The organism is Corynebacterium sp. KPL2830, assembly GCF_040225635.1.
Lineage (GTDB): Bacteria > Actinomycetota > Actinomycetes > Mycobacteriales > Mycobacteriaceae > Corynebacterium.
The window spans coordinates 1-57,671 of record NZ_JBEHFR010000003.1; the positions used below are offsets into that span (position 1 = coordinate 1).

Consider the following 57,671-nt stretch of genomic DNA (forward strand, 5'->3'; position numbering starts at 1 on the left):
TCGGCGAGGATTTCTACCAGGGTACCGGCAACGGGGGAGGGGATTTCGGTGTCGACCTTGTCGGTGGAGACCTCGAGCAGTGGTTCGTCTACCTCGACGGTGTCGCCGACGGACTTGAGCCACTGGGTAATGGTGCCTTCGGTGACGGATTCGCCGAGTTCTGGCATTTCCACATCGGTGGCCTCGCCGGAGGACTTAGCGGAGGAGTCAGGCTTGGACTCTTCCTTGTCTTCCTTCTTGTCCTCGGACTTCGTTTCTTCCTTTTCTTCGGACTTGTCGTCGTCGGAGTCGGAGTCATCGGAGGATGGTGCGGCGTTTTCGTCGCCGACGCGGGCGATTGCTTCGCCGACCTCGATGGTCTCGTCTTCTTCGGCGAGGATTTCTACCAGGGTACCGGCAACGGGGGAGGGGATTTCGGTGTCGACCTTGTCGGTGGAGACCTCGAGTAGTGGTTCGTCTACCTCGACGGTGTCGCCGACGGACTTGAGCCATTGGGTAATGGTGCCTTCGGTGACGGATTCGCCGAGTTCTGGCATCTCCACATCGGTGGCCTCACCAGAAGCTTTGGAGCTGGAGCCGGACTTCTTCTCGTCCTTGTCTTCCTTCTCCTCGGACTTGGATTCTTCCTTGTCCTCAGACTTATCGTCATCGGAGTCATCAGAATCATCGGAAGAGGAGCCAGCCTCGTCTTCATCACCGATGAGCGCGATCACCTCGCCGACCTCGATGGTGTCGTCTTCTTCGGCCTTGATTTCTAGGATGGTGCCGGCCACGGGAGAAGGGATTTCGGTGTCGACCTTGTCGGTGGAGACCTCGAGCAAAGGCTCGTCCACCTCGACGGTGTCGCCGACGGACTTAAGCCACTGGGTAATGGTGCCTTCGGTTACGGACTCGCCCAGCTCGGGCATCTCAACGGAGTTCGCCATGAGTTTTAAGACTCCTCGAAAAGTTGGAAGTATTCTATCGCTACCGCACAATCTTACAGCGTGATGCCCGTCATCGTGCAGTAGTGGGGTTAGTAATACCCTCCATGCGGGTAAACTAGTGGGTTATGTTCAACCTCTTCCGCCGCAATAAGTCCCGATCGCCACTGCGACCGCCCCGCGGTCCGGGAGAAACTATTCGCCCGGAAGATGAACAAGAGCTCAAAATGTGGGCGGCCGATAAGGCATTTGTCGAGGCATTTATCGAGCCTGAGACCGTGGTCAATGAAATGTCTGTGGTCGTGGTGGATGAAAATGGTGAGTTTATTCGCCGGCGCATCGGCGGGCCGAAGGGGATTGACGCGGTAAGAAAACTATTGCAATGCGACGTTTTTGATGTCGAAGAAACCGGGTACCCCCAACGCATGCGCGAGCGCATGGAACGCCAACGCATCTTGCGCAAAAGGGAAGAACAGCGCCTTCGCCGCGCCCGTTTTGAGCGCGGCGAAAACCCTGATTCGGGGCAGGACTTAAGTTAATCGGCCTAGGCGATGGTGGCGCCGGCCTTTTCTAGCTTCGCCAGGGCGGCATTCCCGCGGTCCGGATCAACAGGAGAGCAATACTCGCTTAAGACGCGGACGGAAAAACCTTCCTTGAGAGCATCCGCCGCGGTTGCTTGCACGCAGTGATCCGTGGCAATGCCAACGATGTCTACTGCGTCGATATCGTGCTCGCGCAGCCACTCCGCCAGCAAAACGCCGTTTGCCGCGCCCTCGAATCCGGAATACGCGGCGGTGTATTCGCCCTTTCGGAAATATGCTTGCGCAGGACCGATCGCCTCGTGCATCTGAGCCCCATAGGAATCGGCGACGCAGTGCACCGGCCATGAATCCACAAAATCCGGGTCCTTAGCAAAGTGGGAACCCGGATCGATGTGCCAGTCCTGCGTGGCAACGACGGTGTCATACTCGGTCTGCAAAGAAGAGATCTTCTCTGCAACCTCGTTGCCGCGATCGGTGCCAAGCGCGCCGCCTGGGCAAAAATCGTGTTGGACATCAACGATGATTAAAGCAGTGTTCATAACTCCGCCATTTTATGCTCAGGCGGCTGCGCGGGGTATTACTTTGATTCAGCAATCTCGCGCAGGGCACCAATGACGGTGCGGGTGGGAACGCCCGTACCCATCTTTGGCGTATAGCCATAAGCGCCGGTGGTATTGAAGGAAGGCCCAGCGACATCGATATGTGCCCATTCGATGCCCTCGCCCACGAACTGCTTCAAGTAAGTGCCGGCGTATTCCATGCCGCCCTCGCGCTTGGCGTTGATATTGCGGATATCGGCGCTGGCGGATTTCACGGATTCTTCGTGTTCTTCCAAAAGCGGCATGGCCCACGCATTTTCGCCGACCTCGCGGCCGATGCCCGCCATGCGGTCGCGGAAGTCTTCCGAACCCATGACGCCGGCTGTGCGCTCGCCTAGGGCGACCATCTGGGCGCCGGTTAGCGTGGCGGTTTCGATGAGGAAGTCGGGCTTATCCTCGCTGGCGCGCGCGATGGCATCGGCAAGCACGAGGCGGCCCTCCGCATCGGTATTGAGAACCTCAGAGGTAATGCCGCCGTAGTGGGTGATGACATCGCCCGGACGGGTGGCATTATCGCCCGGCATGTTTTCTGCAAGCGGCAGGGTCGCGGTGATCTTCACTGGTAGGTTGAGCTTGGCCGCAGCGATGATGGAGGCGGCCATGGCGGCGGAACCGCCCATATCGGAAATCATGTCCCACATGCCAGAACCCGGCTTCAAGGAAATGCCGCCGGTATCGAAGGTGATGCCCTTGCCCACGAGCGCTACGTGCTTCTTCGCCTTCTTCGGGCTCCAGCTCAGGCGCACCAAGCGCGGCGGGCGAGCGGAACCGCGGCCAACGGCGGTAATTCCACCAAAGCCCTGCTTCTTCAGTGCCTTTTCATCCAGGACTTCTACCTCGAGGCCAACCTCATTAGCCTGGGCGGAGAGGAAGTCTGCATAAGACTCCGGGTACAGCAGGTTGGACGGGGTATTGACCAGGTCGCGGGCAATCACCACGGATTCTGCGGCGATTTTGGCCACCTCGAATTCCTCGCGGGCGGACTTTTCTGCTACCACGGTAAAAGCGGCGGGCTGCTCGGAATCCTTACCGGACTCAGAGCGCAGCCCCTTGAACTTGTAGCCGCCCAAGATGAGGCCTTCAACCGTGGGCGCGATTCCAAAATCGCCCAAGGAGGTGGCCACCTCTTCCAGCTTGGAAATGGAGCGTGCGGCGCTGCCGGCGGCACGGCGCAAGGTTTCTGCATCGAGGTCTTCGGCATCGCCTAGGCCGACGGCGATGATGGAATCGACCTCTGCCTTCTTAGGCGCCGGGATGCGGGTGACCTCATTGGCCTTGCCGGTTGCCCCTACAGCAATGAGGGACTCGTATGCTTCGCGCAGCGCGGCCGGCTTGAGCAGCGAGGTGCCTGGAAGTTCAATGCTGTCTTCACCTTCGAATGCCGCGATGAGTAGCGCCTGGGCATTCTTTGGGGCCTTCTTTTCTAGCTTAAGTTCCGGAAACGCTCCACGTGCGGGTCCAGCGTGCTGAGACATAAAGTCCTCCTTTTTAATTGGTACTAATGAAACTTCTGCCCATAATACCGCGCTAAAGTGAACATATTCCTACCCAGCTATAGATAAAAGGAGTAGATTGTGGGCATGCTTGATTACACGATTACCCGTACGAATCAGCCAACGGCGGCAGCAGATTTAGATAAAATCCTGGCCAATCCAGGCTTCGGCCAGTACTTTACGGACCACATGGTTACCATTGATTGGTCCACGGACAAGGGCTGGCATGATGCACAGGTCCGTCCCTACGGTCCGCTTACGATGGACCCGGCGAGCAACGTCTTCCACTACGGCCAGGCCGTATTCGAGGGCATTAAGGCCTACCGCCAGCCCGATGACTCCATCGTGACCTTCCGCCCCGATCAAAACGCGCAACGCTTTATTAATTCGGCGCAGCGCTTGGCGATGCCCGAGCTACCGCAAGAAGAGTTCATCGAGGCGCTGCGCCAACTGGTGGACATCGATAAGAGCTGGGTTCCAGAGGCCGGCGGGGAAGCATCGCTCTACCTGCGCCCCTTTATGATTTCTACCGAGGTATCGCTGGGCGTTCACCCGGCTAATGCGTATCGTTTCATTCTCTTGGCCTCGCCCGCCGGTGCGTATTTTAGCGGCGGCATTAAGCCTGTTTCGGTGTGGTTATCTACCGATTATGTCCGCTCCGCGCCGGGCGGAACCGGTGCCGCGAAATTCGCCGGCAATTACGCTGGCTCCTTGTTGGCGCAGGCCCAGGCCGAAGAAAAGGGTTGTGACCAGGTGGTGTGGCTGGATGCCATCGAACGCCGGTATATCGAAGAGATGGGCGGGATGAACCTCATGTTCGTCTACGGCACCGGCGACGACGCCGAGATCGTCACCCCGGCGCTATCCGGTTCCCTGCTTCCCGGTATTACCCGCCAATCCCTGCTGCAGGTCGCTGAAGACATGGGGTACAAGGTTACCGAGCGGCGCATTACCGCCGAAGAATGGCAGCGAGATGTGGAATCAGGGAAGATGACCGAGGCCTTTGCCTGCGGTACCGCCGCAGTCATTACGCCGGTGGGGCGCGTGCTTGGTGAGGACACCGATTTCAGCGTTAACAATAACGAGGCCGGCGAGGTCTCCATGGCTTTGCGCGAGCGCCTGACCGGTATCCAGCGCGGTGCTGTGGAGGATGCCCACGGCTGGTTGCACACTTTGGTCTAGCACGCCACGGTGAAACGCTGCGCGAGGAGGACCTGCGCCGCGCAGTTAGGCCTCTGCCTGCGCGGCGTCCGCGGTAATTTCTACGCCCAACAATAAAAGGGGTAGGGCAGACAAGGCGCCGAGCGCCGGTACCGGCTCCATTTGCAGATCCAATAGGGGCTTCAGCCGCAGCTTCTTTAAGGCCAACCCGTGAGCTGGCTGCGGCGTGATATTGGTGGCAAGGATCCAGTCGTGGATCCGCGTGTCTGCGGCGGCGCATACGGTGGCGGTGGCGGTTAAGGGGGCATCGACAAGCAGGGGCGTGCGCCGCCTAGCCGCCTGGGACATAAAGCCCACCAGCGCGGCCAATACGGGGGAGCCGCAGGCCTTAATGAGCTCCCGCCCAGTCAGATCGCGCATCCGAAACATGGAATCGCGAATGGCCGCAACCTCGGCCTTCCAAGCCTCGACGCTCGGCTGCTTGCCGACGACCACCACCGGTTCCTCCTGCGCCAAGACACCCATGACGGCCGCGGCAACCTGCGTGCTGTCGATGCCGCCCGGAATAAGCAGATCCGCACCACCATCGATTTCCGCATCCGCCGCCTGCACGCCTAGGTCATAGGCCGAGGAGCAATCCGTCACCGTGACGGATTTAATGCTGGCCTCAACCCGCCGTGCGGCGGTCTCCGTGGCCTGTGGGATCTCCTCACCATCCTCGGTGAAGATGATGGCCCGCACCCGCTGTGGCTCGGAGGCGGGGGAGCGATCCTGGCAGGCGGCTAGCCACTGTGCGGCATCGCTTAGCCGGCCGTAGGGATAAAGCTGCGAGGAATCAGCCATCAGCGTGTTTCCTTAAACATCGGCCCCGCGCTCTACGCGCGGGCGAGGAATACGCCACTTGCGGGGCTGGCTGGCGCGGGAAAACGCGTAGAATCCCAGGCCAAAGCCGGTGGCGGTGGTTCCGGGGAACTTCTTGCGGACAGCATTATTAGCGCGGCGACCCAGCCAGATGCCGTCGATGGCGAAGATGAGGATAACCACCATGGCAATAGCATTGATGAGGCCGGCGATGCTTGGAGCTGCATAGGTCACAAAGACCACGACGATAAGGGCAAGCGCCATCGGCATTACCCATTCCGAAAGCGTACGGCGGGCATCGATCCAATCGCGCACGTAGGCGCGCTCTTCACCCTGGTCGCGGGCTGGGAGGAAGCGCGGATCGCCTTCAGCCATGCGCTCTTGGCTTTCGCGGTTGCGCTGGTTGCGCTCCTTGCGCTCTTGCTTTTTATATTCTTTCCACTCGTCCTTGCTCATGGACTTTTTGAGTTCCTTGCGGCGCTTATAGCGCTGCGCATCGGATACCCCATGTGGATCGCGCTTTACGCCGCGCGCGATTTCTTGTTCCTGGCGCTTTGGCGTGGGACGACCTTTCGGAGGGGTATACCCCTTGCGGTGGGTTTCTTCCTGAACTTCTTCCTGCGCGGGAGCGGGTTCAGGGGAGGTCTTGTCATCTTTTTGCCACGGAAGTTTCACGCTGATCAGACTACAAGGTTTCGGCCCCAAGAGGGGAATAGGCCCGCCCACGGCGTTGTTATTACTATGGGCTACCTTTTCCCTCCTCGTAGATGCGGGTAGGGTAGTGGCTACGCAACCAAGACACATTTGAGGAGAAGTGATGACCGCTCCAGTTTCCGAAACCGGCGTCATTCTGACCGAGGCCGCAGCCGCAAAGGCAAAGGGCCTGCTTGATCAGGAAGGCCGCGACGATCTCTCCCTGCGCATCGCAGTGCAGCCCGGCGGCTGCGCTGGCCTGCGCTACCAGCTCTACTTCGATGACCGCAGCCTTGATGGCGACAAGGTCGACGAGGTGGGTGGAATCAAGCTCGTCGTGGACAAGATGTCCGTGCCGTACCTTACCGGTGCCAAGATCGACTTCGCTGACACCATCGAGTCCCAGGGATTTACCATCGATAACCCGAATGCCACCGGCTCCTGCGCGTGTGGCGATTCCTTCAACTAAACAGAAGGATAAAGAAAGAGGGTGAGTGCTTCTCGGCGCTCACCCTCTTTTTATGTCTTTAAAGCTCGGTGTGGAACTTTACCCAGCCCAGGTTAAAGCTTGACCGGGTAGTCGCGCTGTTCAATCTGCGGGTCGATGCGCTTTTCCACAAAGATGCCGTGCCAGATCATAAAGGAAAGCACCGTCCACAGGCGGCGGGAGTGATCGGAGACGCCATCGCGGTGCTCCTTGAGCATCTCCAGAACTTCCTTCTTGTTGAAGATGTCCTCGGTCTGGGAATCGTTGATGGTGTCTTGCGCCCAGCCGTAGAGCTCGTCGCCGGCGAGCCAGTGGCGCATGGGAACCGGAAAGCCCAGCTTCTTGCGGTTGAGCACGTGCGCGGGGACGATCTGTTCCATGGCCTTGCGCAGCGCATACTTGGTGGTGCCGTGGGAGATTTTCAGGTTATGCGGGATGGATTCTGCGACCTTGAATACTTCCTTATCTAGGAATGGCACGCGCAGCTCCAAGGAGTTGGCCATGTTGATCTTATCAGCCTTGACTAGGATGTCACCGCGCATCCAGGTAAATAGGTCAAGGTGCTGCATGCGGGCTACTGGGTCAAAGTCTTCCGACTGCGCATAGATGGGCGCGGTGACCTCGCGGTGATCCCACTCGCGCTTGGCCCATGGGATAACGCGCTGCATCTGCTCAAAGTTAAAGGACCGAGCATTGCCGTAGTAGCGCTCCTCCATGGTCATCGAGCCGCGGTTGAGCAGGGACTTGCCCTTCATGCCTTCCGGTAGCACGCGCGAGAGCTTGCCCAGGCCTTGGCGCAGGGGAGAAGGCATCTTCTCAAATGGCGCAAGCGATAGCGGCTCCTTATAGATGGTGTAGCCGCCGAAGAGCTCATCGGCGCCCTCACCGGACAAAACCACTTTGACGTGCTTGCGGGCCTCTTGGGCCACGAAGTACAGCGGCACGAGGGAAGGATCGGCCACCGGGTTATCCAGGTACCACATGATCTTAGGAATCGACTCGGCGTATTCTTCCGGCGAGACAATTTTGACGATGTGCTCTACGCCGATGGCGGCCGCCGATTCCGCGGCCACGTCCACCTCGGAATAGCCTTCGCGTTCGAAACCAGTGGTGAAGGTCAGGAGATCTGGGTTGTGGCGCTTGGCCAGGGTAGCGATGGCGGTGGAGTCGATGCCACCAGAGAGGAAGGAACCCACGGTGACATCGGCACGCATGTGCTTGGCGACGGAATCCTCCAGCGCTTCTGCAATCCGGTCAAAGAGCTGCTGTTCTTCGCCTTCTGGAACCTGCTGGACTGGGAAACGCGGCTTGAAGTAGCGCTCAGACACAACCTCCTCGCCCGGCTTCAGGGTGACCGTGCAGCCGGATTCCACGCGGCGGATATTGGCGTGCAGGGATTCCGGCTCCGGTACATATTGCAGGTCGACATAGTGCTCAATGGCGCGGCGGTCAAGGTCGAGTTCTAGACCAATGTCCTCGGCCATGTCCAAGATGCACTTCATCTCGGAGGCAAAGACTGTGCCGGCGTCCGTAGTGGCATAGTAAAGCGGCTTGATGCCGAACTGGTCGCGCGCGGCAAACATGGTCTTGGCCTTGGTATCCCAAATGACGATGCCAAACATGCCGCGGAGGTGCTCAACGACGTCCTTGCCCCAGTGGTGGTAGCCCACCGCAATGGGCTCGCCATCGCCTTCCGTATAGAAAGTATAGCCCAAAGCCTTGAGTTCATCGCGGAGCTCAACGTAGTTGTAGATCTCGCCGTTAAACGTAAGGGCATACCGCTCTGGCTCGTCCTCAGGGCCCCAGCGCAGGGGCTGGTGGGAATGTTCCAAGTCAATAATGGACAGGCGGTTAAAGCCGAAGGCGGCGTCGCCATCATGCCAAGTACCGGCTGCGTCCGGTCCGCGGTGGTGCATGCAAGGAAGCGACCGCTCCAGCGCGTCGACATATTTGTCCACGTCACCGGTGGCCGCGAGCATGCCAAGAAGTCCGCACATGTAAAGATAGCTCCTTTTAATTAAGCGACTGGTGCTCGTTGTTCTACTTTACGGTGCGTGGGGTGGAAACCAGAAAGCGCCACGGCTTGGAGGAAGCTGCAGAAAAGCTTAAATTAAGCTTCCCCGTAAGGGTGCGAACTTTCGGATGATGGTCGGAATGGTTCCCTGTGAGTTAAGGCACATGGTGAAGGTGCAGACTGGGGGTACGGTTGGAACATTGTGCAGGTGGGGCGGTAACCTACTGAAACGTGGATATAAATTGAGCGCGCTGGGTTTCTTTTAAAGCTTCAAAAAGGCTGGGAACCAAGCATTTATCCATTATTCTGATTGGGTAAGGGTGCTCTGTGAGTATTCGAGAAGTTTGTGTGGACAGAAAGGCAGAACACACGTGGGACAGCGTAATAAGCGCACCTTCGCCCGTAAGGCGGGCGTAGCTGGCGCACTTGCCCTAGGCGGTCTCGCCCTGGCTGGTTGTGACGTTCAGGCGCCAACTGCTGTAGAGAACCTCCTGGGATTCGGTTGGCCAAAGGGTGTTACCCCTGAGGCTGAAGCAATGTACAACTTCTGGATCTGGGTCTGGGTTGCAGCTTGGATCGTCGGCTTCATCATGTGGGGTCTATTCCTTACTGCAATTTTCCGCTGGAGCGCGAAGAAGGCAAAGCGTGATGGAAAGGGTGAATTCCCGCGCCAGACGCAGTACAACGTGCCATTGGAAATGGTATTGACCATCGTTCCAATCCTGATCATCATGACCTTGTTCTTCTTCACGGTGCAGACCCAGCAGAAGGTCACCGCATTGGATAAGGATCCAAAGGTCACCGTTGACGTCACGGCATTCCAGTGGAACTGGAAGTTCGGCTACGCCGAGAACCACGTCAACGGTGAGAACTACAACGGTGCGGACGAAGCACGTCAGGCTGAAGCGGAAAAGACCGCCCATGACCCTGAGGGTGTGGACAACCCCAACCCAATTCACGGTAAGTCCAAGGGTGACCTTTCCTACCTCAACTACAACAAGATTGAGACCGTAGGCTCCACCGAAGAGGTTCCGGTTCTGGTACTTCCTTCCGATACCGCAATCGAGTTCCGTTTGGCTTCCGCTGACGTTTCTCACGCGTTCTGGGTGCCGGAGTTCTTGTTCAAGCGCGACGTCTATGCACACCCTGAGGCCAACGCCCAGGAGCGCAGCTTCCAGATCGAATCGATTGATAAGCAAGGCGCCTTTGTCGGCCGCTGTGCTGAGATGTGCGGTACCTACCACTCCATGATGAACTTCGAGATTCGCGTTGTGTCCCCAGAGGACTTCAATGCCTACATGGACTTCCGTGAGAAGAACCCGAACGCCACCAACGCCGAGGCGCTGAAGGAAATCGACCAGGATCCGTACGCAGTTACCACCCACCCGTTCTCCGGTGAGCGTGACACCGCCGATGGTGACAACTACGTTAAGACCGCGGCATAAGAGATAAGGACATTACACAATGCGTGCAACATCGAAAGTCTTTTACTCAATCGCGACCTACCTTTTCGTCTCGCTGATTGTTTATATCTTTGGCGTCACCCTCGTGAAGGATGATGGTTACCTCTACGGCGCCGAGTGGGTGGGCATCGTGGGTATGTTCCTCTCCGTCGTGCTCTGCCTCATGCTGGGCGGCTACCTGCACTTCACCGATAACCGCAGCGACGTTCTGCCGGAAGACTGGGAAGAAGCAGAGACCGAGGACTCCGCCGGTATCTTGGGCTTCTTCTCCCCAAGCTCCATCTGGCCACTGGCCATGGCAGGCTCCATCGGCTTCTTGGGCCTCGGCGTCATCTTCCTGTACTACTGGCTCATCGCCTTGGGTGCCGTGTGCTTGATTGCTGCCTGCGCCGGCCTGTCCTTGCAATACGGTCTGCCTAAGGAAAAGCACTAGAAATCATCTAGTCGCAGACACTGCCTAAACTTCTCAGCCCTCCTCACCATTCCTCGGTGGGGAGGGCTTTGGCGATCTGCGTCGGAAATCGACGGGCAAAGTTCCCGCGGTTCCCAAATTTTTTTAAAGGAGGGGGAGAGGGGTTACGCCCAGGTTTTAAGTGGGCAGCAAAAGCGCATCCCAGCACGTAAACGGCTATTTCTGCGGGGGTCAACCGAAAGTTGCAAATGGGCCATTTTCCCCGGAAACCACCGTGTGATTTATCTCTCTAAGAAATTTGCCCAAACCGGTTGCGGACGAGAGCTGAACCGTCGCGGCCGAGACGGCTACAGCGGAGTGGATTGTGACAGTACTTCAAATTTGCAGGCGTCACCTGCATTGATGTCTCGTCGGATGAGAATAGAAAAAGTTCCCAGGTAATTATTAATAGCGAGTTCCACACGCTTCCTTATTGGTGGCTGGCAATTCGGTAAAAAACGATTAGCGAAAGCGGGGGGAATTGAAGTGACTTTAGGGTCCGGAACGGCCATAATTACCACTGTGACGAGCGTAGTTTCTAACCAAGGTATGACAGCACCACGTGTTGCCTCGCTGAACCGACCCAATATGGTCAGCGTGGGCACCATCGTGTTCCTGTCTCAGGAATTGATGTTCTTTGCCGGACTGTTCGCGATGTGGTTCACCTCGCGAGCGAACGGCCAGGAAGGCGATTGGGCGGAGCACACTGCCCATATCAACCTGCCAATGGGTTTTCTCATTACTGCAGTGTTGATTTCTTCCTCCGTGACCTCGCAGTTCGGCGTGTTTGCCGCAGAAAGGGGTGACGTTTACAAGCTTCGACTCTGGTACACCATCACGCTGGTATTGGGTGTTGTCTTCTTGGGCATCATGGCGTTTGAGTGGGCTGAGTTGATTCACGCAGGCGTGACGGTACAGTCCAGCGTCTTTGGTTCGGTGTTCTACATCATCACCGGCTTCCACGCTGCGCACGTAACCGCCGGTTTGATTTCCTTTGCAATCATTCTGGCCCGTATCGCTAAATCTAAATTCACGCCGGCACAGGCAACTGCCGCCATGGCAGTGTCCTACTACTGGCACTTCGTTGACGTTGTGTGGATCGGTGTGTTCACCGTTATCTACTTGATTCAATAGTGTCGGCGAACCTCTCCCCAAAACAGTCCTCCCGTGTTCGAGTTATCTAAAGGAAAATGATGGATAACAATTCGCAGTCCGAGTCAGTGGAGCAGACCACTGTCGCGGCTAAGAAGACCCGCCGTCGCCGCAAGGCGAAGCGCACCCTTGCAGGTGGCTTTGCTTTGGCCATCGGTTTGACCGGCGCTGGCGTCTTGGCCTCTGCCTTGACGCCCGACGCTCAGGTCGCTACGGCGGAAAAAGATGATCAAGCCCTCGTGCAAGAGGGTAAGGACATCTACGACACCGCTTGTATCACCTGCCACGGTGCCAATCTGCAGGGCATCGAAGGCCGTGGCCCCTCTCTCGTAGGTATCGGCGCCGGCTCTGTGTACTTCCAAGTTCACTCTGGGCGTATGCCGATGATGTCCAACGACGCTCAGGCAGAGCGCAAGGCTCCTCGTTACACCGAGCAGCAGACCTTGGCGCTGGCCGCTTATGTTGCAGCTAACGGCGGCGGCTCGGACATCGTCTACAACGATGATGGAAGCATTGCTCAGGAATCCCTTCGTGGCGCTAACTACAATGGTCAGATTCAGGCCGAAGACGTTGCTAAGGGCTCCGAGCTGTTCCGCATGAACTGTGCATCCTGCCACAACTTCACCGGCCAGGGCGGCGCGCTGTCCTCCGGTAAATACGCTCCTGAGCTCGCGCCCGCTAACGAGCAGGAGATCTACCAGGCAATGTTGACCGGTCCGCAGAACATGCCAAAGTTCTCTGACCGCCAGCTGACTGCAGACGAAAAGAAGGACATCATCGCCTACTTGAAGTCTGCGGAAGAGACTCCGTCTCCTGCCGGTTGGGATCTTGGCGGTCTCGGCCCAGTGGCTGAAGGCCTGGCAATGTGGATTATCGGTATCAGCGCCCTGTGCGCCGCTGCTATGTGGATTGGATCGCGCTCATGAGCAATGTGAAAAAGAATTACACTGACGCAGAGCTCGATAAGATGAGCAATGATGAACTTGCTGCACTTGGTACCGAGCTCGATGATGTCACCGTAGCGTTCCGCAAGGAGCGCTACCCGGTTGAAGGTGACCCCGCAGATAAGCGCGCGGGGCGCAATGTCGCCATCTGGTTGGCAATCTCCGCTATCGGCGGATTGGGCTTCTTGGCTGTTTACCTCTTCTGGCCTTGGCAGTACAAGCAGCTAGGGGAGGACGGCCTTGTTTGGCATACTCTCTACACCCCGCTGCTTGGCATTACCGCCGCACTGTCCATTTTTGGACTCGGCTTTGCCATCGTGCAGTACGTCAAAAAGATTCTGCCGGAAGAGATTTCCGTGCAGCGTCGCCACGATGGTCCTTCGGAAGAAGTTGACCGTCGTACTCTTACCGCTCTCTTGAACGACTCGTGGAAGACCTCCACTCTTGGCCGCCGTAAGACCATCCAAGGTCTGCTCGGTGGTGCGGGCGTACTCTTCGGCTTGACTGTTAGTGCTCCGCTGGGCGGCGCAATCCGTAATCCATGGAAGGTTCGCCACGAGGTGAACTACGCCGGTGACGGCACGCTGTGGACCTCCGGTTGGACCATGTACGAGAAGGGCGTAAAGCTTTACCTCGCTCGTGACACCGGCACCATCGCTGAGAAGCACTCTGGTGAGTCCGGAGAGCACTACACCACCGAAGGCGTTACCCGCCTTGTGCGCGTTCGCCCTGAGGACTTGGCCGCCGGTGGCATGGAGACCGTCTTCCCGCTTGCGGAAGAGGACGTTAACGACGGTGATCAATACGACGCTAAGCGCGACGTGTACGAACACCACATGCACTCCATCCACGGCAACCGCAACGCGGTGATGTTGATTCGTCTGCGCCACTCCGATGCGCAGAAGGCAATCGAGCGTGAGGGACAGGAAGACTTCCACCACGGCGATTACTACGCCTACTCCAAGATTTGTACTCACATTGGTTGCCCAACTTCCTTGTACGAGGCACAAACCAACCGAATCCTGTGCCCTTGCCACCAGTCGCAGTTCGACGCTTTGCACTACGGTAAGCCGGTCTTCGGCCCGGCCGCCCGTGCTCTGCCACAGCTGCCTATCACGGTGGACGATGAGGGCTACCTTGTTGCAGAGGGCAACTTCATTGAGCCTGTCGGTCCGGCATTCTGGGAGCGTAAGTCATAATGAGCAATAAACTCGCCCAAATGGGCAACAACATGGACGAGCGCTACAGCGCCGCCGGCGTGCTAAGGACGCAGCTAAACAAGGTCTTTCCGACCCACTGGTCCTTCATGCTCGGTGAGATGGCGCTGTACAGCTTCATCATTCTTCTACTAACCGGTACATACCTAGCGCTTTTCTTCGACCCTTCCATTACGAAGGTCATCTACGACGGCACCTACGCACCGCTGAACGGTGTTGAGATGTCGCGCGCCTATGCAACCGCACTCGATATTTCCTTCGAGGTGCGTGGCGGTCTCTTTGTTCGCCAGATGCACCACTGGGCAGCCCTGCTGTTCATGATGTCGATGGTTGCGCACATGCTGCGCATCTTCTTCACCGGTGCTTTCCGTCGCCCGCGCGAAGCCAACTGGATTATTGGTTGCACCCTTATCCTGCTGGGCATGATCGAGGGCTTCCTCGGTTACTCCCTGCCGGATGACCTGCTTTCCGGTGTCGGTCTGCGCATTATGTCCGCCATCATCCTGGGTCTGCCGATTATCGGTACTTGGCTGCACTGGGCCATCTTCAACGGCGACTTCCCGTCCGACCTGATGCTGGACCGCTTCTACATCCTCCACGTTCTGGTTATCCCAGGCATCATCCTGGGCCTCATTGCAGCCCACTTGATCATGGTTTGGTTCCAGAAGCACACCCAGTTCCCTGGACCGGGTCGCGCAGAGAATAACGTTGTCGGCGTCCGCATTATGCCGGTCTTCGCCACCAAGGCAATTGGTATGGGCATGATGGTCGCTGGTGTCCTGGCTCTGATGTCCGGTGTGCTGACCATCAACGCCATCTGGTTGCTTGGTCCGTACAACCCATCTCAGGTTTCTGCAGGTTCCCAGCCCGATATCTACATGCTCTGGACAGACGGTGTGGCTCGTGTCATGCCTGCTTGGGAGCTGTATCTGGGCAACTACACGATTCCTTCCGCTTTCTGGGTGGCGCTGTTGTGTGGCCTGATGGTCGTGCTGCTCATCACCTACCCGTTCTTGGAGAAGAAGTTCACTGGCGACGACGCGCATCACAACCTTCTGCAGCGTCCGCGTGACGTTCCTACCCGTTCCGCAATTGGTGCAGCAGCAATCGTGTTCTTCTTGCTGGTCACCTTGTCCGGTGGTAACGACCACGTTGCGCACTTCTTCCAGATTTCGTTGAACGCGATGACTTGGGTGGGACGTATCGGCCTGATTATCTTGCCGCCGATTGCTTACTTCATGACCTACCGCATTTGCGTAGGTCTCCAACGTTCCGACCGCGAGGTGCTCGAGCACGGTATCGCTACCGGTGTTATCAAGCAGCTGCCTAACGGTGCCTTCATTGAGGTTCACCAGCCGCTTGGCCCCGTTGACGAGCACGGCCACGCAGTACCGCTCGAGTACGCAGGCGCTCAGGTGCCGAAGCAACTTAACCACCTCGGTTACGCTGACTCCGAAATCCAGGGCACCTTCAGCCCGGATGATCCGGAACTCATGCGCCGCGTTCACGAGACTCACGAGGAGAACCACGAAGAGGAAGCGGAGATGTTCCGCCGCCTCAACGAGGCCAACCGTCGTGATGACGAGGAAAACGGCCGCATCTAGCCTCTCCTTGGGTTAGCTCGATACACGCTCACTAGATAAACCCGTTGTCCGCCTGAAATTAGGCGCACAGCGGGTTTGTTAGTTTTTGAATGCATTGGTTGCCGCAGTTGGTTCGGCTGTTTAAGTTCTCTACCGCAAGCACTCCTTTAGGGGGCTAGTGCGCGTGTCTTGGTAGGGGTGACCTCGTGCCATGTTGTCTTAGGAAGCGACGAGTAGTTCGTCGGCTACAGAATCTTTACCGCGAAAATAGATGTAGCCTCAGCTCTTGTAAAAGTGCCACCGAGCTCCTCCGAGTAAGCATGCGTAAAGGCTGGGTGCTTCGCGTCTAATGCGCGTAGTTGATGTTCTCGACACCAAAAGAAAGAACTGCCTGGCGAAACTGGAGTCGTCAGGCAGTCTTCAAAAGCGTCAGCGAGAGCGGAGTCTTAGGCTGATGCAATTGTCGGGGTGCAGTGCTGGCCTATATCCCATACGACGGGAGCCTTTTTACCTCGTACGCGGATCGAAGAAAATAACTCTCAACGATCAACGGACTATTTCAACGTCTTAGCCCAAATTTTGCTCTATGAGAAGGCAACGAGCAACAATCTATTTTTCGACGTTCTGTTTAAAAGAGCTGGAAGGAACTGTCGCAAACTTTCCAGTCTCCATCTTCCTTCTTTAACTCAATTTCGCTGGTATTGAAATAGTTTGCAAAATCTTCGTTATCTGAAGTCACATAAGCTTCATCATCTGACGAGGAATCAGACTCTTCTAGATCTTTGAGCGCATCGTCCTTTTTGTCCTTTAGCTCCTCGAGCTCCTCTTCACTGGGAACATCAGAGGGATTCATGCTTTGGACTGTCGCAACAACTTCATCTGGGGATACTGGGTTTCGCTGCTCTTTGCAGAGATAATCTGTCTGGAATTCATTAGCTTGATCTACCCACTCATGTGCTGATTCTTCGGCCTTTTTGCTGTCGCCAGATTGGTGTTGCTGAGCAGCCTCCAACAGGTTTGTGTGAACTTCCATTTGCTCGTCGGCGGCATTCTTAAGAGCCTTTTCTGGCCCTCCAGAGGAGCCGCAGCCAGTGATGGCTAGTGAAGTGGCCAGTAAGGCGCTTCCCAAGGTAAGCATCCTACGCATTTTCTTCTCCATTCTTTAAAGTAAACGGTGTATCGAGCCATGGCTCTCCGGTCATGGCAACACGGAGTAATTGAAATTTCAGCTGAAATTCAGTATTAGGACAGCCAATTATCAGCCTAACAAATTGAACCCGTAGGCACCTCCGCACTGTGGGATATTTGATGCATCGTTTACGGTGACGAATGCGGTGATGTAACCGAACAATTGGGGCAGCGTGAAGTCATAGCACTCGTCGTGTAGGAGTCGCCAGCGCGACTGGAGTGACCGTCGAGTTTGTTGCAAGCACATACGGGGATGACAGGGGCTGGTGCTGGGATTGACACTAGATGGTTCATTCTGAGGAATGATAAAGCTGCAGAATTTCTGGGCATACCAGGCGGACCCACGCGGCATAGGGGCAACTTTCTAAACAAGCCAAAGAAACCAGCTTTGTCGCCGGACCTTACGGCAAAAAGGGGTTGTTCCGATGTTGCACGTTGAAGGGGTGGGTATAGACGAGCAGTAACTGGTCTTGTATAGCGAGAAGGGGCCTGAAGCTCAGTTTGTGATCCGCATTTTCCAAGCAATGTTAGCCAGTTGCAGACTGTGGTTAAGTATCTTTTGAATAGTTAGGGTCTGTTAAAGAATGAGTCTGATGACACGGAAGGGACCAAACCAAAGCGTATGTGAGGAACCTCACATATAATATTTTTGGCGCTCTTTACTTGGAGTTTGAAGAGTAAATCGCCGGTTGCGGAGTGTGTGAGTTTCGGCCATTTCTGCAGTGTATCCCCTTTAAAATTCAGTAATAACTTTATTGGATGCTCGTTATGGTGCGTTTGTCTCGGCTTGGTCAAAATAAGATAACGAACGTGTAACGAAGCCGGATCCGAGATTGCGAATGGACATTGATTGTGATGATTTCGTAACCTATTCGAGACATTGAGTTACCGCCCGAAAGGTGCTCAATAGGAAATGAAAATTTAAAGCGTCGCATCTGGCTCCTCCTAGTGAGGGGCCGAGTGGAGGAAGGCCTAAAGGAACGGTCTTCCAATGAACACTAGGCCCTAGGGTCAGAGCTTTTCTACAAGGAAAGTAGACGCGTAGGAAGATTTGGAGTTTTTCTCGTGGCAAAGCACCGTCGTCAGGGCACTGTAAATACCCGTCGTATCGCATCTACTGCAGCCATCGCTGCAACCGCAGCCGTCGCCGCCCCAGGCGTCGCTCAGGCTGCCGAGGTCGTTGTTCCTAATACCGACTACCGTTTCGAGGTTGCCGGTCTGGAAAACGTCCCGAACATTGACCAGGTCCCAAACATTGACAAGTACGTCCCGTCCTTGGGCCAGGTTTCCAACCAGGGTGGCGACGATTTCGTCGCTGCTGCAGAGCAGCAGGCTGCTCCGGCCCCGTCCACCGTTGGTCAGAAGGCTCTGGAAGCTGCACGCTCCGTCCTTGGCTCGCCGTACGTTTACGGCGCTGCTGGCCCGAACGCTTTCGACTGCTCCGGTTTGACCAGCTGGGCTTACTCCCAGGCTGGCGTTCAGATTCCGCGTACCTCCCAGGCTCAGGCTGCTGGCGGTACCCCTGTTTCCTTGGACCAGCTCCAGCCTGGTGACATCATTTCCTACTACGGTGGCGCTTCCCACGTCGGTATCTACACCGGCAACGGCACTATCATTGACGCGCTTAACTCCGGCACCCCTGTGCAGGAGCGCGACTTGAACTACATGCCGATTAACAATGCCGTGCGCTTCTAATTGGCAGTGATATGACATGCCCTTCCCTTTGTGAAAAAGGGAAGGGTTTTGCTGTGCAACGGCGGCTAAAACCCGCTATAGTAAATTCGATTTTTGAAAATTTTGAGTTGAAGGTCTTTTCGTGTCTAAACGTGTGCTCCCAGCTGCCGCATTAACCGCAGTCCTCGCTGTCACTTCACTTTCTGGCCTCCCGCAAGTTATTGCGCAGGAGGCGAAACCGAACCAAGAGTCTGCTTCTGAAAACGTCGATGATCTGGTCGATCGCGTCGGAGAGGTTGCTCGAAAGGTCTCGGCGAAGAATGAGGAAGTCAAAGAGCTAGAAGATAAGCTCGCGGCCAAGGAAGAAGAGGTCGCTCAAGCGGAGCAAGACTCCGCAGAGGCCCAAAAACGCGTACATGACGCGCAGGGCGATGTCTCCACGCAGCAAGGTCGCGTGGACGACTTGGCACAGTCTCGCTACCGGGGAGACTCCCGTTCCGCCGTTTCGGGCGCGCTGGCTGCAGAAGACCCAGCAGACGCCGTAGAGCGCATGGGATACTTGGGCGCGCTTTCGCGCAAGGCGCAACGCACCCTCGATGCCAAGGCAGATGCAGCCTCAATGGCTGAAGCGGTTCAGCAAGAAGCCGCTGACGCTGCGAAAAAGGTGCGCGAGGAAAAGAAGGACCTCGAAAAGCAGCGCGATGAACTGGTAAAGCAAAAGGATGCGCTGGAAGAGCAGCAGGCAGATATCGAAGCTCAAGTGGATGCGCTGAGCGATGAGCAGCGCGAAGCTTGGGAAGGACAATTCGGCGGCACGGATAAGCTGGATTTCGACTTGGGAGAGATCGCCGATGGCGCTAGCTCTGCGGCTCTGTCCAAGTTGGGTTCGCCCTACGGCTGGGGTTCTGCCGGTCCGAACCAGTTCGACTGCTCTGGCCTGATGTACTGGGCATACCAGCAGATTGGAAAGACCATTCCGCGTACCTCGCAAGCACAAATTGCAGGTGGCACGTCCGTGCCGGTGGATCAGCTGCAGCCTGGCGATATCGTGGGCTACTACCCAGGAGTTACCCACGTCGGAATGTACATTGGCAACGGCCAGGTAGTACACGCCTCGACCTATGGCGTGCCAGTTCAGGTCGTGCCACTCAACTCGATGCCTATTTCGGGGACTGCGCGATTCTAAGTGGCCCGCATACTGCTGGTAACGAATGACTTTCCTCCCAAAGTCGGAGGAATCCAGTCCTACCTGCGGGACTACCTAGAAGCGCTCGACCCAGACGATGTCGTAGTATTCGCTTCAACCCAACAGCCACCTGAGGACTATGACGCCTCTGTTGCCTATAAAGTCATTCGGTGGCCACATCGCGTGATGCTGCCCACCCCGGCAACCACGCGCCGCATGCAGGAGATCATCCGGCAGGAAGCCATTGACGTCGTGTGGTTTGGTGCGGCGGCACCACTGGCGCTGATGGCAAAGGCTGCGCGTCAGGCGGGGGCGCGCCGCGTGGTGGCAACGACGCATGGCCACGAGGTGGGGTGGTCTATGGTTCCACTGGCCCGGCAATGCCTGCGGCTGATTGGCAATAACGCCGATGTCATTACGTATATCTCGGATTACACTCTACGGCGCCTGCGCGGGCCGTTTGGTCCGCACCCGGAGTGGGCTCACCTGCCTTCTGGGGTCAGTCTAGATTCGCTTTCTCCCGCAACCCCTGCGCAGCGCATAGCAGCGAAGGCGGAGTTTGGAGTGAGCGGACCTACCATCGTCTGCATTTCCCGGTTAGTCCCGCGCAAGGGGCAAGACCAATTATTGCGGGCGATGCCGCAGGTCAGAGAAGAATTCCCCGATGCGCAGTTGCTGTTGATTGGGCGCGGGCGTTATCACGATGCATTGCAAGAATTGGCGAAGCTTTATTGCCCCGATGCAGTGATTCAGCCGGCCCCCAACATCGAAACCGCGCTTCATGCCGCGGATATTTTTGCCATGCCAGCCCGCACACGCGGCGGAGGCTTGGACGTGGAAGGCTTGGGGATTGTTTACCTAGAGGCACAGGCCTGCGGGGTCCCAGTCGTCGCTGGTGACTCTGGGGGAGCGCCGGAGACTATTACGAAGGAGACGGGGATCGTCGTCAAGGGCATATCTGTTGATGAGCTCGTGGATGCTTTGAAAGAGCTCTTGCGTTCGCCAGAAATACGTACTCGTATGGGGCAGGCGGGACGCAGGCACGTCGAAAAGCACTGGAGCTGGGAGATTATGGGGCAGCGGCTGAGAAAGCTTATGGCTTGATGTGACCCTGGCCCGGTTGTCGGTATATTCTGATATCCATGCTTGAAAATAACTCCGCCGATCTTACTATCGGCTTCGATGTCGGTGGCACCAATGTGCGCGGTGGAGTAATTACTCGAGACGGAGAAATCCTCGCGAGTCGCACCATGCCAACCTCGGGGGATCCGCGCCAACTTGATGATGACCTGGTAGCAATCGTCGAGGAGCTGCGCGCAGACTATCCCGTGGGCGCGGTGGGCCTTGCCGTGGCGGGATTCCTAGACCCAGAGTGTGAGACAGTCCGCTTCGCCCCGCATCTACCGTGGCGGAATGCGCCCGTCCGGAAAAACCTTGCGGAGCGCTTGGGGTTGCATGTCCGGCTGGAGCACGATGCCAACTCCGCCGCTTGGGGAGAATGGCGCTTTGGCGCAGGGCGCGGCGCGAAGGATTGGGTATTTTTTGCGGTCGGCACCGGCATCGGCGCGACCTTAATGACCCATGACACCATCTACCGAGGCGCCTTTGGTACTGCTCCGGAATTTGGTCATATCGTCGTGGTGCCGAATGGCAGGCAGTGCTCGTGCGGCAAACGGGGCTGTTTGGAGCGCTATGCCTCAGGCACGGCCCTGCCGGATACCGCGCGCGAACTGCGGCCAGACTATGAGACCTCCTTGCCGCCATATCCCACCGGTGAGCAGGTTGCACGCGCAGCACGTGGGGGAGACCCACTCGGTATTGCGGTAATGGAGAACTTTGGGCAGTGGTTGGGCCAAGGCTTATCCATCGTGTCTGATGTGCTCGATCCAGAGCTCATTGTCATTGGCGGCGGGGTGTCCCAAGATGCGGATATGTACTTAGAGGAAGCCACCGCTGCCATGGGCCGGGATATAGTCGGCGCTGGGCATCGCCCCCTTGCTCGCGTTGCAACCGCGGAATTGGGCTCGGCAGCAGGTATGATTGGCGTAGCTGACCTGGCCCGCCGCGGCCACTAGAATGAGCGAAGGACGAGCTGGAGATGAAAAACAAATGGTACTGGGCGTTTAAGCACATCTTTTTCGGGCCCGCCCTGCGTGTATGGAACCGCCCTTGGTCAGAAGGAATGGAAAAAATCCCTGCTGAGGGTCCCGCGATTTTGGTATCCAACCATCAAGCGGTGATGGACTCTTTCTTCTTCCCCCTGCTGTGCCCGCGCCAAATTACTTTTTTGGCCAAGTCAGAGTACTTCACCACCCCCGGCCTCGTGGGCGGCATGCAGAAATGGTTTTTCAGCTCCGTCGGGCAAGTTCCCATTGAACGGGATCATGAATCAGCTAGCCAGGCCATGCTCGAGACCGCGCGAAAGATTTTGGGGCGCGGTGATCTCTTTGGTATCTACCCAGAGGGCACCCGGTCCCCAGATGGACGTGTGTACAAGGGGCGTACCGGGATGGGGCGCATTGCCATGGAGACCAATCAGCCGGTCTATCCCATCGCTATGATCAATTCCCGCAAGGCTAACCCGATCGGTTCGTGGATTGTCCGACCCGCCAAGGTGGGAGTGCGAGTGGGAGACCCTATTTACCCGCATGACTGGGCGCGCGAACACGGCCTAGATCCGCAACAGCACGAGACCATTCGCGCGTTCACGGACATGGTCATGGGGACATTAGCCGAGCTCTCCGACAATCCTTACGTGGATGTCTATGCGGCTGATGTAAAGGAATCATTAAAGGCCGGCCACGGGTACCCCGCCGGTGCGGAGATTAAAGGGAGGTAATTACAATTCCTCAGGCCCGCTTAGCGTGGCCGGATACCGCAAAAGGAATTTCTATCATCGGCGTGGTGCTCCTACACATCACGCTGAAGGTGCCAGGAGCCGAACAAACGTGGCTAGCAACTCTCAATACCTATCTCGACCCCCTGCGCCTTCCCCTGTTCTTTCTGGTCTCCGGCTACTTCTCTTATAAAGTCTTTCGTTACAGTTTCGCGGAGTTATTTACCCGCCGGCTCTGGTTTTTCCTCATTCCTTATTTGGTGTGGATGTCCGTGGAGCATTTGACCAAACAGCTGGAATACCAGTGGGTTTTCGGTGACTCCTCCATGGGTATGACCGAGATGCTGCAAAATCTTTTACTTGGCCATACGATGGCGTGGTTTATCCACGCGCTCATTTTGTTCAACCTATTTCTGTGGTGTGTGCGCAAATTGCCTGCGTGGGCGGGCATCGGGCTGAGCTTTACCCCTGTTATTTTTATTGCCTGGCAGGAACAGTTTCAGTTTATTGGCAAGGCCATAATGTTCCTTCCCATCTTTGTAGGCGCCGCCTACCTTCGCGAACCGATTACCCGTTTTGCGGCTGCGGCAGAAGAGGTATTCCGCGGCTCGTGGACCGTGCGCAGTGTTGGAGCGTATGCCGCGGCCATCGGCGCTTATAGTGCAGGCCTGGCCCTGCGCCACGCGTGGGACGGCAACGATGCTGATATTGCTTTTAACTGGCCCCTGCTGGGCGCGGACTTTTTGGGTTGGGGAGATATAAACCTATTAGTGCGCTTCGTGGAACAGGTGCTAGAGGTTCCCGCGGGAATCGTTGGGGCCGTGCTCATTAGCCACATTCCGTGGATTGCAGAAGGCGTGAAGTTCGTCGGCCGGCACACGCTGCCGATTTATCTCTCGCACCCCATCGGCCTGACCGTGGGCTATGGGTACTACATGGCGCATCATGACTATGCTGTGTCTTTGGCTGGGTCGTGGCCGCTGGAAAACACGTGGTTCTGGATCGCCATGTGCTTTATCTTTACGGCCATTTCCTCCCTTGCGCTGTGGGCGCTGGGAAAGGTCCCTATCCTTGGCTGGACGCTGGTTCCGCCGCGGATCGGTAGGCGCCGCCCCGCCGTAGAGCCAATGGTAGCGAACAAACAACTAACAGCACGGTAATGATGACGTAATCATTACCAACGATGTGCTGCCACCCTGTCCAATCCAGCTCCTGGTCCTCGGTATGCGGAACCTGCCAGTGGCCGCGGGCAAATAGCGCCAGCCAGGTGAGAGCCGCTAGGGTCCAGCGTCGGCTGGCAACTAAGTAGACGCCCGCTAATACCAGCCAGGTAAAGTGGTGCGACCACGATACGGGGGAGCACAGCAGTGACACAGACGCTGCCAGCAGCATGAGCACGACCTGATTGCCGTGGGAAAGGCGCTCCATGGCAAACCACACAATTGCGATGACGACGATGACGCCAACGAGCCACAGGGTTTCTGCGTTATCGGGGCTGAGGCGGGTAAACAAGCCGCGCAAGGACTGGTTGGCGCTATAGGCTAGGCCGCCGATGCGCTCGGAATCGCGCAAGGTGGAGGTCCAATACTCAATCGAGCTATGCGGATTGGCGGCAAAGGCGATAAGGCCGGCGGCCACGAAGGAACCCAGGGTGGTAAAGAAGGCCTTCCATTCGCGGCGGACAAAGAAGACAGCCAAAAAGACCGCCGGGGTGAGCTTGATGGCCATGGCGATGCCGGTCAGGATGCCACGGGCCTTGTTCACCCACAGCAAATCGATGACCACGAGTGCGGTCAGCAGGATGTTGATCTGACCAAAGCTAAAGGTCTGCGTGATTGGCTCGGCCAGCATGGCGGCAAAAAGCCCCCAGGCCGCCCATTCCTGGCTGTTTAGGGAGCGCAATACCAGCGTAATGCACACCCACAATGCGAGTACGGAGAGGACCGTGACTACTACGGCGGCAGCGGTGAGGGGGATCCACTGCAGCGGGGCGAAGAGCAGGGCTGCAAACGGTGGGTAGGTAAATGGCAGGGAAAAATTGCGGTCGGTGCCTACGAAATAGTCCCGATCATAAAGATCGCTGCCGAATCCGGCCCCGCCTTCGCGGTAAACATCGAGGTCAATGTGGTAAAAGGCGCGAAACTCGCCCGAGAATAAGGCAGGAATATCGATAATCCACCACAGCGCCACAAGCGCGGACAGGACTAGGGGGAGGGCGGTGGTCCACAGGGCTTTATTATCGGTTCTGCTCACTCGCAAAATTTTACAGTGGCGTGATCGTGGGGCCAATTTCCCGCGCCCATCGCCGCAGCGCTAGGGTTGTAAAACGTGCGTTACTTCTATGACACCGAATTTATCGAGGATGGCAAGACCATTGAATTGGTCTCCATCGGCATCGTCGGTGAAAATGGAAGTGAATATTATGCCGTATCCACGGATTTTGACCCGTCTAAGGCCAATTCTTGGGTCAAGGAAAACGTGTTGGCTAAGCTGCCCAGCCCCCAGGATTCCGCATGGAAGCCTGCGCGCACCATCCGCACGGAAATCCTGGAGTTTCTAACGCGCAGCTCTACGCCCATTGAATTATGGGCTTGGGTCGGCGCGTATGACCACGTGGTCTTGGCACAGCTGTGGGGCGATATGGCAAGCTTGCCCAAGCGCCTGCCGCGCTATACCCGCGAGCTGAAGCAGCTGTGGGAGTTCGCCGGCCGCCCCAGCTTGCCGGCCGTGCCTAAGGGCAATCACGATGCGCTTGTCGATGCCCGCCATAACCTCGCCAAATTCCGCGCCTGCACCGAGGTCTTGCCCTTGTCCAAGGGTAATAGAATCAATTTCTAGCAGTTAACTACCAAGCGACAGGCAGTAAATGGTTAAATGGAAGAGTGAGTTGGACAGTAGATATTCCGCAAAGTGTTCTGCCTGATCTTCCACCTTTGCCAGAGGGCATTGAGGAGGTCTTCCAGGACGTCATCAAGCGTGACGCAAAGCAACAGCCCAGTTGGGATCCCACCCAAGCCGATAACGTGCGCAAGATTCTCGAGTCGGTGCCGCCCATCGTGGTTGCCCCAGAGATTGAGAAGCTCAAGCGGCAGCTTGCCGATGTCGCATTAGGCAACGCCTTCCTGCTGCAAGGCGGCGATTGCGCCGAGACCTTTGAATCGAATACCGAGCCGCATATTCGCGGCAATGTTAAGACCTTGCTGCAGATGGCCGTCGTTTTGACCTATGGCGCGTCCGTTCCAGTGGTGAAGCTGGGGCGCATTGCTGGGCAGTATGCGAAGCCGCGTTCTTCGGATACGGACGCCAATGGCTTGTTGAATTACCGCGGGGATATTGTCAATGGCGTGGAACCCACCGATGAGGAGCGCCGTCATGACCCGGCCCGCATGATCCGCGCCTACGCTAACTCTTCCGCGGCCATGAATTTGGTACGCTCTTTGACCTCCTCCGGCACCGCGGATCTCTACCGCCTGCACGAATGGAACCGCGAGTTCGTCCGTAAATCGCGCGCCGGTGCCCGCTACCAGGATCTGGCCCGCGAGATCGAAAATGGCCTGAAGTTCATGAATGCTTGCGGCGTGCAGGATTCCACACTGCACTCGGCAGAGATTTACTGTTCGCACGAGGCGCTGCTGAAGGATTATGAGCGTTCCATGCTGCGCTTGGGCCAAGACGATAATGGTGATACCAAGCTCTATGACCTGTCCGCGCACCAAGTGTGGATTGGTGAGCGCACCCGTGGGCTGGATGACTTCCACGTTAATTTCGCCGCCATGATCGGCAACCCGGTGGGCATCAAGCTCGGACCGGGCGCCACCCCAGAGCAGGCCGTGGAATACGCCGAAAAGCTAGATCCCAACCGCGAGCCTGGCCGCCTGACCATCATCTCCCGCATGGGGCACGACAAGGTCCGCAGCGTCTTGCCACCCATCATCAAGGCCGTCGAAGACTCCGGGCACACCGTAGTGTGGCAGTCCGACCCCATGCACGGCAATACCTTTACCTCGTCCAACGGGTACAAGACCCGTCACTTCGACAAGATCGTCGACGAGGTGCAGGGCTTCTTCGAGGTGCACCGCGATTTGGGCACCCACCCGGGCGGCGTGCACCTCGAGTTCACCGGCGAAGATGTTACGGAATGCCTCGGCGGTGCCGAGGACATCACTGACCTGGATTTGCCGGGCCGCTACGAATCCGCCGTGGATCCGCGCCTGAACACGCAACAGTCCCTCGAGCTTTCGTTCCTCATCGCGGAGATGCTGCGGAACTAGCCCCGACTAGACCCAGAGGGAAGGGGTTCCTTCGTAATAGGAGGAACCAAACCACCACCCGCTGATAGCGACCGCACCGGTTGCCACCACCACTGCGAGGAGAAAGACCAGCAGTGAGGCAGGATGGCGATTGGTTAGCGGCCGTTCGGCGGGTTCTTCTTCTGCCGCCTGTGCCGGAGGATGCGCGGGAGAATGTGCTGCTGCTCCCGCACCCGTAGCGGGCGCAGGTCCGGGGACAGGCGCTGGGGCTGGGGTCGGTGCTGGAGCAGGAGCCAGCGGCGGCTCGGGGGAATCGTCGACGGGCGCCTGGGGTACATCGAGGCGCGTTTCAAAGTCTGGCTGCGGCGGATCCGGCTCGGGCTCGGGAGGAATAACCTCGGTGGCCCCGCCGTCTAAATGCTCGGTGGCGCCCTGCGGGATTGTCCGCGTGGGCTCAAATACATCCGTGGCGCCGATGCCGGAATAGTCAGTGGGTGTTTGTGCGGTGCGCGCGGCAGCGGCGTTGCGGGGGACCGGGATGGTGACCGTGGGTAGATCCAACTCTCGGCAGATATCCTCGATGGCATCGAGAAACTCCCCGGCATCGGCAAAGCGCTCGCGGGGATCGCGGGCAGTGGCGGTGGCCACGAGGGCATCGACAAGCTTAGGCACGCCCTCAGCGCGCGTGGATGGGGCGGGAACATCCGCGTATAGGCGCGCGGTGGCGTGCGCGATCGGGGTATCCCCAGAGAAGGGCACGGTCCCGGTCAAGAGCTCAAAAAGCACAATGCCGGCCGAATACACGTCGGTGGCGGGGGTTATATCTTCACCGGTGACCTGTTCCGGCGCCAAATACGAGACGGTGCCGACGATCATATTCGAGGTCGCCTGCGCATTCCTCGCACGCACCAAGCCGAAATCGCCCAATTTCACCCGGTGATGCGAGGTAATGAGCACGTTATCCGGCTTAATATCGCGGTGGATAAGCCCCGTGGAGTGCACCTCGGTCAAGCCTTGGAGCACGCTGCGCAGCGTCGATAATGCGGCAGGAACGGTAAGCGGGCCACCTTCGGCAAGCAGCTCTCGCAAAGTGCCGCCATCGATAAGCTCCATGATGAGGTAAATGGGCTCGCCATCGGCGGAAAAATCATGAATGGCCACAAGGTTGGGGTGCTGCAACCGCGCCATCGCGCGGGCCTCGCGGGAAAAGCGCTTGATAAAAACCGGGTCATCGTCATAGCGCTCATCCATGACCTTTGCGGCCACTTGGCGGCCCAAGCGCATATCCACGCAGCGATAGACGGTAGACATACCGCCGCGGGCGATGGGGCGATCGATGCGGTAACGGTCTTCCAACACGTCACCAATTTCCAACCTAGTCATACCTCCCAGTATGGCCGATCCCCTAGGCCGCGTTAAAGTAGGTGGCGTGACTAATGCAGAAAATTCCCTGAATTCCTTATTGGCCGGCGAAGAGCTGCTCAGCATGCAGCAGGTGGCAGACAAGCTAGGTCTTCCCATCACGCGCGCCTATGACCTGCTCCAGGATCGCAAATTCATTGTCTGGGACTCGCCCGAAGGCAAGCGCGTGCCGCTGGCATTCTTCAACGACAAGGGGAGCATCGCCAAGCACGTCACGGGCGTTATCACCGTGCTTACCGATGGCGGCTATGACGACGAAGAGATCCTGCGCCACCTATTTACCGCAGATGACTTCCTGCCAGGCCGGCCCATCGATGCCCTGCATGGGCACCTGGCGCGCGAGGTTATTCGGCGGGCTCAGGCGTCTGCTTTTTAGCCCAGCGCTTGGGGAGTTGAGGGCCTTTTTGGCTCACGCCATCGAACATCCACTGCGTTGCGGACCAGGACAAAACGATGACGCCAATGACCCAGAACCAGTTATAGAGCTGGTGGTTGCCATCGCCGGAAAAGCTCAAGCTGATAAATAACGCTACACCAGAGGTAAACTTCAGCAGCCACAACGGCGGGCGGAAGGTGCCCATGAGCGTAAAGATGGAGGCGTAGTACCACGGCAGGGTCACCGAGTTAAAGACGAAGGCAACCTGGTAGGCCGCCGCGGTGCCCATAATCGCATCCCGAGTCGTATGCCGGCTCAGCCACCACACGATGACCAACCCGATAAGCATGCACACCATTGCGATCGTGCGCAGGACGCCCAAGATGGCGTTATAGGAGGCGTCCGGGTCAAAAATGTGGACCGCGGGGACGATGATGTCTGCGGCCAATGTTGGGCCAGCCAAGGGGTTAATCACCTTAGAGTTGCCGCTTACCTGGGATAGCCAGCCCCATGATGTGCCGGAGGCCCAGGTAATAAGCGCCACGGACGCGATGATTTCCACGGCAGCGATGAGCCCTGAGCAGACGAAGACCACCGCCGTGCGTACCGACGTAGAACCTTTAGGCGCGTAGCGGTGCAGCATCAGCCAGACGATGAAGGGGGCGGCAAAAATTGCGGTCGCCTTCATCGCCACCGCGGTGCCGACTAGCAAGAGCGCGGCGTGGAAGCGCTGGTGCAGCGCCGCCAAAAGCCCCAAGCACACCAAGCCGACCATGAGGGATTCATTGTGCATGCCGCCGATGAGGTGCAAGATGATGACCGGGTTGGCAACGCCGATCCACAGTGCGACCGCAGGATCCGCGCCGAGCTTTCGTGCGATACGCGGCACCGTCCAGGCAATGAGGACGAAACCTGAAAGCGAAAGCAACTTATAGATTATGATTCCGGCGGTGACGTTATCGCCCACGACGGTGGTGACGATCTTGCCAATCCACAGGTGCAGCGGACCGTACGGGGTGGTGGTATTGCGCCAATCTTGCGAGACCTCCAGCAGGAAGGGGCCGGGGTTGATGGCGGCACCCTCGGTATAAGGGTCGAACCCATCGCGGACCATGGCGCCCTGCATGAGGTAGGAATACACGTCCCGGGAAGCCATGGGGCCGGCGAAAAGCAATGGGGTGACCCATGCGATAAGGATGCGTTGTAACTCGCGTACCCCTCCCTCCGGGCGCGGGTGTTTAAGCTGCTTGCGAATAATCATGCGCCCGGCAAGGACCCAGGCGGCGGCGAGGAGGAAGATGCCCACCCAATACAGCACCAACCCGAGGTTGCGCCCGTGCCCGTACGATAAAAATCCGATATTGAGCGCTTCGAGCACGCCGCCGCGATTGCGGGTTGAGCCGCCAGAAAAAGACGAGAAAAGGAGCACACACGAGGCTACGAGGCCCAGCGGGAGCGCGCGGGGGACTGGCAAGGAGTAGGTCTTGGCCACGGTGATACCTACTTTTGGCGCGTCGTCGCCTGAATGGCCAGGTGCTCTAGCGTTTCCGTGATCTGCGGATCCACGTTCGCCGCACGCAGATGAGCCAACCCGGATTCTGTCAACGCGGTGATGCGGCGCTCAATCTCATCGGGGGCGCCAGAATCCGCAATGATTTGGGACAGGCGCAGCAGGTCTTGGGTATCGGAGGTGCGGCCAATGAATTTCCGCAGGGTAGCGGCGGCGCTGGGGTCGCGTTCATCAGCGCGCTGTAGCGCTAGGGCGAGAAGCTCCGTGCGCTTGCCCTCTCGCAGATCGTCGCCGGCGGGCTTGCCCGTAATGGCAGGATCCCCAAAGACCCCCAGCTGATCATCGCGCAGCTGATAGGCGATGCCGATATCGTGCCCATAGCCGCGGAAAGCCGAGATTAATTCCTCGCTTGCCCCCGCGATGGCAGCGCCCAAATGCAGGGGCCGCTCGATGGTATATGCGGCGGTTTTATAGCGGTTGACGGAATTGCTCAGCGCCAGCGATTCGGAACCGGCTGCCTCGAGGGAAATATCGAGCAATTGGCCGCCCAAAACCTCGGTGCGCATTCCCCGCCAGGGCTCGCGCGCACGCTGCAAAGCCTCTGGGCTGAGCCCGGAATCTTGGAACATATCCTCGGCATAGACAAGCGCAAAATCGCCCACCAAGATGGCCACGGACGTGCCAAAGAATTCCGGATCCCCTAAGAAATGGGATTCCCGGTGGAGGCGCTCTGCTTCCCGATGCACCGTTGGTTTCCCGCGCCGGGTATTCGACGCGTCAATAATGTCATCGTGGATAAGCGCGCAGGCTTGGATGAACTCCAGCGAGGATGCCGCGCGCAGCATCGCCTCAGGCGGTTCCGAACCTCGGCCTGCTGCGAGGTACCCCGCCCACGCATACATGGGGCGCACCCTTTTTCCGCCATCGAGGACGAATGATTCCAAAAAGCTCATGGCGGTACTGACCGGGGCGCCGATTTCTGCCACGTGATCCCGGCGCTGGTCCAAGAAGATGGCCAGTTTTTCGCGCACCGCGCCGGGGATATCCGCAAGCTCAGGAATACTCGTCATAGTCACACTTTCACACGATACCGCCTAGAGCCGAGAAGAAATAACGCAGGTTTATAGCGGCAGGCCCACTCCCAAAATGGCAAAGGGCCGGGGATCTGCCGGGTAGCGATGATGGCGCACGACATCAAAGAAGCCCACAGACCGATAGAGGCGAAAAGCCCCGTTGGCTTCCTGTGGTGCTTCCGGTGTTGATAATAAAGCATATTGGGCAGGGATATTCCACAGCAGCCCTTTTAGTAGCTGCCTGCCTAAACCGTGTCCTTGAAAGGAAGGCAGCACGTGTACTTCGGCCACCTCAAAGTAGCTGCGCAGCATGCCCCATTCGGGCTCCGTTGGCCTGCCATTGCGGCGCAGGGCGCGGCGCAGCTCGGAATCCCACCAAGTATCTGGTGAGCCCAAAAATCCATAGGCCACTCCCACGACGCCGTTGTCATGCGCAGCGATAAGCGCTGTAAACCCGGGCCGCATGGAATCCGCTCGCCAATTGTCCACGCTGCGCGAAAACGTGACCGGGTCATATCCCATGGCCTCGATGTAGATCTCCACGAGTTGGGGAGCCAGCATAGAGAACTCTTGCGGGGTTAAGCGGCGGATTTCGAAACTCACGGTATCTATCACACCAGATACGTGTGGCTACCGGCGGAAGAGGGTGGGGCGGGGTTATTCCATAGATCCCTCAAGGTTTTCGAACTGTGTTCAGTGTGTAGGCAGTTATGACTGGTAAAACTCTTGAGCAATTCGAACAGGTGAACTATAATAGGGGGTAGATGTCCGGTTGGCTACTTAAAGTCAACGGCAATCGAACACGGTTAGTTATTAGCGCAGTACAGGAGAAAAACAATGGCACAAATTATTTCGGCAACGCAGTCCCGCTCTACCGGTCGCTTCGCTGGCAAGCAGGGCGCAAAGCGGGCCCACTTTCTTTTCCAGGCCCGCGAGCTTCTAGATCAGGCGAGAAGCTACGCGGCGGATGGCCGCTTTGATCAGGCGTTGGAGGTGGCCTATCAGTCTGCATTGCGTACGGCTGGCGCACGGGTAGCGGTGTCGGTGGTCTCTCGCCGCCGGCGCCTGCCAACGAGCGCGTGGGACCGCTTGGCTCTGGTCGGGGCCGAAGAAAAGCAGTGGGCCGAGGCTTTTAAGTCCTACTCTCGTACCCGTGCTCGAGTTGCATCTGGCTTGGATGCAACTCCGGGTGAGGAGTATGTCTACGGGCTAATGGAGCAGGCGGCGCAATTTTTAGATGAGAGTGAAACCGAGACGATTCTGGGATCCTTTGCGGCATAGCAGCAGCATTGCGGCGCCATAATCACTGTTGAGGGGAATAACTACCTTTTGGGGAACATACTGGTTACTCTGGACGTTAGTATTGGTAGAAGATATATCGGCCGAAGCCCAGTCCCTAGTTGGAGGAATAGTGTCTCTTTCTGAACAGGAGCAACGCACGCTCCGTGAAATAGAGGAATCGTTATTGGCGGACGATCCTAAATTTGGCGCTTCTGTGTCTGAATCTACCTCGATCGGCGGTTCCGGCGGCGCAGTTACCCTGCGTGGAATTGCGCTCATCGTGGTTGGTCTGTGCATGCTCGTCGGCGGCGTGGCTTTGGCGCAGCAAAGTTTGTGGTTTATTGCGCTGTCCATTGCAGGATTCCTTGTTATGTTCGCCGCTGGCGTATGGATGCTTCGTGGTGACCAACCCGCTAGCGCGGGAAAGAAAAAGTCTTCCAATGGACGGTCAAAGAAGGCAGCGTCGTCTCGCAGCAATGGAGTAGGCAGCAAGCTGGAAGAAAACTTCCGTCGGCGCTTTGAGGAGAGCTAACCGCGGACTCTTCATTTCCCCAGTCACCAGGAAGGGTGGCTGGGGATTTTTTATGGCTCACCAAAATTTCCCACTTCGTCCCACCTTTTCACCAAAACTGCGGTGCGGTGGGGGATTGTGGGTACTGGAGGGTGAGTACCTGTGCAATAAGCAGGTAATGCGCTGTAAGTGGCCTATGGGGTGAAGTAACTTTGATGTTGTAGGTGGGATTAAAGGGGTGGATCTCCGGGGCTGTCAAGGCGGTCCGCGGGAATTCTGCCCACCGTAAAAACACCCCTTTAACTGCATATACTTTTTGAGTTGTTAAGAATATGGCGTTTTAAGTGGGGCATGTGGGGGAAAGTGGGGTAGAGTGGGGCGCAGCGGAGGAATGGGATTGAAAAACTCACTTCTGCCGTGAGGGAATCCGGAGTTGTCGAGTGAGGAAGGTGGACGCCGGGATGTTTCTCGGAACCTACACTCCGAAACTTGATGACAAAGGGCGCTTAACGCTTCCTGCAAAATTTCGCGATGAACTCGCAGGTGGCCTGATGGTCACCAAGGGGCAAGACCATTCTTTGGCCGTGTACCCACGCGAGGAGTTCGCCGAACGCGCACGGAAGGCTGCGGCGGTTTCTCGAACCAATCCGGAAGCACGCGCTTTCATTCGTAACTTGGCGGCAAGCGCGGACGAACAGCGGCCCGACGGGCATGGTCGTATCACCTTGTCCGCAGGCCACCGTGAGTACGCGGGTTTGTCCAAAGAGTGCGTGGTGGTTGGCTCGGTAGATTTCCTCGAAATTTGGGATGCAGCCGCGTGGGCTGAGTATCAATCGCAAACTGAAGATGCTTATTCGGCAGCAGATGCCGATGACGTACTTGCGGGCTTGCTGTAAAAGCCCGCATCTCGAGTGCGTGTAAGGACTCTGTCCGAGGCGGATGATTCTGGTGTACTTCCCCGATATCAGAAACCTGCCTCGGACAGGGCCCTATATGCACTCGTCGTGCTTTCCACGATAGGAAGTCCTGCACAGCGGAAATCAGAAAGGGGGACGCGGGGAGACATGGCTATAACTGACCTTAATTACGATGTGGCGGATAACCACGGCCATGTGCCGGTCATGCGCGAGCGCATGGCAGAGCTCCTGCGCCCCGGGGTAGAGGCTGCGGGTTCGCAGGCTGTGCTTGTCGATGCCACCTTGGGTGCCGGCGGCCACAGCGAGTACTTCCTCCAGACCTATCCGCAGGCGCGCGTTATCGGTGTGGACCGCGATGAGCAGGCATTGCGCAATGCTTCGGCCAGGCTAGAGCCCTTCGGCCCGCGTTTTTGCACGGTTAATGCTCGCTTCGATGAGCTCGGTACCGCCATTGCCCAGGGCGAGGGCGGCATCTTTGACACTGCCCGCACCCACGGTATTGCGGGAGCCCTCTTCGATTTGGGTGTTTCTTCCATGCAGCTGGATCAGGCCGAGCGCGGCTTTGCCTATAAGACGGACGCGCCGCTGGATATGCGGATGGATCCGAGCCACGGGCTTACCGCTGCTGACGTGCTCAATACGTATTCGCACGGGGATTTGGCGCGGATTCTCAAGACCTATGGTGACGAGCGCTTTGCGGGCAAGATTGCCTCCGCCGTGCTCAAGGAGCGAGAGAAGGAACCGTTTAGCACCTCGGGCCGCTTGGTTGAGCTTTTATACTCGACCATCCCGGCGGCAACGCGCCGCACGGGCGGGCACCCGGCAAAGCGCACGTTCCAAGCGCTGCGGATAGAGGTAAACCGCGAGCTGGAAGCCATTGAAAATGTGCTTCCCGTAATCACCAGTGCGCTTTCCATTGGGGCGCGCGCGGTCTTTATGAGCTACCAGTCCTTAGAAGACCGCCTCGTAAAGGCAGCATTCAAGGAGCTATCTACGTCCACCACGCCTGCCGGTCTACCGATGGACCTGCCGGGCACAGCACCGGAGTTCGCCACGGTTACCCGTGGGGCCGAAAAAGCATCTGCGGCGGAAGTAGAAGAAAATTCCCGCGCCGCGTCGGTGCGCGTGCGGGCTCTAGAACGGCTCGAAGGCACGCCAGAATTTTTACCCCCGGGAGGCAACAAATGAGCACCATCCCACGCCGAAACCAGCACTTGACGGACAGCCGCGACAGAGAGGCCACTCGCAGCATGGGCGCCAGCCGAGACTTCACCACCGGAATCGATACGGGAGCGCCTACCGCTGTGCGCGAGCGCACCGCCCCTAGAGCTACCGGGAAAACGGCGCGCCGGACGGCCCCTAGCCGTACCCGGGTTCCGCACCGCGGAGCGAACCGGCTTGGTTCGAAGCAGGTCGTCAGCTTCCGCGGCCGGCGGCTGCAGCAACAGACGAAGCAGAATAACGCATTTGCCCGCGTTGCCGTCTTGGCCGTTACCTTGCTGATTGGCGGGGTAGTGCTGGCCATGTGGCTTTCTGGTTTGTCCACCTCGCAGACTTTTAAAATCCAGCAGCTGACGGTGCAGGAATCGCAGTTGGATAACCAGATTGAATCGCTGAACCGGGACGCAGAAAACTTAAGCTCCTCGGCTGATATTGCCCGCCGCGCGGATGAATTGGGCATGGCAGTGCCGAAGCAACCCGGCGTGACTGAGGTCGGCGGGGATGGCGAGATCATCGCCAAGCGCGAAGGCACTCCTGATACGGAAAAGCTTATCGATGTCAACGGTGAACCCATCCGCCCGGGCCAAGCCTCGAGCGACCCGAAGGATACGGAGGGTATGTCTGATTCCCTCAACGCTGTGCCGCGCGGACAACAGCAACATGCCCGCGGTAATGATGCGGACGAGGATCGGGATGAGCACCGCGGCAGCGATAACGACGATAATCGCGATGACGCCAGCGATAATCGCCCCAACCTTCCCGCCCGCGCGCCGTACACCAGTCAGGCCGATTAAACGGACAGAATAAGTGGTGAAATTCTCTGTGCTCGCGCGTGGTAGCGCGGGCACTGCCCATCTTGTAGGGCACAATCGATACACGCAAGAACCTGTGGCGGCGAAGGGAAGGTGACTGAGCACCGTGACTGCACCGAATAATGGTGGCAACCGTGGATACCGTCCGCGGCCGCGCCGCGCAGCTAGCTCTGTTGTGCCCCAAAAAGCGATCATGCGCCAGCGCCTGCGCATTATTTTGACCTGTGTTGTCGTCGCCACCGTCGCTTTGGCCGGCCGCCTTGCTTGGGTGCAATTGGTCTGGGGCCCAGATCTTGCGGCAAAGGCCGTTACCCAGCGCGAACGCGTCTATATCGACCCGGCCCGCCGGGGAGAGATCCTGGACCGGGATGGCCAGCGTTTGGCCTATACGATGAAGTCTCGTTCCTTGACTGTCTCTCCCACGCGCCTGCGCGATGAGCTGAAAGAGCAGGCGGAAATGGAAGCCACGTCCGAGGGGAAACTCGAGGGCATGGATGACAGCAAAAAAGATGAGTACCTCACCAAACAAATGGAGGACAAACTCAAGGAGATGGCTGAGGGCATCCCGAAGATGATTGAGGATTCGGGTGCCTCTGCCTCCAAGGTCGATGCGAGCGATATTAAAAACAAGCTCAAGGCCGATACGCAGTACGAGGTCTTGGTCCGCAATGTGGACCCGGATGTTGCCGTAGAGATTTCCAATAAGTACCACGGCGTGGCGGCTGACCGGCAGGACATCCGCCAGTACCCGAATGGGGCGATTGCAGAAAACGTCGTGGGCAAGGTCTCGATGGACGGCCACGGACAATTTGGCTTTGAGGCCGCCCGCGATACCGAGCTGACCGGCATTGATGGGCAGTCAACGGAGGATGTCTCCGCCGATGGGCAGGTCATCCCCGGCACGCTGCGCGATGTTGTGGATGCCGTCGATGGTCGCGATGTCACCCTCACCCTGGATTTGGACCTGCAGACTTACGTCCAGCAAAAGCTGGAAAAGGCCAAGGCCAATTCCCAGGCGGAGGGTGCCGAGGCCGTTGTGCTTGATGCCGCGACGGGCCAGGTGCTCGCCATGGCTAATACCGATACGGTGGATCCGAATAAGAATATCGAAGACCAGCTTAAAGAGGGCAAGGATTTCGAGAACCGCAGCATCTCCCATCCCTATGAGCCGGGTTCCGTTGCCAAGATAGTGACGGCGGCAGCCGCATTGCAGGAGGGTATTACCACTCCGGATGAGGTGCACCAGGTTCCGGGCTCCATCGATATGGCTGGCGTGACCGTCAACGATGCTTGGACTCACGGCACCGAGCCGTATACCACCACCGGCATCTTTGGTAAGTCCTCCAACGTGGGCACCTTGATGATCGCGGATAAGCTTGGCCCCGAGAAATATGCCGAGTACCTGAAGAAGTTTGGCTTGGGCGCTAACACGGGCGTTGAGCTTCCGAATGAATCCGCCGGCACGGTGCCAGACCAAGAGCAATGGTCCGGCGGCACCTTTGCCAACTTGCCCATCGGCCAGGGCCAGGCGTGGACGACGCTGCAGATGGCTAGCGTGTATCAAGCATTAGCCAACGGCGGCGAGCGTATCGAACCGCGCATCATCGACAAGATCAAAGACCCCGATAGCGAGACGGAAAAGCTGCTCGAGCCTAAGAAGACCCAGGTAGTGGACAAGGAAACCGCCAAGACTGCGGTGGATATGTTCCGCGCCGTCTTCCAAGATGACGATGCCGGGGTGCAAAACGGTACGGCCGCCAACGCCCAATTGGATGGCTACCAGCTCTCCGGTAAGACCGGTACTGCGCAGAAGGTGGACCCGAATTCCGGGGCGTATTCTAATTCTGCCTACTGGATCACGTTTGCGGGCATTGCGCCTGCCGATGACCCACGATTCGTCGTCGCGGTCATGCTCGATGAGCCCAAGTCCGGCGTGGAAGACAATGGCGGCGGCGGCCAGTCTGCGGCCCCAATCTTCCGGGATATCTCTTCCTGGCTGCTTAACCGCGATAATATTCCTACCTCGACACCAGCGCCGCGGATGACCCTGCGGGAACAATAGGAGCTTGAAATGTCTGTTTCCTTAGAAAAACTTGCGCAGCTTTCGCACGGACGCGTCATCGGTGATGGCACTGTTGAGGTCAGCGCGTGCGGCTTGGATTCCGCGAGCCTTCCCGAAGGCGCATTATTTGCCGCCCTTCCGGGCACGCGCGTGCACGGCGCCCAGTTCGTCGGCGATACCAAGGCGGGCGCGGTGCTTACCGATGCCCCCGGGCTCGATCACCTTCGCCAGGCTAACGAAACCCGGCCGATCATCGTGGTAGACGATAACCGCGCAGTCTTAGGTCCGATTGCAGCAGAAATCTACGGACACCCCACCCGCGATCTCACGGTCTTGGGTATTACCGGCACCTCCGGCAAGACCACGACTAGTTACTTGCTGGAGGCTGGCCTCTTGCAGGCCGGGCACTCCGTCGGCCTTATCGGCACCACCGGCACCCGCATCAATCGCACGCCGGTGCCCACCTCTTTGACCACGCCGGAAGCCCCACGGCTGCAAGAGCTTTTCGCCCGCATGAAGGACGAGGGCGTGACCCACGTGGTCATGGAGGTCTCCTCCCATGCTTTGGAGCTCGGCCGCGTGCGTGGAACCAACTTTGCTGTGGCTGGGTTCAGCAACCTCAGCCAAGACCACTTGGATTTCCATCCCACGATGGAGGAGTACTTTTCGGCCAAGTCCCGGCTATTCCTAGGGGAGCAGGCCGCCCAGCGCGCGGTCATCTGTGTTGATGATGAGTGGGGCGAGCGCCTCCGCGGAAAGATAGAAGACGCCGGTTCTCCGGTTACGACGGTGGCAACGCGTACAGGCGATGCCACGATCTCCGCCCGGCAGACGGCTACCGAGGCGACTGGTGCACAGGAGGTTGACCTCAACCTAGACGGCACCGACTATTCCTTCCGGCTACCGCTGCCCGGCGAATTCAATATCGCCAATGCCGCGCTCGCCCTAGGGATGGCTACTGCGGTGGGCGAAGACCCGCAGGTCTTTTTGACCGGCGTGGAAAACGTCGCCGTTCCGGGGCGTATGGAAAGGATCGACCGCGGGCAGGACTTTGTGGCCGTGGTGGATTATGCCCACAAGCCCGCGGCCATTGCCGCGGTGCTCGATACCCTGCGCCTGCAATTGGAGGGCACCTCCGGGCGCGTGGGCGTCGTCGTGGGCGCCGGCGGTGATCGCGATAGCACCAAGCGGCCGATTATGGGAGAGGCTGCGGCCACCCGGGCGGATCTTACGGTGGTGACCGATGATAACCCGCGCACCGAGGACCCAGCCGCTATCCGCGCGGCGGTCATTGAAGGCGCTCGCCAGGCCGCGCCGGATGCCGATATTCGGGAGCAGGGCTCGCGGGCACGCGCCATCGATGAAGTGGTGAATTGGGCGCAGCCGGGCGATGCCATCATCGTCGTCGGCAAGGGCCACGAGGTAGGCCAGCTCGTGGGCGAGCGAACCCTGCACTTTGATGACCGAGAGGAAATGGCGCGCGCCATTGAGGAAAAGCTGGCAGGAACGGCGCATCGCGATACTCTTAGGGATACGAAGGAGTAGTAATGATTCCACTTTCTATTGGAGATATCGCCGCGATAACCGGCGGTAGCCTGGATGGCGTTGATGATCCCGATGAACGCGTGACCGGCTTCGTGGAGTTTGATTCGCGCAAGGTCACCACCGGCAGCTTGTTCGTAGCCCTGCCCGGTGCCCGCGTCGATGGCCATGATTTCGCAGAAAAAGCCATAAAGCAAGGCGCCGTGGCCGTGCTGGCCGCTCGGCCGGTGGGGGTACCGGCGATCATCGTCAAGCCGCAGGGCCGCGTGACCGGTGATTCCGCGAATGCGGATATTTATGCCAACGACGAGGATGGTTCCGCCGCCGCCGTGATTGGCGCATTATCCGATCTCGCGCGCGAGGTGACCTCCCGCCTCGCCGCGGAGCAGGGCTTGGATATCGTCGGCGTTACCGGCTCCGCGGGCAAGACCTCTACCAAGGATTTGCTGGCCACCATCTTCCGCGCCGAGGGCGAAACCGTCGCCCCGCCCGGCTCCTTCAATAACGAGGTGGGCCTTCCCTATACCGCCCTGCGCTGCGATGAGCATACGCGCTTCCTCGTGGCGGAGATGTCCGCACGCGGGATTGGCCATATTCGCCACTTGACCGAAATTACGGCCCCTACGGTAGGCGTGGTGCTCAACGTAGGCACCGCCCACCTGGGTGAGTTTGGCTCGCGCGAAAATATCGCTCAAGCAAAGGGCGAGCTCATTGAAGCCCTGCCCTCCGCAGCAGACGGCGGGGTAGCGGTGCTGAATGCGGACGATCCCTTCGTGGCTTCTATGGCACCGCGCACGCAGGCCAAGGTGGTATTTTATTCCGCCAATCGCCCACAAGCCGCGGATGCGCAGTACTACGCAACAGACATCGAGCTTGATGATGTCGCCCGCCCGTCCTTTACCTTCCACGCCCCCGGCGTCGCGCCAATGGACATTAAGCTGCAGGTCTTTGGCAAGCACCAGGTCTCCAACGCCCTGGCCGCGGCCGCAGCGGCCATCGAATCGGGCGTGGAACCCACGGTTGTCGCGCGGGCGCTCAGCGGGCACCAGACGAGCTCGGCGCACCGCATGGACGTGCGCACCCGCCGCGATGGCGTCACCGTCATCGATGACTCCTATAATGCCAACCCAGATTCGATGCACGCGGCGATCGCCGCCTTGGCCTATACCTCCGCGGCCCGACCGGATGCCCGCTCCATCGCGGTGCTCGGTGAGATGGGCGAGCTTGGCGGCGAGGCCGTCGAAGCCCACCGCATCCTAGGATCAGTGCTCTCGAAGTACCACGTGGATCATCTCGTCGCGGTAGGAGAAGGTGCCCATACCGTCGCCATGGTGGATGCCGCGCACGCGCACGGCATCCAGACTGAACTTTGCCCCGATATCGAGGCCGCGACCGCGGCCGTGGAAAATATCTTGCGGGTAGCCCCTGCTGGGGTGGAGGACTGGTCCGCGCGCGCGGCCAAGGACGTCGTCCTCGTGAAATCCTCGAATGCCCAGCGCCTGTGGCGCGTGGCAGAACAGCTCAATCGCCGTTAGTCCCTATCTCAAGGAGAAAGATCTCTAGCAATGACTCAGATCATTATCGCGGGCGTCGTTAGTTTCCTCGTCGCGATTTTTACCACCCCAGTTTTGGTTCGGTATTTTTCTGGCGTCGGAAAAGGCCAAGAAATCCGCGAAGACGGCCCGCAGCTCCACCTGCGCAAGCGGGGCACCCCGACGATGGGCGGACTGGCGATCCTGCTGGCTATCACCGTGGCCTACCTCATCGTGGGAATCTATGCCCGCGCGACAGGCAACGGTGGATTTAGCCCCTCTGGGCTATTGGTCTACTTCTTGACCATGGGACTCGGCGGACTAGGTTTTGCCGATGACTTCATCAAGCTGTTTAAAAAGCGCAACCTCGGTCTTAATAAAACAGCCAAGCTGGTAGGCCAACTGGCCATCGCGCTCATCTTCGGCATCCTCGCCCTACAATTCCCGGATGCCAATGGGCTGACCCCCGCCTCGACTAAGCTGTCCTTCGTCCGCGATTTCGACACCTTCGATATCGCCGTCGGCGGCGCCGTTATTGGCACGATCATCTTCTTGGTCTTTTTGTACCTGCTCATCGCTGCGTGGTCGAATGCGGTCAACCTGACCGATGGGCTGGACGGCCTCGCCGCCGGTACCACCGCCATGGTGATGGGGGCCTATACGCTCATTAGCTTCTGGCAGTTCCGCAACTCGTGCTCGATTTCCCCGGCCGCCGGCTGCTACGAGGTCCGCGATCCCTTGGATCTCGCAGTGCTCGCAGCCGCGGGCCTGGGCGGCTGCCTCGGCTTCCTGTGGTGGAATGCCGCACCGGCGAAGATCTTCATGGGCGATACCGGCTCGCTCGCGCTCGGCGGCCTCGTCGCCGGCCTTTCTGTGACCACCCGCACCGAGCTGCTGATGATCGTCATCGGCGCCATCTTCGTCATTGAAACGGTCTCCGTGGTCATCCAGATCGTCGTCTTCCGCACGACGGGCAAGCGCTTTTTCCGCATGGCGCCCATCCACCACCACTTCGAAAACGGCGGCTGGGCCGAAACCGCGGTTGTCACGCGTTTCTGGCTATTAAGCGCGATGGCCGCGATGGCGGGCATCTGCATCTTCTACGGCGATTGGCTCTCTGCAGTCAGCTTTGGAAACCTGCAATAAATCTTTGGCACTAGATATTTAAGGATTGAGGCACTCATCATGGCTGAGCTACCACCTTTTCTGCGCGGGCGCGTCCTCGTCGCAGGAGCCGGCGTCTCTGGCCGCGGGTGCGTGGCGATGCTCGCGCGCCTCGGCGTGGATACCACCGTCGCCGATTCCAACGCCGCGGCCCTAGCGAGCCTGGCGGAAGATTTCGGCGTAGCGACGGTATCAACCGACGCCCCAGCACCGGGTGAGTATGACCTAGTGGTGACCTCGCCGGGATGGCGGCCCGATTCCGCCCTCTTAGATTCCTTCCAGGCCGCCGGCGTGGAGGTCATCGGCGATGTCGAGCTGGCCTACCGACTCGACCGCACCGAGGTCTTCGGTCCACAGCGCACCTGGCTCGTTGTTACCGGCACGAACGGCAAGACCACCACCACGGGAATGCTGACCAAAATCATGCAGGCCGATACCGCCCGCAGCGGGCTGCGCGCCCAAGCCGTGGGCAATATAGGCGTCTCGCTTTTTGATGCCTTGAGCGCCACCCCGCGGGTCGACATCCTGTGCGCCGAGCTTTCGTCCTTCCAATTGCACTGGTCCAGCGAGCTTCGCCCAGATGTCGGCGTGCTGCTCAACGTGGCCGAAGACCACTTGGATTGGCACGGTTCCTTTGACGCTTATGCCCGCGCCAAGGCCAAGGCATTGCACGGCACGCGCGCCGTGGTGGGCAAGGACGATGCCGCGGCGGGCCGCTACGCCGAGGGGATCGACGGCGTGTATGGCTTTACCGCCGGCGAGCCAGCAGCCGGTGAGGTCGGCGTGAGCGCCGGGCGCTTGATATCCAGGCTGGACGGCGAGGACGCCATAGATCTCGCCTCCGCCGAGGGCATCGAGCCGGCAGGCCTTGCGGGAGTCCTCGACGCGGCGGCGGCCGCGAGCGTGGCCCATTTGGCAGGCGCCAGCCCCGACGCCATACAGGAAGGCCTGGCCGCCTACGCGGTGGCTGGTCACCGCGGCGCAGTGGTGCACGAGCACGGCGGGATTTCCTATATCGATAATTCCAAGGCCACCAACCCGCATGCCGCCGATGCCGCCTTAGAAGGCTTTGATTCGGTGGTCTGGGTCGCCGGCGGCCAGCTCAAGGGAGCGGACGTGGATGAGCTCATCGCCACCCACGCCGCGCGGTTGAAGGCGGCGGTGCTGGTGGGCATCGACAAGAGCATCATCGCCGAGGCGCTGGCCCGCCGCGCCCCGCAAACCCCGGTTGAGCTCATCGAGGCCACAGACCCACAGGTAGCGATGAACGCTGCAGTGCGCACCGCCGTGCAACACGCCGAAGCGGGCGATACCGTCCTCTTGGCACCGGCTGCGGCATCGTTGGATATGTACACCGGAATGGCCCAACGCGGCGACCTTTTTGCCGCGGCGGCGCGGGATATCGCCCGCGCGCATTAGACCTTTTTCAATCTAGGAGACTTCATGACGGCCACCTCCCCGCAGCGCCCCCGCGCAAAGAGCATGCGCGAGCGCATTCGTGATGTGCGCGAACAAGCCCGCCAGCAAGCCGGGCTAGATTATCAGCTGCTGCGCCTGATTATCTTCTCGCTCATTGGTATTGGCGTGGTCATGGTCTTTTCCTCGTCCATGGCTACGTCGCTGACAGAAGATGGTGGCGTGTGGAATCAGGCGCTGCGGCAAACCGCGATGGTTATTATCGGCTTGGGTGCATTCTGGCTCGGCCTCAAAGTTTCCCCGCACACGCTGCGCAAATTTATCCCGTGGCTATTGGCCCTTTCCATTTTGCTGCTCATCGCGGTGCTCATCCCCGGCATCGGTACCGGCCGCGAGGAGGTGGGCTCCCAGTCGTGGATCTACATTGGCCCGATTTCCCTGCAGCCCTCCGAGCTGGCGCGCATCACGGTGGGCATGTTCGGTGCCTCGGTGCTCGCGGATAAGGAACACCATTCCCTCAAGCTTTCTGACCCGTTCATGATGTACTCGCTCATCGCGGGCCTCATGTTCCTGCTCATCGTGGGGCAGGGAGACCTGGGCATGGCCTTGTCCTTTGCCCTCGTCGTGGTCTTCACCCTCTTTTTCGCTGGCGTCAACAGGCGCGTGCCCATCATCATCGGCATCCTGTGTGCGCTGGGCCTGGTCGCCGTCTTCCTCATCGGTGGCTTCCGTTCCCACCGTTTCCACACCTATTTCGATGCCCTCTTTGGCAATATCTCCGATACCCAGGGCACGGGTTTCCAGTCTTACCAGGGCTTTCTCTCGCTTGCCGATGGCGGCTTCTGGGGCGTTGGCCTCGGCCAATCCCGCGCCAAGTGGTTCTACCTGCCAGAAGCCAAGAATGACTTCATCTTCGCCATCGTGGGCGAGGAGCTCGGCCTGTGGGGCGGCGCGCTGGTGATCCTCCTCTTCGCCGCTTTGGGCTACGTGGGGCTGCGCACCGCCACCCGCGCGCAGAACCAGTACCAATCCCTGCTGGCCGCCACGTTAACCATCGGCGTGGTGACCCAGGCGTTTATCAATATCGCCTACGTCGTCGGCTTGCTGCCGGTGACCGGTATTCAGCTGCCGATGATTTCTGCGGGTGGTACGGCTGCGATTATCACGATTGGCTCGATGGGCATTTTGTGCAACGTCGCGCGCCACGAGCCGATGCAGATTTCTGCCATGCAGAACTTTGGGCGCCCGCTATTTGATCGCCTCTTTTTCATCGGTGAGCCGCAGCCGCCGACGGCGAGGAAGCAGAAAAAGCGGGGCCGGCACGCCCAGCCGCAGGAGACCCGTCCGCGGGTGCGCGACGAGCGCTACGGCCGGCCGGTGACCGGAAGTGGGCGGAGGTATCCGCGCGCCGAGCACCGCCCGAGGCGGTAGGCGCTGGTAGCCTTTAGGCTATGAATTCCACGCCATTTTCCGTCGTCCTTGCAGGTGGCGGCACTGCAGGACATATTGAGCCCGCCCTTGCCGTCGGTGAAGCTTTACGCGAGCGCTACGGCGCTCGGATTACCGCATTAGGGACCGAAAAGGGGCTGGAAAGCGATATTATTCCCGCCCGCGGCGTGGACCTGCGCCTGATTACCCCCGTGCCGATTCCCCGCAAAGTGAGCACCAACCTGGCCAAGCTGCCCGTCAAGCTCGCACGCTCTGTCCGCCAGGCGCGGAAGGTCTTAAAGGATGTGGAGGCCGATGTCGTCTTCGGCACCGGCGGATACGTCTCTGGGCCCGCCTATATAGCGGCGAAGACCTTAGGTATTCCGTTTTACGTCCTCGAGACCAATGCCTTGGCAGGCATGGCCAATAAGCTGGGCGTGAAGCTCGGCGGCATCGGCCTTAATGCCCACGCCAATTCCGGCATGGAGGGCGAAGTCATCGGCATCCCAGTGCGCCCCAGCCTGGCCGCGGCTGCCGGGGATAAGGACGGGAATACCGCTGCGGATGCCCGCACGAAGTGGGATTTAGCGCAGCTGCCCACCATCCTCATTACCGGCGGCTCCCAAGGAGCGGCCAGCATCAACGGCGCCGTAGCGGGCGCAGCGGAGGACCTCACTAAGGACTTCCAGCTCCTGCACGCCTATGGCAAGAAAAACGATCCGCCCAAGCCGTACCCCAACTACGCCGCTCTGCCGTATATCGACGACATGGCCGGCGCGCTGGCCGCAGCGGACCTGGTGGTGTGCCGCTCGGGCGCGATGACGGTGGCTGAGGTCTCTGCCGCGGGCCTTCCCGCCATCTACGTCCCGCTGCCGCACGGCAACGGCGAACAGGCTTTGAATTCGCGCGAAATGGTAGAGGCCGGCGCTGCGGTGCAGATTCCCGATGCCGAATTGGGCGCCGATCGCCTCATCGAAGAGGTCCGCGCCATTCTTGATGATCCAGAGCGCCTGAAATCCATGACGCAGGCTGCCGCCCAATCCACGGCGGGGGATGCGGCGAATATCATCGCTGACCGCATCGCCACCCGCTTGCAGGACGCAGAATTGCAGGCCGGAAAGAAGGATAAGTAAATGACCGATCCCGCACAGTACGATCTCAGCCGCGTCCACCTCATTGGCATCGGTGGTTCCGGGATGTCGGGTCTTGCCCGCATCCTCGCCGCACGCGGCGCCGTCGTTACCGGCTCCGATGTGAAGGACTCCACCCCGGTGGAGGTATTGCGTTCCATGGGCGCCAAGGTAGCCATCGGCCACGCTGCGGACAACCTCAAGCTTTCCGGCGAGCTGCCCACCACCGTCGTCACCTCCTTCGCGGCGATTCCGCAAGATAACCCGGAGCTCGTCGCCGCGCGGGAGAATAATATTCCGCTCATTCGCCGCTCGGATCTGCTCGCCGCGCTGATGGAGGGCCACACCCAGGTGCTGCTGGCGGGCACGCACGGCAAGACCTCGACGACCTCGATGGCCGTGAGCGCCATGCAGCACGCGGGCCTGGATCCCTCCTTTGCCATCGGCGGCCAGCTCAACCGCGCCGGCACCAACGCGCATGGCGGCACCGGCGAGGCCTTCGTTGCCGAGGCCGATGAGTCCGATGCCTCGCTCTTGCGCTATAGCCCCGATATCGCCGTCATCACCAACGCGGAGCCGGACCACCTTGACTATTTCCACTCCGCGGACGCCTACTTCAAGGTCTTTGCGGACTTCGCGGACCTGGTCACCCCGGATACCGGCTACCTCGTTGTGTGCGCGGAGGACGAGCACGCGGCTGAGATCGGTGAGCAGGCGCTCAGCCGCGGCATCAACGTCATCGGCTATGGCGGCGCAGAGAAGGCCCGCACCACCTCCGTTCCGCTCGCCGCGACGCTGACCGCGGAGGAGACCACCGCCGCTGGTATGGCGTGTACCGTGCAGCTGTCCCTGCCCGGCGTGGAGGAATCCGTGAGCTACCAGCTGCAGATTCCCGGCCACCACATGGTGCTCAACTCCATGGCGGCGCTAATCGCCGGCGTGCTATCGGGCGGCGATCCCAGCACCATCGCGGAGGGCCTTGCGGATTTCAGCGGCGTGCGCCGCCGCTTTGAGTACCGGGACAGCGTGGACTGGCAGGGCGGCAGCGTCCGTGTCTTCGACGATTATGCCCACCATCCCACCGAGGTCGCCGCGGTGCTGCGGGCCGCGCGCGCCAAGGTCGCTGCCGAAGGCAATGGCGGGCGCGTCATCGCCTGCTTCCAGCCGCACCTGTACTCGCGCACCATGGAATTCGACGCCGAGTTCGCGCGGGCGCTTGCGCTTGCCGATGCCGCCGTTGTACTCGACATCTACGGCGCCCGCGAGCAACCCGTGGAAGGTATTACCTCCCGCATCATCACCAATAAGATGCCGGAAGAGATGGAGGTTATCTTTGAGCCAGACTTTTCCGCAGCGGCCAAGGACGTGGTCTCCATCGCACAGCCGGGCGATATCATCTTGACCATTGGCGCCGGTTCCATCACCCTAGTGGCCGCGGAAATCCTCGATGAATTGCGGGCCCACTAGTGCGGGTGTCGAAGAAGCTCATTTTCAGCATCATTGGCGGCCTGCTCGCCCTCGTGCTGCTGGTGGGCATTGTTGTGTGGGCGGTGCCCATTTTTAAGGTAAAAAACTTTGAGGTGGAAGGCGTGCACCAGCTTGATGCCGCCCAGGTACAGGAGGCCGCAGGCGTGCCCGAGGGCGAAAACCTCTTGCAGGTGGACGCGCACGAGGCCGCTAGCGGCGTTGCGAGCCTGGACTGGGCGGATTCGGTGACGGTTTCGCGCGACCTGCCATCGACCTTGACCATTTCCGTCACGGAGCACAAGCCCGTCGCCTTCGTGAAGCGAGATGACACCACCTACCTCATCGATGACAAGGGCGAGGAATTTACCTCCGCCGAGCCGCCCGAAGGCGCGGTGGAGCTTACCGGGGACATCGACAGTGGCTCTACCGAGGCCCAAGACGCGGTATCTGCCATTGCCGCGCTTTCCGATGACGTGCGCCACCAAGTTGCCACCCTCGAAGTCACCGATTCTTATTCCTTGCAGTTCACCACCAAGGATGATCGCCGCATCTTCTGGGGAGCCAGCGATAAAAATAACGATGATAAGGCCCGCGCCTTCGCCACCGTGCTGAAGATGGAGGGGCAAGAATGGAATATTTCTAACCCCGAACTGGTCACTACCCGCGGATAGGGTAGATACCTCGGTGGAGGCCTCGATAGACCCGAAAAATTCCCTGCGCGCCGCGCCCCAAGCGTATGCGCTGCAGGGTCGTTTATTTTCTCTTTTAGGTGGTGTCAATGGTGCGGAAGTGGCGGACAAAACCGCAGGCCAGCAACCCTAAAGTGGTACTTGAGAGTCCCGACACGCGTAAAATGAGCATGAAAATTACAGGTGTGTCGTTAAAGATGGAGGGGAACGCGATTCACGCTCGTGAAGCGCATACAATCCTCGTTTAATGCACGTGCAGACTTAAAGTAGCGAAAGGTGAGACCTGCTCACATGATCTCTTCCAACAACAATCTCGCGGATATCAAGGTCGTCGGCGTCGGCGGTGGCGGCGTCAACGCCGTGAACCGCATGATCGAAGAAGGCCTGAAGGGCGTCCAATTCGTCGCCATAAACACCGACTCCCAGGCGCTGATTTTCTCCGATGCCGATACCAAGCTCGACATCGGCCGCGAGGCCACCCGCGGATTGGGCGCAGGTGCTAACCCTGAGGTGGGCAAGACCTCCGCGGAAGACCACAAGTCCGAAATCGAGGACGCCCTCCAGGGCTCCGATATGGTCTTCGTTACCGCCGGCGAGGGCGGCGGCACCGGTACAGGTGCCGCACCCGTAGTCGCTTCCATCGCGAAGAAGATGGGCGCGCTGACAGTGGGCGTTGTCACCCGCCCCTTCAAGTTCGAGGGCGCGCGCCGTACCCGCCAGGCCATGGCCGGCATCGAGGAGCTGCGCGAGGTTTGCGATACCCTCATCGTTATTCCAAATGACCGCCTGATGCAGCTCGGTGGGGAAGAGCTTTCCATCGTGGAAGCCTTCCGCGCGGCCGATGAGGTTCTGCACAATGGTGTCCAGGGTATTACCAACCTGATCACCATCCCGGGCATGATCAACGTCGACTTTGCTGACGTTCGCTCCGTCATGTCTGACGCCGGTTCCGCGCTGATGGGCATCGGCTCCGCACGGGGCGATAACCGCGCCATGACCGCCGCCGAGCAGGCCATCAACTCGCCGCTATTGGAATCCACGATGGAAGGCGCCAAGGGCGTGCTGCTTTCCATCGCCGGCGGCTCCGACCTGGGCCTGCACGAGGTCAATTCCGCGGCCTCCATGGTCGAAGAACGCGCCGATGAAGACGTCAACCTCATCTTCGGCACCATCATTGATGACACCTTGGGCGATGAAATCCGCATCACCATCATCGCCACCGGTTTCGACGCCGAGGCCAATGCCGCCCAGGCAGCATCGGGTAAGCGCGCCTCCGAGCAGCGCAAGCCCGGCTCGCTCTTTGATAACCGCGACCGCGAGTCCGGAAACTCCGCCACCCCGGCGCCCGCGCAGCCCGCCGCCGATGACTACGCACCGCGCCACTCCTATGAGCCGCGCGCCGGCCAGGGTGGCGTGGAGGATCGCCGCGCTGATGAGCGCCGCGTAGACGATCGTCGTTACGATGACCGTCGCGTGGAAGAACGCCGCCCCGAGGAGCGCCGCAGTGAGTCTGGCGGCCTGTTCACCAACTCCGATCGCTTCCGCGAGGAGCGTCGCGAAGACTACCGCCTGTCCCGGCCAAGCCAGCGCCGCGATGATGATGGCGACGACGATCTCGATGTGCCGTCCTTCATGCGCTAAGCGCAAACCGCTACGCTGGTGTGCATGCCAGTAAACGAGGAACATCGCACCAGCCGCCCCGTCCGCATGGTTTTTACCAGCCGTGCAGGCGGGGCGTCTGCATATCCCTATGAGTCTTTTAATCTTGGCGGCCACGTCGGCGACGATCCCGCCAACGTGGCGGCTAACCGCGAGCGCCTCTTGCGCGTTACCGGGCTCGAGAACATCGTGTGGATGGAACAGCTGCACACCAATACGGTCACCGTCATCGATGGCCCGCAAGAGTCCCCGGTGCCAGCAACAGATGCGATTGTGACCACGCAGCGCCGGCTTGGCCTTGGTGTTCTCGTCGCGGATTGCACGCCCGTGCTGCTTGTCGATGTCCCCGCCGGCGTCATCGCCGCCATCCACGCCGGCCGGCTCGGTGCCCGCAACGGCATCGTGGTCAATACCGTGCGCGAGATGCAGAAACTTGGCGCCCAACCGGAGAGAATCCAGGCGGTCATGGGGCCTGCCGCATCCGGGAAAAACTACGAGGTGCCGGAAGACATGGCCAACGATGTCGAACGGCGCCTTCCCGGTTCGAAATGTAGGACCGAAAAGGGGACGTGGGGCATCGACGTGCGCGCGGGGCTTATCCGCCAATTGATGGGCCTGGGTATTACTAATATCGATTCGGATCCGCGCTGCACCATTGAGGACACGGATTTCTTTTCTTATCGCCGCGAAGGAACCACGGGCCGCCAGGCCGGTGTGATTTGGTTGGAGGCTAATCATGAGTAACCGGAAACAAGAACTGGCAGATAATCTCGCCGCAACGAGGGAACACATCAGCGCCATTGCAGCTGAGCATGACCGACCGGCACCGCAGCTATTGGTCGTGACCAAATTCCATCCCGCAGAGGATATTGCCCTTCTAGCGGAGCTCGGGGTAGAGGATGTGGCGGAAAACCGCGAGCAAGAAGCCCGGGCAAAGGCGCAGGAGCTAGACCAGCTGCGCTTCCACATGATTGGCCAGATTCAAACCAAGAAGGCCAACCACGTCGCGCGGTGGGCCGCCAGCGTGCATTCGGTGGATTCGGTGAAGCTGGCCAATGCGCTGGACCGCGGCGTGAGCCTCGCACACGAGCGCGGCGAGCGAGACACTAACCTTCCGGTCTTTATCCAGGTTTCTGCCGATGGCGATACCTCCCGCGGGGGAGTAATCCGCGAGGAATTGGATGAGGTGATCGAGTCCGTCGAGGCGGCGGAGCACCTAGAATTCGCCGGGCTCATGGTGGTTCCTCCTCTCGATGCCGATGCGCGGGAAGTATTTTCCACGGTGCGCGCAGACGTGGATCGCCTGTCCGAACGCCTTGGCCGGCAGCTCAAACTATCGGCCGGGATGAGTGCAGATATGGATGCGGCGATTGCTGCGGGCACCGATATTGTGCGTGTCGGAACCAGCATCATGGGAAAGCGCCCAGTAGGTTAAAAATATCGCAAAAGCGCATTTCACAGCGTAAATCACATGAGTCACATCATTCACATTTGCGCGCTTGAACTTGAACAAATTTAGGTCAGAGGGAGACCCAAAAATGTCATTCATTGATAGGACGAAGAATTTCTTCGGGCTTGGTCCGATGGATTTCGAAGAAGACGACGCCTACTACAACGACGAGCCGCGCTACGCGGGCAACGGAGCTGCCACTTCTGCGGCCTACGCCCCGCGCCGCGCCCCGCAGGCCTATGAGCCGGCCCCAGCGCCAGCGCCCGTCGAGGAAAAGTTCGTTCCGACTATCGTGGCAATCTCCCTGACCTCGTTCAACGATGCCGCCAAGGTGGGCGAGCCCTTCCGCGATGGCGATGCAGTGGTCTTTGAGCTTACCGATGCCGAGCGCGGCACCGCCAAGCGCTTCATCGACTTCGCCGCAGGCCTCTGCTTCGGCTTGGAAGGCCGCATGCTCAACCTGTCGAAGGGCATGGACACCCAGCGCAAGGTATTCGCCGTCGTGCCGAAGTCCGCTGATATCGCTAAACCTGAACTGGAGCGCGCCGCCGGTCTGCGCTAGGAGCGCGGGCTAGGCACGACGACGCACATCCCATTAACCCCCGTACGGCGCGCAATGCGCATGTGCGGGGGACTATTCGATAGGCTGAGTAATCGTGACTGACATTGGAATTATCCTCATCTTTCTGGTGAGGGTTTATACATGGGTACTGATCGCCCGGATTATTATCGAGATGATCCAATCCTTCTCGCGGCAATTCAATCCCCCGCGCTGGTTCATGATCATCGCTGAACCCCTTTTCGCCATCACGGACCCACCGGTCAAAGCGCTGCGCCGGGTTATTCCGCCGCTGCAGATGGGTGGAATCGCCCTGGATGTTTCCGTCCTGGTGCTATTTTTCATCCTGTCGTTCCTGACGATTTTCCTGCAAGCTATTTTCTTGTAGGACAACCCCGCATCACCCCGTAACCTGTGGTAGACATTGAGAGTCAGCGTTACGTCCATTATTGTGGACTTTCGGTTACAATAAAATGCGATAACCCGTATCATGAACCACATATAACTTTGTGGGGAAGGTTTAGATAAACTGGAACCGCAGCTCCTAAGGCCCTGGAACCTCCGGGGTTGTATCAACTCGAAGGGGAAGACAAGTCATGCCACTGTCACCAGCTGATGTACACAACGTCGCGTTCAGCAAGCCGCCGATTGGCAAGCGTGGCTACAACGAGGATGAGGTAGATCAGTTCCTCGACCTCGTTGAGGATGCCCTTGCCCAATTGCAGGATGAAAATGAAGACCTGCAGGCGCAGGTGAGCGATCTTAGCTCTGGGGCCAAGGCCAGCGGAGCAGGGGTTGGTGCCGCAGCTGCCGCAACCTCTGGCGCAGATGAACAAGCTCTGCGCAAGGAGATTGAGGCTAAGCTGCGTGCTGAGTATGAAACCAAGTTGGCAGATTCCAAGTCCGAGGTTTCTCGCGCCAAGGAAGAAACCAAGAAGGCCCAGGAGCAGGTCAAGGCCGCTCAGGCCGAGGCTGCAAAGGCCAAGGAAAGCGGTGCCGATGCCCCCGCGGCCGGCGCCACCGCCGCCGCTAATACCGCCGAGCTTAAGGCAGCTCGCGACGAGGCCGCGAAGGCTAAGAAGGAAGCTGAAGAGGCTCGCGCAGAGGCTAAGCAGGCCAAGGAGAAGCTGGAGTCTTCCCAGCGCGAGAATGAGAGCCTGAAGAAGTCCGCTTCTGCCGCTGGCTCCTCGAACTCGACCGCCTCCACCGCCGCAGCGGCCGCCGCAGGTGCTGGTACAGCACAGGGCGCAGACGGCCTGGCTACCCCTGATACCCACATGCAGGCAGCGCGTGTGTTGGGCTTGGCCCAGGAGATGGCGGATCGCCTGACCTCTGAGGCTCGCGCCGAGTCTGAGTCCATGCTGTCCGAGGCCCGCACGGCCGCAGAAAAGCAGCTTTCTGATGCCGACTCTCGTTCTAAGGCACAGCTTGCCGAGGCGCAGAAGAAGTACGACGCTCAGGTGCAGGATGCAGAAACCCGCTCCAAGAAGCTGGTTTCTGAGGCAGAGTCCAAGGCTCAGCAGACCGAGTCCGATGCTTCCTCCCGCGCCGAGGCACAGATTCGCCAGGCAGAGGAGAAGGCCGCATCGCTGCAGGCCGATGCCGAGAAGAAGCACACCGAAGTGATGAACACGGTCAAGCAGCAGCAGACCGCTTTGGAGGCACGCATCTCCGAGCTGCGCACCTTCGAGCGCGAGTACCGCACCCGCTTGAAGACCCTCCTCGAGTCCCAGCTGGAAGAGCTCGAGACCCGCGGAACCGCCGCACCAAACGGCGATGCCGGCAAGAACTAAGTAGCCGGTTGGCAGTAACTAAGCCAAAATAGTTACCCGTAGCGCCCACGCCTCTAGGGGAGTGGGCGCTATTGTGGTTTTATCCACCTCGCTATGATTGTTCCCATAGCTACTTTTAACCCCTCTGAGAGGAACTGACATGCTCGTCGCTGCCCTTGTCCTTGCCCTTGTGGCCTTCGTGGCTTTGGTGACGTATGTCTTAAATACCGCCGATTGGGCGTTGTACCTCGTCTTTATCGCAGCGGGCTCCGGCATCGTGTTGTTTATTATCGATTGGGCGCGCAAGTACCGTGCGGATAATAATGCCCTTGAAGAAGACTTGTCCCAAGGCTGGAAGCAGAACTAGGGCTCCTCATTGCTCAAATCTGTCTAGGGCCGCTTAGTTTCGGTGTGGTTTGGTTGATTCGGTCGAAGTGAGCGGCCAGAAAGAATCTCCATGCATTTACGGCATGCCAAAGTAGGCGCACGCCTGCGCCTTAACTGGCTGGGGGCCAAGCGCCGTTTCCAGGCGCCCTAAACGCACCACCCGTGATCATTCGCAACATCTGAGGATTAAAGGATCGCGGTTTCCTCGGATCCGGCCTCGGACTCCCCTTTGGTTTCCCTGGCGGGTCCCAGCCGGAATTCCAGGCGGGAAGCCGTCACGAGGTCCCGGATAACTTCTGTCTAATCCGGGGGTTCCCACCGGATGGTCCCATTCCTGCGGACGAGGTGTCCGCGCAGTGGTGGGGCATTGGGGTCATCGTCGTTGACCCCGTTGTGGTAGGCGCAGGCTGTGGATAAGTTACCTATGTTGGTCAATCCACCGTGCAACCACGGCTCCATATGATGAATCTGACATTCGTCAGCGGGCTTATTGCACCGCGGCCACGGGCAGATTGGGTTTTCTGCCGCGGCCATCAGGCGTTGTTTCGCATTGGCGAAGCGCTCCGTGCGGTACAGGTTCACCGCTCCCTCATAGGGACTAATGAGGGTAATCAGCCCGCGTTCCTTCAGCGCGCGCTCGAGGTACTCGGCGCCGGTAAGAGTAGCGCCATTGGTCATTTGGAGCTGGATTTCCTCGCCATCGCCGTTGATGATGCGCACGTAGTCATCCAGGTTGACCAGGACGTTGGTCATCACCGTGGTCTTTACGGCGGAGCCGCCGCCGAAAAAGGTCTGTTCCACCGCCTCTAGCGGTTTCTTGTCGCTCTCTTTTAGCGCGGCATGAAGATCCGCAATAAGCGAGGAACGCGCATCGATGGCCAGGGTCCACGGCGCGTTCTTGCGGCGAATGATGCGCACCCCAGGCTTAACCTTCTTCTTTTTCGCAGGTAGCTTAGATTTTGCCAGTTTTTCTAGGTCCCCGGTGCTTGCGTTGGTGGTGCAGAGCTGCTCGCGGAGAAGCCAGGCATCGAAAAGCGTGGGCATCTTGCGGGCATACTTTTCGATGATGGACAACGCCACAATGGAATGGCCATTGCGCCGGGCACCGTCCATGGCGCGCCGGCGCCGGCCGGTGAATTTGGTGTTTCCGCAATAAGCCTCTTTGAGCAGGATAAGCTCCCGTGCCGTGTGCTCCGGCGCACCATGCGCCCGCAGATCGTCCTCAGACAGGCCAGCGCACCCGGCGACGATATCCATCCCCGGGGTCATAGCTGCTAAGTAATTCTCGAGCGCGGTCATGCTTCATAATCTATGGCCGCGCGCAACCGCGTACAACAGGAAAATTTCTACCTGTGGATAACTTTTGTGCACAGCGTTCGTGTGGCGCTATACTGGCGGGCACAAGCGATGATCCGGCCATCACCGGGGGAGCAATTCAGAAGAACGGCCATAAGGCTCAGTAGAACTGAACGGGTGGGACCGTTATCTCCTTCACCGAAACGAAGCGGAGCTTTTAGCTCAAGCAGGGTGGTACCGCGAGCCATTGGCCCGTCCCTGCATCAAGTTATAGCGTGAAGGAAGATAATGGTGAAAAAGATTTACCCCAAGGTCGATATGACCGGCGGCTCGAGCCGTTTCCCGGATATGGAAGAAGAAGTCCAGAAGTACTGGAAGCAGGACGATACGTTCCAGGCTTCTTTGGAAAAGACCAAGGACTGCCCCGAATACATCTTTTATGACGGCCCTCCCTTTGCCAATGGCCTGCCGCACTACGGCCACCTGCTGACCGGTTACGTTAAGGACATCGTGCCGCGTTACCGCACGATGGCCGGAAATTACGTCCCCCGCGTCTTTGGCTGGGATACCCACGGCTTGCCCGCGGAGCTGGAAGCGGAAAAGCAGCTCGGGATCACCGATAAAGCCCAGATCGAGGACATGGGCCTGGACAAGTTCAACGAGTACTGCGCTAAGTCGGTGCTGGAATACACCGATGAGTGGGAAGATTACGTCAACCGCCAGGCGCGCTGGGTGGACTTTGATAATGGCTACAAGACCATGGATATCAACTTCATGGAATCGGTCATGTGGGCCTTCAAGGAGCTGTATGACAAGGGCCTGATCTACAAGGGTTTCCGCGTTTTGCCGTATTCCTGGGCGGAGCACACCTCCTTGTCCAACCAGGAAACGCGCTTGGATGATTCCTATAAGATGCGCCAGGACCCTACATTGACGGTGACCTTCCCAGTCGCGGGCGCTCGCGAGGGTACCGCGGCGGAGAAGATGCTGGCGGATTACCCCGCGCTTGCCGATGCCTCCTTCCTCGCCTGGACCACCACCCCCTGGACCCTGCCGTCCAACGAGGCGCTGGCGGTTCACCCGGAGGTCTCCTATGCACTGTTTAAGGCCACCGACGGCGAATTCGCCGGCCGCACGTTCATCATGGCTGAAAACCTGCTGGGTACCCTGGAAAAGGAGCTGGGTGAGGCGGAGGTGCTGGGCACCTTCACCGGCGCGCAGCTTGAGGGCTTTAAGTACGAGCCGATCTTCGGATTTTTCCCAGACCTGCGCAATGCCTACCAGGTACTGTTGGCGGACTACGTCACCACCGAAGACGGTACGGGTGTTGTCCACCAGTCGCCCGCCTTTGGTGAAGACGATATGAATACCACCAACGAGTACGACATCGAGTTGATGGTCCCAGTGGATGAGGACGGTAAGTTCACCTCCCAGGTGCCGCCGTACGAGGGTCAGCTGGTCTTCGATGCGAATAAGTCCATCATCAAGGACCTCAAGGCCGCTGGGCGAGTGGTGCGCCACGTCACCATCGAGCACTCCTACCCGCACTCTTGGCGCTCGGGCGAGCCGCTTATCTACATGGCGCTGCCCGCATGGTTTGTGAAGGTCACCGAATTCCGCGATCGCATGGTGGAGCTTAACCACAACGAGATCGAGTGGCTGCCGGAGCACATCCGCGATGGCCAATTTGGCAAGTGGCTGGAAGGCGCCCGCGACTGGAATATCTCCCGCACCCGCTACTGGGGCGCGCCCATCCCGGTGTGGATGTCCGATAATGACGAGTACCCGCGCATGGACGTCTACGGTTCTTTGGATGAGCTGGAGAGGGACTTCGGCAAGCGCCCGGAGTCGCTGCACCGCCCGCACATCGATGAGCTGACCCGCCCCAATCCGGATGATCCAACCGGCAAGTCCACGATGCGCCGCGTGCCGGACGTGCTGGACTGCTGGTTCGAGTCCGGCTCCATGCCGTTTGCGCAAAAGCACTACCCGTTTGAAAACAAGGAGTGGTTTGAAACCCACTCGCCGGCGGACTTCATCGTGGAGTACTCCGGGCAAACCCGCGGCTGGTTCTACCTGCTGCACGTGCTGTCTACCGCGCTCTTTGACCGCCCGGCGTTCAAGAAGGTCGTGGCCCACGGCATCGTCTTGGGCAATGACGGGCTCAAGATGTCCAAGTCCAAGGGCAACTACCCGGACGTCAACGAGGTCTTTGACCGCGATGGTTCCGATGCCATGCGTTGGTTCCTGATGTCCTCGCCCATCCTGCGCGGCGGCA

General features: G+C 59.0%; 53 protein-coding genes (1 of these 53 running past the window's edge). 40 read left to right on the forward strand and 13 right to left on the reverse strand.

Annotation, left to right across the window (positions count from 1 at the left end; genetic code table 11):
* Nucleotides 1-926, reverse strand: a 926-nt coding sequence (locus tag ABRP87_RS01630) for a biotin/lipoyl-containing protein (protein ID WP_349867321.1), incomplete at its 3' end; no start/stop codon positions are given.
* Nucleotides 927-1,051: 125 nt separating this feature from the next.
* Between ABRP87_RS01630 and ABRP87_RS01635 the strand changes: the two genes are divergently transcribed.
* The gene (locus tag ABRP87_RS01635) at nucleotides 1,052-1,462 is read left to right on the forward strand and encodes an oxidoreductase (RefSeq protein WP_349852654.1); all 411 of its coding nucleotides are present in this window, start codon (nucleotides 1,052-1,054) and stop codon (nucleotides 1,460-1,462) included.
* 5 nt (nucleotides 1,463-1,467) lie between these two features.
* On the opposite strand, the gene ABRP87_RS01640 is transcribed toward ABRP87_RS01635, so the two are convergent.
* The gene (locus ABRP87_RS01640; protein WP_349867323.1) at nucleotides 1,468-2,004 is read right to left on the reverse strand and encodes an isochorismatase family protein; all 537 of its coding nucleotides are present in this window, start codon (nucleotides 2,002-2,004) and stop codon (nucleotides 1,468-1,470) included.
* Between the two features lie 38 nt (nucleotides 2,005-2,042).
* Nucleotides 2,043-3,539: a leucyl aminopeptidase gene (locus ABRP87_RS01645; protein WP_349867325.1), complete on the reverse strand. Its 1,497-nt coding sequence runs from the start codon at nucleotides 3,537-3,539 to the stop codon at nucleotides 2,043-2,045.
* Between the two features lie 105 nt (nucleotides 3,540-3,644).
* Here ABRP87_RS01645 and ABRP87_RS01650 point away from each other — a divergent pair, with 105 nt between their 5' ends.
* The gene (locus tag ABRP87_RS01650) at nucleotides 3,645-4,739 is read left to right on the forward strand and encodes a branched-chain amino acid aminotransferase (RefSeq protein WP_349867327.1); all 1,095 of its coding nucleotides are present in this window, start codon (nucleotides 3,645-3,647) and stop codon (nucleotides 4,737-4,739) included.
* Nucleotides 4,740-4,784: 45 nt separating this feature from the next.
* On the opposite strand, the gene ABRP87_RS01655 is transcribed toward ABRP87_RS01650, so the two are convergent.
* Together ABRP87_RS01655 and ABRP87_RS01660 are read right to left on the reverse strand one after the other, a co-directional pair.
* On the reverse strand, nucleotides 4,785-5,561 hold the full coding sequence (locus tag ABRP87_RS01655) for a nicotinate-nucleotide--dimethylbenzimidazole phosphoribosyltransferase (protein ID WP_023027915.1): 777 nt from the start codon (nucleotides 5,559-5,561) through the stop codon (nucleotides 4,785-4,787).
* Between the two features lie 12 nt (nucleotides 5,562-5,573).
* Entirely contained in the window at nucleotides 5,574-6,254 is a 681-nt protein-coding gene (locus ABRP87_RS01660) for a DUF3043 domain-containing protein (RefSeq protein WP_034659101.1), read from the reverse strand.
* A gap of 142 nt (nucleotides 6,255-6,396) precedes the next feature.
* Between ABRP87_RS01660 and ABRP87_RS01665 the strand changes: the two genes are divergently transcribed.
* Complete coding sequence (locus tag ABRP87_RS01665; protein WP_005283948.1) at nucleotides 6,397-6,741, forward strand: HesB/IscA family protein; 345 nt, start codon at nucleotides 6,397-6,399, stop codon at nucleotides 6,739-6,741.
* Nucleotides 6,742-6,833: 92 nt separating this feature from the next.
* Here ABRP87_RS01665 and asnB read toward each other — a convergent pair whose 3' ends face one another.
* A complete protein-coding gene (gene asnB, locus ABRP87_RS01670; protein ID WP_349867329.1) occupies nucleotides 6,834-8,756 on the reverse strand; it encodes an asparagine synthase (glutamine-hydrolyzing) in 1,923 nt (640 codons plus the stop codon).
* 388 nt (nucleotides 8,757-9,144) lie between these two features.
* Here asnB and ctaC point away from each other — a divergent pair, with 388 nt between their 5' ends.
* The 6 genes from ctaC (at nucleotide 9,145) to qcrB (ending at nucleotide 15,604) form a co-directional block, all read left to right on the forward strand.
* Nucleotides 9,145-10,218: an aa3-type cytochrome oxidase subunit II gene (ctaC, locus tag ABRP87_RS01675; RefSeq protein ID WP_349867331.1), complete on the forward strand. Its 1,074-nt coding sequence runs from the start codon at nucleotides 9,145-9,147 to the stop codon at nucleotides 10,216-10,218.
* Nucleotides 10,219-10,237: 19 nt separating this feature from the next.
* Complete coding sequence (ctaF, locus tag ABRP87_RS01680; protein WP_023023132.1) at nucleotides 10,238-10,669, forward strand: aa3-type cytochrome oxidase subunit IV; 432 nt, start codon at nucleotides 10,238-10,240, stop codon at nucleotides 10,667-10,669.
* A gap of 540 nt (nucleotides 10,670-11,209) precedes the next feature.
* Nucleotides 11,210-11,821: an aa3-type cytochrome oxidase subunit III gene (ctaE, locus tag ABRP87_RS01685; RefSeq protein ID WP_369707792.1), complete on the forward strand. Its 612-nt coding sequence runs from the start codon at nucleotides 11,210-11,212 to the stop codon at nucleotides 11,819-11,821.
* 56 nt (nucleotides 11,822-11,877) lie between these two features.
* The gene (qcrC, locus tag ABRP87_RS01690) at nucleotides 11,878-12,765 is read left to right on the forward strand and encodes a cytochrome bc1 complex diheme cytochrome c subunit (protein WP_239269747.1); all 888 of its coding nucleotides are present in this window, start codon (nucleotides 11,878-11,880) and stop codon (nucleotides 12,763-12,765) included.
* Complete coding sequence (gene qcrA, locus ABRP87_RS01695; RefSeq protein WP_349867332.1) at nucleotides 12,762-13,982, forward strand: cytochrome bc1 complex Rieske iron-sulfur subunit; 1,221 nt, start codon at nucleotides 12,762-12,764, stop codon at nucleotides 13,980-13,982. The genes qcrC and qcrA overlap by 4 nt, the downstream gene beginning before the upstream one ends.
* Nucleotides 13,982-15,604: a cytochrome bc1 complex cytochrome b subunit gene (gene qcrB, locus ABRP87_RS01700; protein WP_349867334.1), complete on the forward strand. Its 1,623-nt coding sequence runs from the start codon at nucleotides 13,982-13,984 to the stop codon at nucleotides 15,602-15,604. Before qcrA ends, qcrB begins: the two co-directional genes overlap by 1 nt.
* Nucleotides 15,605-16,211: 607 nt before the next feature.
* Here qcrB and ABRP87_RS01705 read toward each other — a convergent pair.
* The gene (locus ABRP87_RS01705) at nucleotides 16,212-16,742 is read right to left on the reverse strand and encodes a hypothetical protein (protein WP_349867336.1); all 531 of its coding nucleotides are present in this window, start codon (nucleotides 16,740-16,742) and stop codon (nucleotides 16,212-16,214) included.
* Between the two features lie 1,094 nt (nucleotides 16,743-17,836).
* Here ABRP87_RS01705 and ABRP87_RS01710 point away from each other — a divergent pair.
* The 6 genes from ABRP87_RS01710 (at nucleotide 17,837) to ABRP87_RS01735 (ending at nucleotide 23,627) form a co-directional block, all read left to right on the forward strand.
* On the forward strand, nucleotides 17,837-18,466 hold the full coding sequence (locus tag ABRP87_RS01710; protein ID WP_239269954.1) for a C40 family peptidase: 630 nt from the start codon (nucleotides 17,837-17,839) through the stop codon (nucleotides 18,464-18,466).
* Nucleotides 18,467-18,587: 121 nt separating this feature from the next.
* Nucleotides 18,588-19,631 (forward strand): C40 family peptidase, encoded by a 1,044-nt coding sequence (locus tag ABRP87_RS01715; RefSeq protein ID WP_349867338.1) that lies wholly within the window; start codon nucleotides 18,588-18,590, stop codon nucleotides 19,629-19,631.
* Nucleotides 19,632-20,735 carry a glycosyltransferase family 4 protein gene (locus tag ABRP87_RS01720; RefSeq protein ID WP_349867340.1) on the forward strand — a complete coding sequence of 368 codons (1,104 nt, stop codon included), beginning with the start codon at nucleotides 19,632-19,634 and terminating at the stop codon, nucleotides 20,733-20,735. It begins immediately after the preceding gene.
* A 38-nt stretch (nucleotides 20,736-20,773) separates the two neighbouring features.
* A complete protein-coding gene (locus tag ABRP87_RS01725; RefSeq protein WP_349863522.1) occupies nucleotides 20,774-21,706 on the forward strand; it encodes an ROK family protein in 933 nt (310 codons plus the stop codon).
* Nucleotides 21,707-21,729: 23 nt separating this feature from the next.
* Nucleotides 21,730-22,470: a lysophospholipid acyltransferase family protein gene (locus ABRP87_RS01730; protein WP_349863520.1), complete on the forward strand. Its 741-nt coding sequence runs from the start codon at nucleotides 21,730-21,732 to the stop codon at nucleotides 22,468-22,470.
* Between the two features lie 62 nt (nucleotides 22,471-22,532).
* Complete coding sequence (locus tag ABRP87_RS01735) at nucleotides 22,533-23,627, forward strand: acyltransferase family protein (RefSeq protein WP_349867342.1); 1,095 nt, start codon at nucleotides 22,533-22,535, stop codon at nucleotides 23,625-23,627.
* Here the strand turns inward: ABRP87_RS01735 and ABRP87_RS01740 are convergent.
* Complete coding sequence (locus ABRP87_RS01740; RefSeq protein ID WP_349867344.1) at nucleotides 23,533-24,720, reverse strand: glycosyltransferase 87 family protein; 1,188 nt, start codon at nucleotides 24,718-24,720, stop codon at nucleotides 23,533-23,535. The genes ABRP87_RS01735 and ABRP87_RS01740 overlap by 95 nt on opposite strands.
* 75 nt (nucleotides 24,721-24,795) lie before the next feature.
* Here ABRP87_RS01740 and ABRP87_RS01745 point away from each other — a divergent pair, with 75 nt between their 5' ends.
* Nucleotides 24,796-25,305: a polyadenylate-specific 3'-exoribonuclease AS gene (locus ABRP87_RS01745; RefSeq protein ID WP_284784644.1), complete on the forward strand. Its 510-nt coding sequence runs from the start codon at nucleotides 24,796-24,798 to the stop codon at nucleotides 25,303-25,305.
* 44 nt (nucleotides 25,306-25,349) lie between these two features.
* Nucleotides 25,350-26,738: a class II 3-deoxy-7-phosphoheptulonate synthase gene (locus ABRP87_RS01750; RefSeq protein ID WP_349852666.1), complete on the forward strand. Its 1,389-nt coding sequence runs from the start codon at nucleotides 25,350-25,352 to the stop codon at nucleotides 26,736-26,738.
* Between the two features lie 6 nt (nucleotides 26,739-26,744).
* Here the strand turns inward: ABRP87_RS01750 and ABRP87_RS01755 are convergent, their stop codons facing one another.
* Nucleotides 26,745-28,100, reverse strand: a complete 1,356-nt coding sequence (locus ABRP87_RS01755) for a serine/threonine-protein kinase (protein WP_349867346.1) — start codon at nucleotides 28,098-28,100, stop codon at nucleotides 26,745-26,747.
* A 10-nt stretch (nucleotides 28,101-28,110) separates the two neighbouring features.
* Here ABRP87_RS01755 and ABRP87_RS01760 point away from each other — a divergent pair, with 10 nt between their 5' ends.
* Entirely contained in the window at nucleotides 28,111-28,515 is a 405-nt protein-coding gene (locus tag ABRP87_RS01760; RefSeq protein WP_349867348.1) for an Rv2175c family DNA-binding protein, read from the forward strand.
* Here ABRP87_RS01760 and ABRP87_RS01765 read toward each other — a convergent pair.
* Genes ABRP87_RS01765 through ABRP87_RS01775 form a run of 3 tightly spaced genes read right to left on the reverse strand, consistent with a single transcriptional unit; the run spans nucleotide 28,484 to nucleotide 31,701 of the window.
* A complete protein-coding gene (locus tag ABRP87_RS01765) occupies nucleotides 28,484-30,007 on the reverse strand; it encodes an alpha-(1->6)-mannopyranosyltransferase A (RefSeq protein WP_349867350.1) in 1,524 nt (507 codons plus the stop codon). The genes ABRP87_RS01760 and ABRP87_RS01765 overlap by 32 nt on opposite strands.
* Before the next feature lie 8 nt (nucleotides 30,008-30,015).
* Entirely contained in the window at nucleotides 30,016-31,095 is a 1,080-nt protein-coding gene (locus ABRP87_RS01770; protein ID WP_349867352.1) for a polyprenyl synthetase family protein, read from the reverse strand.
* Nucleotides 31,096-31,146: 51 nt separating this feature from the next.
* Nucleotides 31,147-31,701, reverse strand: a complete 555-nt coding sequence (locus ABRP87_RS01775; RefSeq protein WP_349867354.1) for a GNAT family N-acetyltransferase — start codon at nucleotides 31,699-31,701, stop codon at nucleotides 31,147-31,149.
* 234 nt (nucleotides 31,702-31,935) lie between these two features.
* Here ABRP87_RS01775 and ABRP87_RS01780 point away from each other — a divergent pair, with 234 nt between their 5' ends.
* From ABRP87_RS01780 to ABRP87_RS01880, 21 genes are all read left to right on the forward strand, one after another.
* Complete coding sequence (locus ABRP87_RS01780; RefSeq protein ID WP_349867355.1) at nucleotides 31,936-32,379, forward strand: SAV_6107 family HEPN domain-containing protein; 444 nt, start codon at nucleotides 31,936-31,938, stop codon at nucleotides 32,377-32,379.
* Nucleotides 32,380-32,509: 130 nt separating this feature from the next.
* Nucleotides 32,510-32,911 carry a DUF3040 domain-containing protein gene (locus tag ABRP87_RS01785; protein ID WP_023023090.1) on the forward strand — a complete coding sequence of 134 codons (402 nt, stop codon included), beginning with the start codon at nucleotides 32,510-32,512 and terminating at the stop codon, nucleotides 32,909-32,911.
* Nucleotides 32,912-33,351: 440 nt separating this feature from the next.
* Nucleotides 33,352-33,786: a division/cell wall cluster transcriptional repressor MraZ gene (mraZ, locus tag ABRP87_RS01790; protein ID WP_034654127.1), complete on the forward strand. Its 435-nt coding sequence runs from the start codon at nucleotides 33,352-33,354 to the stop codon at nucleotides 33,784-33,786.
* A 168-nt stretch (nucleotides 33,787-33,954) separates the two neighbouring features.
* Nucleotides 33,955-34,995 (forward strand): 16S rRNA (cytosine(1402)-N(4))-methyltransferase RsmH, encoded by a 1,041-nt coding sequence (gene rsmH, locus ABRP87_RS01795; protein WP_349867357.1) that lies wholly within the window; start codon nucleotides 33,955-33,957, stop codon nucleotides 34,993-34,995.
* Nucleotides 34,992-35,822 (forward strand): cell division protein FtsL, encoded by an 831-nt coding sequence (gene ftsL / locus ABRP87_RS01800; protein ID WP_349852673.1) that lies wholly within the window; start codon nucleotides 34,992-34,994, stop codon nucleotides 35,820-35,822. Before rsmH ends, ftsL begins: the two co-directional genes overlap by 4 nt.
* 211 nt (nucleotides 35,823-36,033) lie before the next feature.
* Nucleotides 36,034-37,902, forward strand: coding sequence for a peptidoglycan D,D-transpeptidase FtsI family protein (locus tag ABRP87_RS01805; protein ID WP_349867467.1), 1,869 nt, complete (start codon nucleotides 36,034-36,036; stop codon nucleotides 37,900-37,902).
* Nucleotides 37,903-37,911: 9 nt separating this feature from the next.
* Complete coding sequence (locus ABRP87_RS01810) at nucleotides 37,912-39,447, forward strand: UDP-N-acetylmuramoyl-L-alanyl-D-glutamate--2,6-diaminopimelate ligase (protein ID WP_349867359.1); 1,536 nt, start codon at nucleotides 37,912-37,914, stop codon at nucleotides 39,445-39,447.
* Nucleotides 39,448-39,449: 2 nt separating this feature from the next.
* Nucleotides 39,450-40,979 carry a UDP-N-acetylmuramoyl-tripeptide--D-alanyl-D-alanine ligase gene (locus ABRP87_RS01815; protein WP_349867361.1) on the forward strand — a complete coding sequence of 510 codons (1,530 nt, stop codon included), beginning with the start codon at nucleotides 39,450-39,452 and terminating at the stop codon, nucleotides 40,977-40,979.
* A 30-nt stretch (nucleotides 40,980-41,009) separates the two neighbouring features.
* On the forward strand, nucleotides 41,010-42,122 hold the full coding sequence (gene mraY, locus ABRP87_RS01820; RefSeq protein ID WP_349867363.1) for a phospho-N-acetylmuramoyl-pentapeptide-transferase: 1,113 nt from the start codon (nucleotides 41,010-41,012) through the stop codon (nucleotides 42,120-42,122).
* 39 nt (nucleotides 42,123-42,161) lie between these two features.
* A complete protein-coding gene (gene murD / locus ABRP87_RS01825; protein ID WP_349867365.1) occupies nucleotides 42,162-43,559 on the forward strand; it encodes a UDP-N-acetylmuramoyl-L-alanine--D-glutamate ligase in 1,398 nt (465 codons plus the stop codon).
* Nucleotides 43,560-43,583: 24 nt separating this feature from the next.
* Nucleotides 43,584-44,987, forward strand: coding sequence for an FtsW/RodA/SpoVE family cell cycle protein (locus tag ABRP87_RS01830; protein ID WP_349867367.1), 1,404 nt, complete (start codon nucleotides 43,584-43,586; stop codon nucleotides 44,985-44,987).
* A gap of 20 nt (nucleotides 44,988-45,007) precedes the next feature.
* Nucleotides 45,008-46,117: an undecaprenyldiphospho-muramoylpentapeptide beta-N-acetylglucosaminyltransferase gene (murG, locus tag ABRP87_RS01835; protein WP_349867369.1), complete on the forward strand. Its 1,110-nt coding sequence runs from the start codon at nucleotides 45,008-45,010 to the stop codon at nucleotides 46,115-46,117.
* A complete protein-coding gene (gene murC / locus ABRP87_RS01840; protein ID WP_349867371.1) occupies nucleotides 46,118-47,581 on the forward strand; it encodes a UDP-N-acetylmuramate--L-alanine ligase in 1,464 nt (487 codons plus the stop codon).
* The gene (locus ABRP87_RS01845) at nucleotides 47,581-48,252 is read left to right on the forward strand and encodes a cell division protein FtsQ/DivIB (protein ID WP_349867373.1); all 672 of its coding nucleotides are present in this window, start codon (nucleotides 47,581-47,583) and stop codon (nucleotides 48,250-48,252) included. The genes murC and ABRP87_RS01845 overlap by 1 nt, the downstream gene beginning before the upstream one ends.
* 309 nt (nucleotides 48,253-48,561) lie before the next feature.
* The gene (gene ftsZ, locus ABRP87_RS01850) at nucleotides 48,562-49,911 is read left to right on the forward strand and encodes a cell division protein FtsZ (RefSeq protein ID WP_349863489.1); all 1,350 of its coding nucleotides are present in this window, start codon (nucleotides 48,562-48,564) and stop codon (nucleotides 49,909-49,911) included.
* Nucleotides 49,912-49,935: 24 nt separating this feature from the next.
* Nucleotides 49,936-50,673: a peptidoglycan editing factor PgeF gene (gene pgeF, locus ABRP87_RS01855; protein WP_023023065.1), complete on the forward strand. Its 738-nt coding sequence runs from the start codon at nucleotides 49,936-49,938 to the stop codon at nucleotides 50,671-50,673.
* Entirely contained in the window at nucleotides 50,666-51,364 is a 699-nt protein-coding gene (locus tag ABRP87_RS01860; RefSeq protein ID WP_349867375.1) for a YggS family pyridoxal phosphate-dependent enzyme, read from the forward strand. Before pgeF ends, ABRP87_RS01860 begins: the two co-directional genes overlap by 8 nt.
* A 103-nt stretch (nucleotides 51,365-51,467) precedes the next feature.
* A complete protein-coding gene (locus ABRP87_RS01865; protein WP_005283848.1) occupies nucleotides 51,468-51,941 on the forward strand; it encodes a cell division protein SepF in 474 nt (157 codons plus the stop codon).
* Between the two features lie 94 nt (nucleotides 51,942-52,035).
* Entirely contained in the window at nucleotides 52,036-52,326 is a 291-nt protein-coding gene (locus ABRP87_RS01870; protein WP_349852680.1) for a YggT family protein, read from the forward strand.
* A gap of 208 nt (nucleotides 52,327-52,534) precedes the next feature.
* The gene (locus ABRP87_RS01875; protein WP_349867377.1) at nucleotides 52,535-53,731 is read left to right on the forward strand and encodes a DivIVA domain-containing protein; all 1,197 of its coding nucleotides are present in this window, start codon (nucleotides 52,535-52,537) and stop codon (nucleotides 53,729-53,731) included.
* Nucleotides 53,732-53,870: 139 nt separating this feature from the next.
* Nucleotides 53,871-54,077: a zinc-binding dehydrogenase gene (locus ABRP87_RS01880; RefSeq protein WP_284609075.1), complete on the forward strand. Its 207-nt coding sequence runs from the start codon at nucleotides 53,871-53,873 to the stop codon at nucleotides 54,075-54,077.
* Between the two features lie 320 nt (nucleotides 54,078-54,397).
* On the opposite strand, the gene ABRP87_RS01885 is transcribed toward ABRP87_RS01880, so the two are convergent.
* On the reverse strand, nucleotides 54,398-55,396 hold the full coding sequence (locus ABRP87_RS01885) for an HNH endonuclease signature motif containing protein (protein WP_349867379.1): 999 nt from the start codon (nucleotides 55,394-55,396) through the stop codon (nucleotides 54,398-54,400).
* Between the two features lie 285 nt (nucleotides 55,397-55,681).
* Between ABRP87_RS01885 and ileS the strand changes: the two genes are divergently transcribed.
* Nucleotides 55,682-57,671, forward strand: partial view of an isoleucine--tRNA ligase gene (ileS, locus tag ABRP87_RS01890; RefSeq protein ID WP_349867381.1) — the 5' portion only. The gene runs 1,175 nt beyond the window's last position; 1,990 of the gene's 3,165 nt are visible here — the first part of the coding sequence; it begins with the start codon at nucleotides 55,682-55,684; its stop codon lies off the right edge, out of view.

Bases quoted from the DNA above. Each gene is read 5' to 3' on its own strand.
- ABRP87_RS01635 (WP_349852654.1), top strand. From the start codon at position 1,052: ATGTTCAACCTCTTCCGCCGCAATAAGTCCCGATCGCCACTGCGACCG.
- ABRP87_RS01640 (WP_349867323.1), bottom strand. From the start codon at position 2,004: ATGAACACTGCTTTAATCATCGTTGATGTCCAACACGATTTTTGCCCA.
- ABRP87_RS01645 (WP_349867325.1), bottom strand. From the start codon at position 3,539: ATGTCTCAGCACGCTGGACCCGCACGTGGAGCGTTTCCGGAACTTAAG.
- ABRP87_RS01650 (WP_349867327.1), top strand. From the start codon at position 3,645: ATGCTTGATTACACGATTACCCGTACGAATCAGCCAACGGCGGCAGCA.
- ABRP87_RS01655 (WP_023027915.1), bottom strand. From the start codon at position 5,561: ATGGCTGATTCCTCGCAGCTTTATCCCTACGGCCGGCTAAGCGATGCC.
- ABRP87_RS01665 (WP_005283948.1), top strand. From the start codon at position 6,397: ATGACCGCTCCAGTTTCCGAAACCGGCGTCATTCTGACCGAGGCCGCA.
- asnB (WP_349867329.1), bottom strand. From the start codon at position 8,756: ATGTGCGGACTTCTTGGCATGCTCGCGGCCACCGGTGACGTGGACAAA.
- ctaF (WP_023023132.1), top strand. From the start codon at position 10,238: ATGCGTGCAACATCGAAAGTCTTTTACTCAATCGCGACCTACCTTTTC.
- qcrC (WP_239269747.1), top strand. From the start codon at position 11,878: ATGATGGATAACAATTCGCAGTCCGAGTCAGTGGAGCAGACCACTGTC.
- qcrA (WP_349867332.1), top strand. From the start codon at position 12,762: ATGAGCAATGTGAAAAAGAATTACACTGACGCAGAGCTCGATAAGATG.
- qcrB (WP_349867334.1), top strand. From the start codon at position 13,982: ATGAGCAATAAACTCGCCCAAATGGGCAACAACATGGACGAGCGCTAC.
- ABRP87_RS01705 (WP_349867336.1), bottom strand. From the start codon at position 16,742: ATGGAGAAGAAAATGCGTAGGATGCTTACCTTGGGAAGCGCCTTACTG.
- ABRP87_RS01725 (WP_349863522.1), top strand. From the start codon at position 20,774: ATGCTTGAAAATAACTCCGCCGATCTTACTATCGGCTTCGATGTCGGT.
- ABRP87_RS01730 (WP_349863520.1), top strand. From the start codon at position 21,730: ATGAAAAACAAATGGTACTGGGCGTTTAAGCACATCTTTTTCGGGCCC.
- ABRP87_RS01755 (WP_349867346.1), bottom strand. From the start codon at position 28,100: ATGACTAGGTTGGAAATTGGTGACGTGTTGGAAGACCGTTACCGCATC.
- ABRP87_RS01760 (WP_349867348.1), top strand. From the start codon at position 28,111: ATGGCCGATCCCCTAGGCCGCGTTAAAGTAGGTGGCGTGACTAATGCA.
- ABRP87_RS01770 (WP_349867352.1), bottom strand. From the start codon at position 31,095: ATGACGAGTATTCCTGAGCTTGCGGATATCCCCGGCGCGGTGCGCGAA.
- ABRP87_RS01780 (WP_349867355.1), top strand. From the start codon at position 31,936: ATGGCACAAATTATTTCGGCAACGCAGTCCCGCTCTACCGGTCGCTTC.
- mraZ (WP_034654127.1), top strand. From the start codon at position 33,352: ATGTTTCTCGGAACCTACACTCCGAAACTTGATGACAAAGGGCGCTTA.
- rsmH (WP_349867357.1), top strand. From the start codon at position 33,955: ATGGCTATAACTGACCTTAATTACGATGTGGCGGATAACCACGGCCAT.
- ftsL (WP_349852673.1), top strand. From the start codon at position 34,992: ATGAGCACCATCCCACGCCGAAACCAGCACTTGACGGACAGCCGCGAC.
- ABRP87_RS01805 (WP_349867467.1), top strand. From the start codon at position 36,034: ATGCGCCAGCGCCTGCGCATTATTTTGACCTGTGTTGTCGTCGCCACC.
- ABRP87_RS01810 (WP_349867359.1), top strand. From the start codon at position 37,912: ATGTCTGTTTCCTTAGAAAAACTTGCGCAGCTTTCGCACGGACGCGTC.
- ABRP87_RS01815 (WP_349867361.1), top strand. From the start codon at position 39,450: ATGATTCCACTTTCTATTGGAGATATCGCCGCGATAACCGGCGGTAGC.
- mraY (WP_349867363.1), top strand. From the start codon at position 41,010: ATGACTCAGATCATTATCGCGGGCGTCGTTAGTTTCCTCGTCGCGATT.
- murD (WP_349867365.1), top strand. From the start codon at position 42,162: ATGGCTGAGCTACCACCTTTTCTGCGCGGGCGCGTCCTCGTCGCAGGA.
- ABRP87_RS01830 (WP_349867367.1), top strand. From the start codon at position 43,584: ATGACGGCCACCTCCCCGCAGCGCCCCCGCGCAAAGAGCATGCGCGAG.
- murG (WP_349867369.1), top strand. From the start codon at position 45,008: ATGAATTCCACGCCATTTTCCGTCGTCCTTGCAGGTGGCGGCACTGCA.
- murC (WP_349867371.1), top strand. From the start codon at position 46,118: ATGACCGATCCCGCACAGTACGATCTCAGCCGCGTCCACCTCATTGGC.
- ftsZ (WP_349863489.1), top strand. From the start codon at position 48,562: ATGATCTCTTCCAACAACAATCTCGCGGATATCAAGGTCGTCGGCGTC.
- pgeF (WP_023023065.1), top strand. From the start codon at position 49,936: ATGCCAGTAAACGAGGAACATCGCACCAGCCGCCCCGTCCGCATGGTT.
- ABRP87_RS01860 (WP_349867375.1), top strand. From the start codon at position 50,666: ATGAGTAACCGGAAACAAGAACTGGCAGATAATCTCGCCGCAACGAGG.
- ABRP87_RS01865 (WP_005283848.1), top strand. From the start codon at position 51,468: ATGTCATTCATTGATAGGACGAAGAATTTCTTCGGGCTTGGTCCGATG.
- ABRP87_RS01875 (WP_349867377.1), top strand. From the start codon at position 52,535: ATGCCACTGTCACCAGCTGATGTACACAACGTCGCGTTCAGCAAGCCG.
- ABRP87_RS01880 (WP_284609075.1), top strand. From the start codon at position 53,871: ATGCTCGTCGCTGCCCTTGTCCTTGCCCTTGTGGCCTTCGTGGCTTTG.
- ABRP87_RS01885 (WP_349867379.1), bottom strand. From the start codon at position 55,396: ATGACCGCGCTCGAGAATTACTTAGCAGCTATGACCCCGGGGATGGAT.